43 protein-coding genes and 4 pseudogenes (1 of these 47 only partly in view) are annotated in these 43,899 nt (G+C 59.1%); 26 read left to right on the top strand and 21 right to left on the bottom strand.

What is annotated here, in order from left to right; genetic code table 11:
* The 17 genes from DTW90_RS26060 to DTW90_RS26140 form a co-directional block, all read left to right on the top strand.
* Positions 1 to 78 carry the final stretch of a M20 aminoacylase family protein gene (locus tag DTW90_RS26060; protein ID WP_149342085.1) on the top strand. The gene continues 1,122 nt to the left of window position 1, outside the view, so only the last 78 of its 1,200 coding nucleotides appear in the window; the start codon falls outside the window, past its left edge; its stop codon occupies positions 76 to 78.
* An 8-nt stretch (positions 79 to 86) separates the two neighbouring features.
* Positions 87 to 635: a GNAT family N-acetyltransferase gene (locus tag DTW90_RS26065; RefSeq protein WP_149342086.1), complete on the top strand. Its 549-nt coding sequence runs from the start codon at positions 87 to 89 to the stop codon at positions 633 to 635.
* A gap of 36 nt (positions 636 to 671) precedes the next feature.
* Positions 672 to 2,450, top strand: coding sequence for an amino acid ABC transporter permease/ATP-binding protein (locus tag DTW90_RS38070; RefSeq protein WP_149342087.1), 1,779 nt, complete (start codon positions 672 to 674; stop codon positions 2,448 to 2,450).
* 91 nt (positions 2,451 to 2,541) lie between these two features.
* Positions 2,542 to 3,486 carry an ABC transporter substrate-binding protein gene (locus DTW90_RS26075; protein WP_149342089.1) on the top strand — a complete coding sequence of 315 codons (945 nt, stop codon included), beginning with the start codon at positions 2,542 to 2,544 and terminating at the stop codon, positions 3,484 to 3,486.
* Positions 3,487 to 3,589: 103 nt separating this feature from the next.
* Positions 3,590 to 4,501, top strand: coding sequence for an ABC transporter substrate-binding protein (locus tag DTW90_RS26080; protein WP_149342164.1), 912 nt, complete (start codon positions 3,590 to 3,592; stop codon positions 4,499 to 4,501).
* 13 nt (positions 4,502 to 4,514) lie between these two features.
* Positions 4,515 to 5,600 (top strand): LLM class flavin-dependent oxidoreductase, encoded by a 1,086-nt coding sequence (locus DTW90_RS26085; protein ID WP_149342090.1) that lies wholly within the window; start codon positions 4,515 to 4,517, stop codon positions 5,598 to 5,600.
* Positions 5,597 to 6,601, top strand: a complete 1,005-nt coding sequence (locus DTW90_RS26090) for a cysteine synthase family protein (protein WP_149342091.1) — start codon at positions 5,597 to 5,599, stop codon at positions 6,599 to 6,601. The genes DTW90_RS26085 and DTW90_RS26090 overlap by 4 nt, the downstream gene beginning before the upstream one ends.
* A complete protein-coding gene (locus DTW90_RS26095; RefSeq protein ID WP_149342093.1) occupies positions 6,598 to 7,194 on the top strand; it encodes a DsbA family protein in 597 nt (198 codons plus the stop codon). Before DTW90_RS26090 ends, DTW90_RS26095 begins: the two co-directional genes overlap by 4 nt.
* A 57-nt stretch (positions 7,195 to 7,251) precedes the next feature.
* Positions 7,252 to 8,445, top strand: coding sequence for a cystathionine beta-lyase (locus DTW90_RS26100; protein WP_149342094.1), 1,194 nt, complete (start codon positions 7,252 to 7,254; stop codon positions 8,443 to 8,445).
* Between the two features lie 203 nt (positions 8,446 to 8,648).
* Positions 8,649 to 9,782 carry a mandelate racemase/muconate lactonizing enzyme family protein gene (locus DTW90_RS26105; protein ID WP_149342095.1) on the top strand — a complete coding sequence of 378 codons (1,134 nt, stop codon included), beginning with the start codon at positions 8,649 to 8,651 and terminating at the stop codon, positions 9,780 to 9,782.
* Positions 9,783 to 9,841: 59 nt separating this feature from the next.
* Positions 9,842 to 11,356, top strand: coding sequence for an ABC transporter substrate-binding protein (locus tag DTW90_RS26110; RefSeq protein WP_188080050.1), 1,515 nt, complete (start codon positions 9,842 to 9,844; stop codon positions 11,354 to 11,356).
* A 47-nt stretch (positions 11,357 to 11,403) separates the two neighbouring features.
* The gene (locus tag DTW90_RS26115) at positions 11,404 to 12,363 is read left to right on the top strand and encodes an ABC transporter permease (RefSeq protein ID WP_149342098.1); all 960 of its coding nucleotides are present in this window, start codon (positions 11,404 to 11,406) and stop codon (positions 12,361 to 12,363) included.
* Positions 12,360 to 13,241 (top strand): ABC transporter permease, encoded by an 882-nt coding sequence (locus DTW90_RS26120; RefSeq protein WP_149342100.1) that lies wholly within the window; start codon positions 12,360 to 12,362, stop codon positions 13,239 to 13,241. Before DTW90_RS26115 ends, DTW90_RS26120 begins: the two co-directional genes overlap by 4 nt.
* Before the next feature lie 5 nt (positions 13,242 to 13,246).
* The gene (locus DTW90_RS26125) at positions 13,247 to 14,278 is read left to right on the top strand and encodes an ABC transporter ATP-binding protein (protein ID WP_149342101.1); all 1,032 of its coding nucleotides are present in this window, start codon (positions 13,247 to 13,249) and stop codon (positions 14,276 to 14,278) included.
* A complete protein-coding gene (locus tag DTW90_RS26130; protein ID WP_149342103.1) occupies positions 14,275 to 15,330 on the top strand; it encodes an ABC transporter ATP-binding protein in 1,056 nt (351 codons plus the stop codon). The genes DTW90_RS26125 and DTW90_RS26130 overlap by 4 nt, the downstream gene beginning before the upstream one ends.
* Positions 15,327 to 15,998, top strand: coding sequence for a GntR family transcriptional regulator (locus DTW90_RS26135; RefSeq protein ID WP_188080051.1), 672 nt, complete (start codon positions 15,327 to 15,329; stop codon positions 15,996 to 15,998). The genes DTW90_RS26130 and DTW90_RS26135 overlap by 4 nt, the downstream gene beginning before the upstream one ends.
* Before the next feature lie 20 nt (positions 15,999 to 16,018).
* Positions 16,019 to 17,002, top strand: coding sequence for a 2-hydroxyacid dehydrogenase (locus tag DTW90_RS26140; RefSeq protein WP_149342106.1), 984 nt, complete (start codon positions 16,019 to 16,021; stop codon positions 17,000 to 17,002).
* Positions 17,003 to 17,137: 135 nt separating this feature from the next.
* On the opposite strand, the gene DTW90_RS26145 is transcribed toward DTW90_RS26140, so the two are convergent.
* From DTW90_RS26145 to DTW90_RS26165, 5 genes are all read right to left on the bottom strand, one after another.
* Positions 17,138 to 20,269: an efflux RND transporter permease subunit gene (locus DTW90_RS26145; RefSeq protein ID WP_149342108.1), complete on the bottom strand. Its 3,132-nt coding sequence runs from the start codon at positions 20,267 to 20,269 to the stop codon at positions 17,138 to 17,140.
* A gap of 10 nt (positions 20,270 to 20,279) precedes the next feature.
* On the bottom strand, positions 20,280 to 21,374 hold the full coding sequence (locus tag DTW90_RS26150) for an efflux RND transporter periplasmic adaptor subunit (RefSeq protein WP_149342109.1): 1,095 nt from the start codon (positions 21,372 to 21,374) through the stop codon (positions 20,280 to 20,282).
* A gap of 51 nt (positions 21,375 to 21,425) precedes the next feature.
* Positions 21,426 to 21,719: an ATPase inhibitor subunit zeta gene (locus DTW90_RS37240; RefSeq protein ID WP_188080052.1), complete on the bottom strand. Its 294-nt coding sequence runs from the start codon at positions 21,717 to 21,719 to the stop codon at positions 21,426 to 21,428.
* 577 nt (positions 21,720 to 22,296) lie between these two features.
* On the bottom strand, positions 22,297 to 22,899 hold the full coding sequence (locus DTW90_RS26160; protein ID WP_246665051.1) for a TIGR00730 family Rossman fold protein: 603 nt from the start codon (positions 22,897 to 22,899) through the stop codon (positions 22,297 to 22,299).
* The gene (locus tag DTW90_RS26165; RefSeq protein ID WP_149342112.1) at positions 22,889 to 23,533 is read right to left on the bottom strand and encodes an NAD(P)H-dependent oxidoreductase; all 645 of its coding nucleotides are present in this window, start codon (positions 23,531 to 23,533) and stop codon (positions 22,889 to 22,891) included. Before DTW90_RS26165 ends, DTW90_RS26160 begins: the two co-directional genes overlap by 11 nt.
* A 177-nt stretch (positions 23,534 to 23,710) precedes the next feature.
* Here DTW90_RS26165 and DTW90_RS26170 point away from each other — a divergent pair, with 177 nt between their 5' ends.
* The 6 genes and pseudogenes from DTW90_RS26170 to DTW90_RS37725 all read left to right on the top strand — a co-directional run bounded on the left by DTW90_RS26170 (position 23,711) and on the right by DTW90_RS37725 (position 28,770).
* Entirely contained in the window at positions 23,711 to 25,153 is a 1,443-nt protein-coding gene (locus DTW90_RS26170; RefSeq protein WP_149342113.1) for a PLP-dependent aminotransferase family protein, read from the top strand.
* Positions 25,154 to 25,254: 101 nt separating this feature from the next.
* Entirely contained in the window at positions 25,255 to 25,710 is a 456-nt protein-coding gene (locus tag DTW90_RS26175) for a carboxymuconolactone decarboxylase family protein (protein ID WP_149342115.1), read from the top strand.
* Between the two features lie 84 nt (positions 25,711 to 25,794).
* Positions 25,795 to 26,109 carry a multidrug efflux SMR transporter gene (locus DTW90_RS26180; RefSeq protein ID WP_149342116.1) on the top strand — a complete coding sequence of 105 codons (315 nt, stop codon included), beginning with the start codon at positions 25,795 to 25,797 and terminating at the stop codon, positions 26,107 to 26,109.
* Between the two features lie 598 nt (positions 26,110 to 26,707).
* Positions 26,708 to 27,856 carry a helix-turn-helix transcriptional regulator gene (locus tag DTW90_RS26185; RefSeq protein ID WP_149342117.1) on the top strand — a complete coding sequence of 383 codons (1,149 nt, stop codon included), beginning with the start codon at positions 26,708 to 26,710 and terminating at the stop codon, positions 27,854 to 27,856.
* A 306-nt stretch (positions 27,857 to 28,162) separates the two neighbouring features.
* Positions 28,163 to 28,468 (top strand): annotated as a pseudogene (locus tag DTW90_RS26190) (type II toxin-antitoxin system ParD family antitoxin).
* Positions 28,419 to 28,770, top strand: a pseudogene (locus DTW90_RS37725) (type II toxin-antitoxin system RelE/ParE family toxin). Before DTW90_RS26190 ends, DTW90_RS37725 begins: the two co-directional pseudogenes overlap by 50 nt.
* A 52-nt stretch (positions 28,771 to 28,822) precedes the next feature.
* On the opposite strand, the pseudogene DTW90_RS26200 reads toward DTW90_RS37725, so the two are convergent.
* From DTW90_RS26200 to DTW90_RS38075, 4 genes and pseudogenes are all read right to left on the bottom strand, one after another.
* Positions 28,823 to 29,424 (bottom strand): annotated as a pseudogene (locus tag DTW90_RS26200) (integrase); the annotation flags it as partial.
* Positions 29,425 to 29,434: 10 nt separating this feature from the next.
* Positions 29,435 to 30,316 carry an MBL fold metallo-hydrolase gene (locus tag DTW90_RS26205; protein ID WP_149342119.1) on the bottom strand — a complete coding sequence of 294 codons (882 nt, stop codon included), beginning with the start codon at positions 30,314 to 30,316 and terminating at the stop codon, positions 29,435 to 29,437.
* Between the two features lie 304 nt (positions 30,317 to 30,620).
* Complete coding sequence (locus tag DTW90_RS26210) at positions 30,621 to 31,592, bottom strand: LysR substrate-binding domain-containing protein (protein WP_188080053.1); 972 nt, start codon at positions 31,590 to 31,592, stop codon at positions 30,621 to 30,623.
* Positions 31,593 to 31,710: 118 nt separating this feature from the next.
* A complete protein-coding gene (locus tag DTW90_RS38075; protein ID WP_281407590.1) occupies positions 31,711 to 31,842 on the bottom strand; it encodes a hypothetical protein in 132 nt (43 codons plus the stop codon).
* Positions 31,843 to 31,913: 71 nt separating this feature from the next.
* On the opposite strand from DTW90_RS38075, the gene DTW90_RS37730 reads away from it, so the two are divergent.
* Positions 31,914 to 32,123, top strand: a complete 210-nt coding sequence (locus DTW90_RS37730) for a GNAT family N-acetyltransferase (protein ID WP_246665056.1) — start codon at positions 31,914 to 31,916, stop codon at positions 32,121 to 32,123.
* A 255-nt stretch (positions 32,124 to 32,378) separates the two neighbouring features.
* Here the strand turns inward: DTW90_RS37730 and DTW90_RS26220 are convergent.
* From DTW90_RS26220 to DTW90_RS26235, 3 genes and pseudogenes are all read right to left on the bottom strand, one after another.
* Positions 32,379 to 32,919: pseudogene (locus DTW90_RS26220) on the bottom strand (tyrosine-type recombinase/integrase).
* 251 nt (positions 32,920 to 33,170) lie between these two features.
* The gene (locus tag DTW90_RS26230; RefSeq protein WP_149342123.1) at positions 33,171 to 33,548 is read right to left on the bottom strand and encodes a type II toxin-antitoxin system VapC family toxin; all 378 of its coding nucleotides are present in this window, start codon (positions 33,546 to 33,548) and stop codon (positions 33,171 to 33,173) included.
* Positions 33,545 to 33,838, bottom strand: a complete 294-nt coding sequence (locus DTW90_RS26235; protein ID WP_149342124.1) for a type II toxin-antitoxin system prevent-host-death family antitoxin — start codon at positions 33,836 to 33,838, stop codon at positions 33,545 to 33,547. Before DTW90_RS26235 ends, DTW90_RS26230 begins: the two co-directional genes overlap by 4 nt.
* Positions 33,839 to 34,248: 410 nt before the next feature.
* Between DTW90_RS26235 and DTW90_RS26240 the strand changes: the two genes are divergently transcribed.
* Positions 34,249 to 34,551, top strand: a complete 303-nt coding sequence (locus DTW90_RS26240; protein WP_149342126.1) for an ABC transporter substrate-binding protein — start codon at positions 34,249 to 34,251, stop codon at positions 34,549 to 34,551.
* A 76-nt stretch (positions 34,552 to 34,627) separates the two neighbouring features.
* Positions 34,628 to 35,122 carry an ABC transporter substrate-binding protein gene (locus DTW90_RS26245; RefSeq protein WP_188080054.1) on the top strand — a complete coding sequence of 165 codons (495 nt, stop codon included), beginning with the start codon at positions 34,628 to 34,630 and terminating at the stop codon, positions 35,120 to 35,122.
* A gap of 613 nt (positions 35,123 to 35,735) precedes the next feature.
* On the opposite strand, the gene DTW90_RS26250 is transcribed toward DTW90_RS26245, so the two are convergent.
* The 9 genes from DTW90_RS26250 to DTW90_RS37735 form a co-directional block, all read right to left on the bottom strand.
* Positions 35,736 to 36,188 carry a hypothetical protein gene (locus DTW90_RS26250; protein ID WP_149342130.1) on the bottom strand — a complete coding sequence of 151 codons (453 nt, stop codon included), beginning with the start codon at positions 36,186 to 36,188 and terminating at the stop codon, positions 35,736 to 35,738.
* Positions 36,189 to 36,731: 543 nt separating this feature from the next.
* Positions 36,732 to 38,645 carry an autotransporter domain-containing protein gene (locus tag DTW90_RS26255; RefSeq protein WP_188080055.1) on the bottom strand — a complete coding sequence of 638 codons (1,914 nt, stop codon included), beginning with the start codon at positions 38,643 to 38,645 and terminating at the stop codon, positions 36,732 to 36,734.
* 760 nt (positions 38,646 to 39,405) lie between these two features.
* The gene (locus DTW90_RS26260) at positions 39,406 to 40,962 is read right to left on the bottom strand and encodes a phospholipase D family protein (RefSeq protein WP_149342134.1); all 1,557 of its coding nucleotides are present in this window, start codon (positions 40,960 to 40,962) and stop codon (positions 39,406 to 39,408) included.
* A 102-nt stretch (positions 40,963 to 41,064) separates the two neighbouring features.
* Positions 41,065 to 41,400, bottom strand: coding sequence for a hypothetical protein (locus DTW90_RS26265; RefSeq protein WP_149342136.1), 336 nt, complete (start codon positions 41,398 to 41,400; stop codon positions 41,065 to 41,067).
* Positions 41,397 to 42,146, bottom strand: coding sequence for an exonuclease domain-containing protein (locus tag DTW90_RS26270; RefSeq protein ID WP_149342137.1), 750 nt, complete (start codon positions 42,144 to 42,146; stop codon positions 41,397 to 41,399). Before DTW90_RS26270 ends, DTW90_RS26265 begins: the two co-directional genes overlap by 4 nt.
* 66 nt (positions 42,147 to 42,212) lie before the next feature.
* Positions 42,213 to 42,473, bottom strand: a complete 261-nt coding sequence (locus DTW90_RS26275; RefSeq protein ID WP_149342139.1) for a hypothetical protein — start codon at positions 42,471 to 42,473, stop codon at positions 42,213 to 42,215.
* Positions 42,474 to 42,477: 4 nt separating this feature from the next.
* Positions 42,478 to 42,723, bottom strand: a complete 246-nt coding sequence (locus DTW90_RS26280; protein ID WP_246665052.1) for a hypothetical protein — start codon at positions 42,721 to 42,723, stop codon at positions 42,478 to 42,480.
* A gap of 12 nt (positions 42,724 to 42,735) precedes the next feature.
* Positions 42,736 to 42,981: a hypothetical protein gene (locus tag DTW90_RS26285; RefSeq protein WP_149342141.1), complete on the bottom strand. Its 246-nt coding sequence runs from the start codon at positions 42,979 to 42,981 to the stop codon at positions 42,736 to 42,738.
* Between the two features lie 40 nt (positions 42,982 to 43,021).
* Positions 43,022 to 43,897, bottom strand: a complete 876-nt coding sequence (locus DTW90_RS37735; RefSeq protein ID WP_246665053.1) for an exodeoxyribonuclease III — start codon at positions 43,895 to 43,897, stop codon at positions 43,022 to 43,024.
* Between the last annotated feature and the right edge of the window lie 2 nt (positions 43,898 to 43,899).

Genomic DNA, 43,899 nt, shown 5'->3' on the forward strand with positions numbered 1-43,899 from the left:
AACGACGCGATCATTGCGCCGGCCGCGCGCTACTGGGTGCGGCTCACCGAAACTTTCCTGATGGATGACAACGGGTAACGAACGATATGAGCGATACGTTTCTCTACACTACGCCCAACGATCCGCGCGCCAAGCCACTGATCGACGAGTTGATCCAAGAATATGACAGCCGCTACGGGACTTTTTTCAATGCCGAGGGCGCTGCGGCCGAACTCAACCGCTATCCCGCCGAAGCCTTTGCACCGCCTGTCGGCAATTTTCTCCTGCTGTTGCGCGATGGCGAGACCATCGGTGGTGGCGCCTTCAAGCACTATGACGCGCAGACTGCGGAGTTCAAACGCATCTGGACGCGCGCCGATCTGCGCAGGCAGGGCCTGGCTCGCAAGCTCCTGGTCGAGCTCGAGGCGCAGGCCGCAAGGCAGGGCTATTCCCGCATCTATCTGACGACAGGATTCCGCCAGCCGGAGGCCGTGGGGCTCTATCTGAACTACGGCTATACGGCGCTGTTCGACGTCAGCGTCGATCCCGAGGTCTACAAGACGCTGCCGTTCGAGAAGGATATCCGCCATCTCGCACCGGTCGTTCCGACCATCGATGCGCGCCCGCCGCTGCGGGTCGCAGCCGCGAGCCACTGAAGACCAGCCAAGACTATCAAAAAGCGGGGAAACACGATGGCACTGACAAGCGACTATGCCGGTATTGCGTCCGGAGGCATTGCCGGCGATCGGAGGCGGCAGGATTACTCTCAGTACAGGATCGTCCCGGCCAGGCATCCGGGCCGGGTCGCAGGGACAATCTTCGCCGCCGTAGTGATTGCCGCGGTCCTCTATTCGACATTCACCAATCCGCGCTGGGGCTGGGACGTCTTCGCTGAGTGGTTCTTCTCCGCGCCCGTTCTGGCCGGCCTGGGGCGGACGCTTCTTTTGACATTGCTCGGGACGGTGTCGGGCTCGATCCTCGGGACGGCGCTTGCGCTTGCCCGCGTCTCAGGCTCGCCGCTTCTGTCTAGCCTTTCATGGGGCTACATTTGGCTGCTGCGCTCGATCCCGGTCATCGTTCTTCTGCTGGTTCTGAACAATCTCGGCTATCTCTACGAGACGATCACGATCGGCATTCCGTTCACCGATACGGTCTTCTTCAATTATCCGACGACGCAGCTGCTGACGCCCTTTGCCGCCGCCTTCCTCGGCCTGACACTGAACCAGTCGGCCTTCTTCGCCGAAATCGTCCGGGGCGGCATTCTCTCCGTCGATCAGGGACAGTTTGAAGCAGCGGCCGCCCTTGGCCTGCCGCGCCGGCGCCAGGCTTTCCGCATCGTGCTGCCGCAGGCCATGCGGTCCATCCTGCCGACCGGTTTCAACGAGATCATCGGCCTCGCCAAGTCGACATCGATGGTTTACGTGCTGGCGCTGCCGGAACTCTTCTACACGGTCCAGGTGATCTACCGCCGAAATCTCGAAGTTATCCCGCTGCTGATGGTGGCGACCGTGTGGTATCTCGTCATCATGACGGTGCTGTCGATCGTGCAGCATTATATCGAGCGCCATTTCGCCAAGGGTGCGTTGCGCAATCCGCGGCCGCTGCCGTTCCAGGCTTTCTTCCGGCGCCTCAGCGCCTCCGCAATTGCTGGGATTGCGCCGGACGATAGGGTCGGGACCACCGGCTTTGAGGATGCGGCGGCGTTTCGTGCCGGTGGCGTTGTTCGGATCCATGGCATTTCAAAGAGCTTCGGGTCGCTGAAGGTCCTTGACGATATCGATCTCGACCTGCCCGGCGGCAGCGTCACGGCGATCCTCGGGCCGTCAGGCTCCGGCAAATCGACGCTACTGCGCGCCATCAATCACCTCGAGCGCGTCGACAGCGGCTTCATTTCGGTCGATGGCGATCTCGTCGGTTACGAGCAGAAAGCGGACACGCTCTACGAACTCAAGGAGAAGGACATTCTGAAGCGCCGCGCCGACATCGGCATGGTCTTCCAGAATTTCAATCTCTTCCCGCATCTGACCGTGCTTGAAAATCTGATCGAGGCGCCGATCCAGGTACGCGGGTTGAGCCGCGAGGACGCCGTCCGTCTTGCGCAGGAGCTTCTGGACCGCGTTGGGCTGAGCGAAAAGATCAACGCCTATCCGCGCCAGCTTTCAGGCGGCCAGCAGCAGCGCGTCGCCATCGCCCGGGCTCTGGCGCTGCGTCCGAAGGTGCTCCTGTTCGACGAGCCGACCTCGGCACTCGATCCGGAACTCGTCGGCGAGGTCCTCGACGTCATCAAGGAGCTCGCGCGTACCGGCACCACCCTTGTCATCGTCACGCATGAGATCGGCTTTGCCCGCGAAGTCGCCGACACCGTCGTCTTCATGGAGGGTGGCCAGATCCTCGAAGCCGGTTCGCCGGCCCGCATATTCAACGCAGCAGAGCATCCCCGCACACGAGAATTCCTCGCCAAGGTTCTTTGAACTTATCCGGCGAGGTGAAAGCTCCCGGCCGCGACGGGCGTCCGGAAGATTTGGGTCCAATAGCAACCTAAAGAGGAAATGGAGTAGGGGCATGAAGATTAGAAGCGGTATTGGCCACGTCATAGCCGGCATTCTCGCGCTGGCAGCCATGGGTGGGATTTCGGCGCAGGCCGCCGAGAAATTCAACCTCAGCCCGGACACGTCCTATCGCATTCACGCGGATAAGGACGAGGCGGCGATCAAGGCGATCTCGCCCGGCTTCACGTTCGTTCATCCGGGCAAGTTTACCGTCGCGATCAATCCGTGGGATCCGCCGGTCGCCACCTATGCGACCGATGCAAAGACCGTCGTCGGTACGGATCCCGATCTCGCACAATTGCTGGCGGATTCCTTGGGGCTTCAACTTGAACTCGTTCCGGTCGCCTGGGAGGATTGGCCGCTCGGCGTTTCCTCAGGCAAGTATGATGCCGTCATCTCCAACGTTACTGTGACGGAGGAGCGCAAGGAGAAGTTCGACTTCTCGACCTATCGTCGCGACGTGCTCGGCTTCTACGTCAAGGCCGACAGCAAGATCACCGCGATCAAGGAACCCAAGGATGTTGCCGGCCTCAAGGTGATCACCGGCGCCGGCACCAATCAGGAAAAGATCATCCTCGAATGGGACCGCGAAAATGTCGCTGCCGGACTGAAGCCGATCGAGGTGCAGTACTACGACGATCGGGCGGCGGCTGACCTCGCCATCCAGTCCGGTCGTGCTGATGTCGAGTTCAATCCGAACGCAACGCTGGCCTATAGCGCCGGCGTCAAGGGTGGCACCAAGCTCGTCGGCACCGTCAGTGGTGGCTGGCCCGTCACCGCCGAGATCGCCGTGACCACCAAGAAAGGCGCCGGCATCGCCGACGCGCTGACCATCGCTATCAACGATCTGATCAAGAACGGCAAATATGGCGAGGCGTTGAAACACTGGAACCTCACATCGGAAGCGATCGACCAGTCCCGCACCAACCCGCTGGGACTGCCGAAAAGCGGCTCGTAAGGCGGGTCGGGCGGACCGGCAAACGGGGTCGCCGGTCCGCCTGAAATTCAATGCTTGACCTCAACAAGGATGGTTGATCGTGTCTCTTTTTTCGACCGCGCGCATGCTTTTTATCGCAGCGATGGCCATGGCGTCCACGGGATGCCTTGCGAGCGCCGCAGATGATTTTGACCTTAGTCCCGAACAAACGAACCGCGTGCTCGCGGCCAGGAACGAGCAGGCGGTATTGGCCGTTCCAAAGAGCTTCAAGTTCGTGACCCCGGGCAAATTCACCGTTGCCGTCAGTCCCGGTGGGCCGCCGCTCGCCACCTATGCCACGGATGCCAGGACGGTGGTCGGCGCCGATCCTGACTATGCGGCCGCTGTTGCCGGAAGCCTGGGCCTGACGCTCGAGCTTGTTCCCGTTGCCTGGGCCGACTGGCCGCTCGGGCTGACCTCTGGAAAATACGACGCGGTCATCTCGAATGTCGGGGTCACAGAGCAGCGCAAGGAGAAGTTCGATTTCTCAACCTATCGCCAGGGTCTGCATGGCTTCTTCGTCCCGTCCGGTAGCAAGGTTGTATCCATCAAGGAGCCGAAGGATGCCGCCGGGCTCAGGATCATCGTTGGCGCCGGGACGAACCAGGAGCGGATTCTGCTCAAATGGAGCGAAGAGGACGTCGCGGCCGGATTGAAGCCTATCGAGCTGCAATATTACGACGACGAGGCCGAAGGCCTGCTTGCCCTACAGTCGGGACGCGCCGACGTCATCGTCCAGCCGCATGCCCAGCTCGTCTACATCGCGGCGCGCGACAAGAACATCAAGCAAGTCGGCACGCTGAGCGCGGGTTGGCCCGATCGCTCGGACGTCGCGATCACCACCCGCAAGGGCAGCGGACTCGCGGGTGCCCTCACCGTCGCCACCAATGGTCTGATCAAGGACGGGACATACGCCAAGATTCTTGACCAGTGGCACCTGGCTGAGGAGGCGCTTCCCGCGTCGGAAACCAATCCGCCTGGCCTTCCGAAATACTGACGAGACGAGGCCAATGAGCAACAGCCCCCTGTCGATCCAACATATCGGCTTCCTTTCGCCGGGAAACTATCCCGAGGCCGACCCGCTCTCCGGACTGGAAAAGACGCTTGAGTTGTTTTCCCATGGCGAGGCGCTCGGCTTTGACAGCGCCTGGGTGCGGCAACGTCATCTTGAGCCCGGAATTTCCTCGGCAGCCGCCTTTCTGGCGGCGGCCTCGCAGCGGACATCCAAGATCGAGCTCGGGACCGCCGTCATCCCGATCGGCTATGAAAGCCCCTACCGGCTGGCCGAGGATCTCTCGACCGTCGATGTCCTGTCGAGGGGTCGGCTGAATGTGGGCCTGAGCGCCGGACGGCCGCTTCACGCCGATCTCATCGGCTCATTCGTCTTTGATGGCGATTGGGAGAAGAACGATTTTTCGCATGAGCGTGTCCTGCGCTTCGCCGACAATCTCAAGGGGCGGCCGCTCGGCGACGAAACGACGTTCATCAAGACACCGTTCGGGCCACAGCGACCGCGCCTGCAGCCACACGCGCCGGGGCTGATCGACCGCATCTGGTATGGCGGCGGTTCGCTGCGTTCCGCGGGCTGGGCGGGGACCAACGGTTTCAACCTCCTGATCGGCAATGTGACGACGGGCGAAGAGACTGATGAATTCTTCGTTGCCCAGGCGCGGCAGCTGCAGCGCTATCGTGCTTCGGGCGGGGCGGGCAGGCGGGTCGCGCTTGGCCGCGTCATCGTCCCGTTCGACAGCGCCGATCAGACGACACGCCGTCGCTACAGCGACTATGCCGCCGCCCGACACCAACGTACGCTGTCGCCACAAGGCGAGCGGCGCACGCTTTTTGCCCGCGATCTGGTTGGCACCGCCGACGAAATCCTGGAGCAGCTTTCTGCCGATCCGATCCTTCCTGAGGTCCGGGAGTTTCGCCTGGAACTCCCCTATGAGTTCCAAGAGGAGGAATACCGCCAGATCCTGCACGACTTTGCCACGCTGATCGCCCCCGAACTTGGCTGGAAGAAGCTGGCAATCGCAGCAGACGTATCGAAATCATCTCCAACAAATTCCCAACATCGCAAGGAACGGAGTGCTGGATGACAAGGATATTCAACAGTTTCTCGGACCTTATCGGCAACACCCCGCTGCTGGAGCTGCACAACTATCGCAGAAACCGGCAGCTGGGCGCGAGGATCCTCGCCAAGATCGAATATTTCAATCCGGCCGGCAGTGTGAAAGACCGTATCGCCTGGGGGATCGTCAAACACGCGGAAGAGGCCGGCAAGATCCGTCCCGGCGATCTTCTGGTCGATGTCACAAGCGGCAACACCGGCATCGGCCTTGCCGCCGTCGCGGCCTCTCGCGGCTACCGGACGAAGTTCTACCTGAGCGACAACATCAGCCCGGACAAGGTCAAGCTTCTGCGCCTCTTCGGTGCGGAGATCGTGACCGTCAAGAACGAATTCTTCCTCGACCCGCAAGCATTGGACAAGATCAGCCTGCGCGTTCAGGAGGAAAATCCAGGTGCTTTCTTTACCGACCAGCTCGCCAACCCGGCAAATCCGAGAACCCATTTCGAGACGACGGGTCCGGAAATCTGGCGCGATACCGATGGCGCCGTGGATATCTTCGTCGCCGGCGTGGGCACCGGCGGGACGATCTCAGGTGCCGGTGGCTTCCTGAAATCGAAAAAGCCGGGCTTGAAGGTGGTGATCGCCGAGCCGGCCGAGGCGTCGTTGCCGACGGACGTGAACCCCTATCCCGACGAAATTGACGGTGTTCACAAGGTGAGCGAGGTGCCGCGGGAACAATTGCCCCGCAATTTCGACAGCACGATCGCAGACGAGGTGATTGCGCTCAACACATCCGACGCCCGGAAGACCGCGCAGTCGCTCGTCGCTGAAGAGGGGATATTCGCCGGCACCTCGGCGGGGGCGGTTCTGTTTGCCGCAACGCAGCTTGCATTAAGGCCGGAAAATGCCGGCAAGATCATCGTTGCCGTTCTGCCTGACACAGGCGAGCGATATCTGACGGCGGCAGGTGAACCTGCGGTCTCTGTCGATACCGCGGCGATCAGGGACAAGGTGGACCTTCATTCGTGACCAAATCCGTTGACTACTTTTTCTCGATCGGATCTCCCTGGTCCTATATCGGCTTCGATGCGTTCGTCGATTTGTCCTATCAGCACGACGCCAAGATCACGCCGTTTCAGACGACCGTTCTCGAGGAGAACGGTGGCATCTTCTCTCGCAATCGCCCGGAAATCCGCCGCGCCGACTGGACGCGTGATCTGAGGCGCTGGGCGCGCGTGCGAGGCAAGGAATTGCTGCTCGATCATCGTCCGCAGATCGGCGACCCCACGCCGGCGTCGCTATTCGTGATCGCCGCTTATCTCGACGGAGAGGATTGGATTAAGGTGGTGCGGCTGCTTCAGCATGCGCTCTGGGCCGAGGCGCAGGACATCGGCAAGCCGGAGGTGAGAAGGGCGATCGTGGAGGCCGCCGGCTTCGACGGATCCTCGTTTCTCCGACGCCAGGGGGATCAGGATGTGCAGACCAAATGGCAGGAAGACCGCGTGCGCGCCCGTAAAAGCGGCGTCTTCGGCTTTCCGACCTACATTTACGACAATGAGATCTACTGGGGTCAGGACAATCTGCCTTTTCTAGAGCGGCATTTCCAGGGCGATCGCCCTTAGTGTCCTTAGGGGTCCTTAAGAGCAATTCAGTTGCAGCGCGATCACAAGGAGCAGCGGATGCGCGACCACGACAAATCTCCGCGGAACATTGGGCCCAACACGCAATTGGTGAGGGCCGGTTACGATCCGTTCGAGTATCACGGTTTCATCAATCCGCCGACCGTTCACGCGTCGACGGTGCTCTTCCCCGATGCCGGGACAATGGAACAGCATGGGCAGCAATATACCTACGCAACGCGAGGTACGCCGACGACGGATGCGCTTTGCGACGCCATCAATGAGCTAGAAGGAGCCGCGGGCACCATCCTGCTGCCCTCCGGGCTTGCCGCCGTGACGGTGCCGCTTCTCGCTTATCTGGCGAAGGGCGATCACGCCCTGATCGTCGATTCCGTTTACGGCAATGTCCGGCATTTCTGCGACACGATGCTGGCGCGCTTCGGCGTCGAGGTTGATTACTACGACCCATCGATCGGTGCGGCGATCGAGGAGCTGTTCAAGCCCAACACGCGGCTCGTTCACACCGAGGCTCCCGGATCGAATACGTTCGAAATTCAGGACATACCGGCTATCACGTCCGTAGCGCATCGCCACAGAGCCGTCGTGACCATGGACAACACATGGGCGACGCCGCTCTATTTCAGGCCGCTGGACTTCGGAGTCGATATCTCGATCCAGGCTTCGACGAAATATCCGGCCGGGCATGCGGACATTCTGATGGGAACCGTGTCTGCCAACGAAAGCCACTGGCGGCGGTTGAAGCAGGCGAACGGGCAGCTCGGCCTGTGCGGGACGCCTGATGACGCCTATCAGGTCCTGCGCGGATTGCGAACGATGGGCGTACGCCTGGAGCGTCACCAGCGAAGCGCCTTGGCGCTGGCGGAATGGCTTCAGGAGCAGCCGGATGTGGCGCGCGTTCTTCATCCGGCTCTTCCAAGCTTTCCCGGACACGATATCTGGAAACGCGACTTCAAGGGCGCGAGCGGCGTATTTTCCCTCGTTCTAAAAGGTTCGCGGAAAGATGATTTCAAAATGAAGGCGCAGGCCTTTCTCGACGGCCTGTCGCTATTTGGCCTTGGATATTCCTGGGGTGGCTTTCAAAGCCTTGCGCTCCACGTCGAGCTGGACGACCGTCGGATATTGGAGGCGCCCAGTGAAGGTCCCGTCGTACGCCTGCAAATCGGCCTTGAGGATGTTGCCGATCTCAAGGCTGACCTTGAAAGAGGATTTCAGGCGATAGCAGGAATTCAGTGATACTGGCTTTTTTGATCAAATTTTTTCCCACTACTCTCGATAGAGTTTCGGAGTTGCGGGCCTATGCGAGTATTTGGTGCTATTATCCGCCCCTAATACCGGACTGCTTTTCTGGTTTTGATCACAAAACGAAACACGGTCATGTTGACCATTAAATCCATGGTTTTTATGCTTCTCGCTAACGACATAGCGGCAGGCAGACCATGGCATTCGAGACAGGCGCGTTGATTTCTTCCTTCCAGGTTACGACGGCAGACGTAACGCCCAAGACGCGCTGGATCTTCGTCCGGATCGCCGATGCAGACGGAATAGAAGGATATGGCGAGGGAACGCTGGGCGAAGCGTCCGCTCAGGTGGTGGAGGCGCTGCAATCGCGGCTTGCCTTCCTGGCTCGAGAGCGTGTTGATCCTGTAAAAGCGCTGAGCGTGCTGGGCAAGCCGCGAACCCTCGTCGAGGCTGCGGCGATTTCAGCCGTAGACCAGGCGCTTCACGACATATTGGCGCGGCGGAAGGGGATCTCCGTCGCAGCACTCTTAGGCGGGGAAAAGCGTGATCGGGTCGGCCTTTATGCCAATATCAACCGCCGCACCCTGGATCGCACGCCGCAAGGCTTCGCAGACAGCGCACGCGTGGCCATAGCGGCCGGCCATCACGCCATCAAGATTGCTCCTTTCGACGAGATGACGCCTGTGATCTGCGCCGGCTTGGATTTCGTTCATAAGTTGGAGAGCGGTCTTCAGCGCATTGCCGCTGTACGCGATGCCATAGGCCCGGACCGGCGCCTGATGGTCGATTGTCACTGGCGGTTCACCGAAGCAACGGCGCGCCAGGCGATTGATGCCTGCGCCGAATTTTCGCTGCATTGGTTCGAGTGTCCGATCGACGAGGACATCAAATATTTGCCGGCAATTCGGTCGCTACGCGACTATGCGCATTCGAAAGGAATGCTTCTGGCGGGCGGCGAGAAGATCTTCGGACTTGATGGACTTGCGCCTTTTGTTGCGGCAGATGCCTACGACATCATGATGCCTGACGTGAAATATGCCGGTGGTCTTGTCGAGATGTTACGCATGGCGGACATGCAGAACAACGCCGGTATCGCTTTCTCTCCCCACAATCCGACCGGACCGATCGCTCACGCCGCCAGCTTGGAGATCTGCGCCGCAGCCGGCGAAACGGACTTCCTCGAACAGCAATTCGACGAAACGCCGCTCTTTTTCCAGCTTGTTGCCGGCACCCTCCCAAGGGATCGCGACGGCTATGTGCAACTGGCGTCGGGACGCACAGGCTTTGGCGTCGCGCTCGACAGCAGTGTCGACAGGCTTACGTCGAAATGACCATTGTTTTGCTCCGTCGACCGGCTCGTAAGGCTCCCCAAAAATCGGAAAGTTCACACATGTCCTTTGCAAATCTCTTCCGTAGCGCAATCGTCGTGGCCGCCTGTGCGGCTTCCGCCGGTTTGCTTATCCATCCGACTAACGCGCACGCAGCAGCCAGCGTACTTCGGGTCGGCCTGCAGGCGGACATTTCATCTTTCGATCCGACGCGCCTTAATCTCGGGACGGCGGTAACAAATGGCCTCTTGTTTAATACGCTGATCTATCTCGACGAAAAGGGAACGCCGCATGCGGAGCTCGCGAAGTCGTGGACGTTCTCGCCCGACGGCAAGACGCTGACGCTCAATCTCGTCGATAACGCCACCTTTGCCGACGGGCGCAAGATGACCTCCAAGGACGTCGCCTTCAGCCTTGATTACGCCGGCACGCCGGCTGTCGGGGCCAATATTCTTCCGTTCACGAAGCTGGTGGAAAAAGTCGAGACGCCCGATGACAGAACGGTCGTCTTGCACGTCAACGGGTCACAGCGCGCCCTTTACGACCTGCTCGACCTTCTCTACGTCCTGGATTCCGAACACCCCAAGGATATCCACACCAAGGGAACGGGTACGGGTCCCTACAAGCTGGCATCCTATGAGCCGGGCCAGAGCGCGACCTTCGTTCGCAATGAAAATTACTGGGGCGAGAAGCCGGCAATCCCGCGTATCGAGGTCAAGGTTCTGCCGGACGCGCAATCGGCCATTGCGCAGCTGCGGGCAGGCGCCATAGACTTCCTTCCGAGCATCAGCCGCCAGGACAGCCAACAGCTTGCCGGATCGACCTTCAAGACCGGTATCGCATCGGCCGAGGCCTATGCGTTCGATGTCGGCATCAACGTGGCCAAGCCACCTTTCGACAATCCCGAGGTCCGCAAGGCCATCAGCCTCTCATTGGATCGTCAACGTATCGCGACCGAAATCGGTGGTGACGGCTCGATCGTGAAGTGCCTTCCCTGGACGGTTCGCGACACCGCTGAATCGGCCGGCCTTCAGGACAGCTGCAAATATGACCCGACTGCTGCCAAGGCGCTGATCGACAAGGCAGGGGCGAACGGCGCGACCGCCGAAATCTTAAGCTCCGGCCAGTCTGCGCCGGAACTTGGCACGCTGGCGCAGATCATGCAGTCTTCGTTTGCACAGATCGGGCTCAATGCCAAAATCACCGACCTGTCGGGCACGGCTTTCGTCGCGCAGTTCCGCAAAAGCCAGTTCCAGCTGACGTCGCACTCCTATGGACGGGCGGGGCGCAGCCCAGCAGCACTGCTGCTTTCGGCAGTCGTGTTCTGGTCGAATGGCAATGTGATGGGCGTCAAATCGACCTCATATGCCGACGACGTCAAAACCGTCGTTTCCAGCCCCGTCGCGAATGCCGATACTGCGGCCGCGTGGAAACGCATCGACGAGTTCATGCTTTCCGACAATTGGGTGCTGCCGCTCGCGACCCAACCGTTGCGTTGGGCATCCTCGCCGAAGCTCGACGGCTTGCAGTTTACGCTCGATGGCTCTCCCGTCTTCGACAAGGCCATTTTGAATTAGGTCCCCGTGTCGAAGGCGGGTTTGCCTCGGTTCGAGGAGAGACGGTCATGATCGGCTATATATTGCGGCGAATCCTGCAATGGATTCCGATGCTGCTTGTCTCCAGCGTCCTGATGTTCGCGATCGTCCGCGCCATGCCGGGCGATGCTGCGGACGTCATAGCAGGCCCTGATGCCACACCCGACGTTGTCGCCGCCATCCGCAGCGAGTACGGCCTCGACCGCTCGCTGCCCGTTCAATACGTCGCCTGGATTTCACATTTCGTCCAAGGGGATTTTGGCACGTCCTACATTTATCATACGGACAATGCCGAACTGATCTTCAGCCGAATACCTTGCTCGCTCCTGATTGCGGCGACGGCTCTTGTGCTTGCGGTGCTGATCGGTCTGCCGGCTGGCCTCTATGCGGGGATGCACGGCGGAAAGATCGGCGATCTCGTCGTTTCCATCGCCACGGCAGCGGCCATTGCCACGCCTGACTTCTGGTTCGGCATCGTGGCGATCCTGGTCTTCGCGGTCGCGTTGAATTGGTTGCCGCCCGGCGGCTTCGTCAGTGGTTTCGATGATCCGATCCAGTTCCTACTGAGCCTGATCATGCCGAGCCTGACGCTTGCCCTGCACGGGGCGGCGGTACTTGCAAGGTTTACCCGCAATGCCGTCATCGAGACGCTTGGCGAGGATTATGTGCGGACCGCCAGGGCGAAAGGGATCGGACCTTTCCAGCTCTTGCGGCGCCACATCCTCAGAAATTCGCTGGTGCCGATCGTGACGATCTTGGGGATTCTTCTGGGGCGGATGCTGGGCGGCGCGGTCGTGATCGAATCCGTCTTTGCCTGGCCCGGTATCGGGCGACTGCTGATCCAATCGATCGCCAATCGCGACTATGGCGTCGTGCAGGCGATCCTGGTGTTGCTCGTTTTCGCCTTCCTCGTTCTCAACCTGGTTGTCGACCTGATCTACGGGCTTCTGGATCCACGCATCCGCGTCAAAGGGGAGGCGGCGGAATGACGATGGACGTGAGCGGAAACGAAAGCTCGCGGGTAGCTGCGCGCATCGCTTGGCTTGGGGAGCTTCTGACGCAGCCGGCCGGCGCGGCGGGATTTGCGCTGATTGTCTTCGTGCTCGCTATCGCTGCGGCGGCTACGTGGATCGCCCCCTTCGATCCCAACGAGCAATTCGCCAATCTCCAGCTTTCGCCACCGGGCGTGATGGGACATTTGCTTGGTACCGATGAACTGTCACGCGACATATTGAGCCGCGTTGTTTTTGGCACGCGCGTGTCTATAGCCGCGGGCTTTCTAAGCGTGGCGGCCGGCGCTTGTATCGGCATCGCATTGGGAATGATCGGCGGCATTCTGCGCGGAAGCGTCGACGCATTTATCATGCGCAGCTGCGACTTTCTCCTGGCAGTTCCGGGGATATTGCTCGGCATCGTCATCGTGGCGGTTCTCGGGCCCGGCCTCCTCCAGGTGTGCATTGCTGTCGCGATCGTCAACGTCCCGGTCTTTGCCCGGTTGATGCGCGCCGCGGTCTTGAAGGAGCGGGAGCTCGACTATGTCCGCGCGTCGATCGTCCAGGGCGCCAGTACTGCCCGCATTCTCCTGCGCCACATCCTTCCAAACAGTGTGAGCGGAGTGATCACGCAGTTTTCCGCGGCGACTGGCCAGGCCGTCCTGATGGAAGCGTCGCTTTCCTTTCTCGGTCTTGGCGTTCAGCCGCCCGCCGCTTCGTGGGGATCGATGCTCAGCAAGAGCCGCGACTATCTGTCCAGTTCGCCTCTCTACGCGCTTGCGCCCGGTATCATGCTCTTCCTGTTCGTGCTTGGTCTGAATCTACTGAGCGATGCCTTGCAGCGTCTGCTCAATCCTGCCGAGCGGAGGCGATAGCGAGCATGACCCCGCATCCCAACAGCGTGCTGTCCGTCCGCGATCTGTCGATCGAGATTGCCGCCAAGGCCGAAGCCATCACCATCGTCGACGACGTCAGTTTCGACGTCGAAGCGGGAGAGACCGTCGCGATCGTCGGGGAGTCGGGCTCCGGCAAGTCGCTGCTGGCCCTGTCGCTTCTTTCGCTCATGCCGAGTCCGTCCGTCGTCCTCAAGCGAGGCAGCATCCTGCTTGAAGGCGTGGATATGGCGGCGCTGCCGGAGGCGGAGAAGCGCGGCCTGCGCGGCGACAAGATCTCCATGATTTTTCAGGACCCTATGTCGTCCTTAAATCCGGTCGTGACAATCGGAAGACAGATTGTCGAAGCGATTGCCGCCCACCAGGGCCGCTTGTCGAAGTCGGTCATGCTGCAGCGTGCGGCCGAATTGCTGACCCTGGTCGGCGTGCCGGCCCCGCGCGACTGTCTGTCATCCTTTCCACATCAGATGTCGGGCGGTATGCGCCAGCGGGTGCTGATCGCCATGGCGCTGGCGAACAAACCGCGCATCATCGTCGCCGATGAGCCGACGACAGCTCTCGACGTCACAGTCCAGGCACAGGTTATGGACGTGCTGCGTGAGGTCCGCGGCAGGACCGGCGCGGCAGTCCTGCTCATCACCCATGACATGGGGCTCGTGGCGCAGAATGCCGACCGGGTTCTGGTCTTTTATGCAGGTCGCATCGTGGAGAGCGGGCGCGTCGACGCTGTTTTCCGGCAACCTCGCCATCCCTATACGCGCTCGTTGCTCGAAAGTATCCCACATGCAGGCATGACGCCGGACGAGGAACTGAAGGCGATTGATGGCGAACCTCCGGACTTTGCCAGGTTGCCTTTCGGCTGTGCCTTCCATCCGCGCTGTTGGCTGACGCGGGGCAGATCACTCTGTTCCCAGACGAAACCCACGCTCACGGAGATTGCGCCATCGCATGCGAGCGCCTGCCATTTCGCGGCGGCGCTGACCACCGAACTCTTCCATCCGCAGGAGCAGGCCGTATGACGATCGCGCCGAGGCAGCCTTTAAAACAGGGTGGCGTTTCCCCTCAACCGAGAGAGCCGCTTTTATCGGTTCAGGCGCTGAAGAAGCATTTCATCACACGCGGCGGCATCTTGAACCGCGTAACCAAAACCGTGCGTTCAGTCGACGGCGTAGATTTCGAGATCGGTCGCGGTGAGACGCTGGCGCTCGTCGGCGAATCCGGCTGCGGGAAATCGACGACCGGTGCCATGTTGCTTGGACTCTCCAAGCCCTCGCAGGGCCGGATCGTATGGGCGGGGGAGGACATTGCGGGCATTTCGCATCAGCGCCGGCGAGATCTCTGTCGCGATATCCAGATCGTCTTTCAGGATCCTTATTCTTCTTTGGATCGACGCATGCGGATCTTCGATATTATCGCCGAGCCATTGATCATTCACGGCGTGACAGGCGGCGGAGCGGCCCTGAAGGCGCGCGTCCACGAGTTGCTGGCCTGCGTCGGGCTCGGTGCCCAACATGCCGAGCGCTTTCCCGCACAGTTTTCCGGGGGGCAACGCCAGAGAATTGGGATCGCGCGCGCTTTGGCGCTTGAACCGAAACTGATCGTGCTCGACGAACCCGTCTCAGCGCTCGATGTCTCGGTTCAGGCCCAGGTGCTCAATCTGCTGAAGAGGTTGCAGCAGCAGTTCGGACTGTCCTATCTGTTCATTTCCCATGATCTCTCCGTCGTGCGCTATATGGCGGATCGGGTGGCGGTGATGTATCGCGGCAAGATCGTCGAGACGGCCACGCGTGACGCGCTTTTTAACGCGCCGGCGCATCCCTATACTCAAGCGCTGCTATCGGCTGTGCCGTCGGAAAATCCCTGGGAGAGATCGAAGCGCCAACCCGTCATCCTCAGGGGTGACCCGCCGGATACTGCAACCTCCTTGAAAGCCTGCGGCTTTGCAACGCGATGCTTTCGTGCAAAGCCGGAGTGCGGACAAGAGGTGCCGACGCTTGTCACTCGGGGCGGGATCGACCATCCCGTCGCCTGCTTCTTTCCGGGCAGCGAGAAGGCGCAGGCGCTTACATGAAGCGATTGACCGACATTGCCGTGTTGATGCGTGACGATATCGCCGGCGGACGCCTGGAGCTCGGCGCGCGCATTACGATCGATGATTTGGCGAGCCGATACGGCGCAAGCCATATGCCAGTGCGCGAGGCGCTGCGCCGGCTTCTGGGCGAAGGTCTCATCGAAAAGCAGCGCGGCCAGGGAACGCGCGTCCGACGGATGGACATCGATTTCGTGCAGAATCTCTTTGAGACGCGCAACGCGATCGAGACCGTTCTGGCGAGAGCTGCCGCCCGCCATTGCACCGCCGACGACGTCGCGAGGCTGACGGAAATAGAGGACATCCGGATCGCCCATGTGGACGCTCGCGACTACGCCTCCGCGCTGCAGGTCAACCACGAGTTCCACCAGGCGATCAACGCCATCGGGCGCAATCCCGAGGCCAACGCCATTCTGGAACAGACTTGGGTTCTCGTCGCTGCACTATGGCATCGCTACGAATATGGGCCGGAGCGTTTTGCAGGGGTTGCCAGCGATCACAAGAATCTCATCCGGTCGCTGCGGATGCATGACGGCGAGGGAGCGGCCGTCATTGCAGGTGCGCACGGCGTGAAGGCGAAATACGACCTGCTTTCGCGCATCAACCCTGACCCGCCGCCAACGGCGAGGACAACCCAGAACAATGATTGACCCGGTACCGGAGGCCGACCATGAAGATATTGTTTGCCGATACTCTCTACGCACAATACATGCCGGAAATCCGCAAGGCCGTCGCCGAGGATGCCGAGTGGTGCGTGGCCTCGCCAAGTGATCCGCTCGCACTCGAGCAGGAGATCGCGGACGCCGACATTTTCGTGGGCTCCAAACTCCCGGCCTCCCTCGTTGCCGGCGCCAAGGCGCTGAAATTGGTTGTCTGCTCGGCATCGGGGACGAACGGGATCGCGATCGACGCGCTGCCTGAACACGTTGCCGTCACCAATACATATCATCACGAACAATCGATCTCCGAATATGTGATGATGTCGGTCGTTGCACTCTCCCGAGGTTTGCTGCAAGCCGACAGCGCGCTGCGGCAAGGGCGCTGGCGGTCCGTCTTTTATGACAGCAGCCGGCGTCCCCATCACGTCCTCGCCGGGCAAACCATTGGCCTGATTGGACTTGGACATATGGGAACAGCCGTCGCGAAGCTGGCAAAAGCGTTCGGCATGCGGGTCATAGCGACCAGACGAAACGCCGCGGCGGGGGAGGTATCTGAGGCCGTGGACGAGGTGCGGGGCTCCGACCAACTCGCCTGGCTGCTGCAGGAGGCACGTTTCGTCGTCGTCTGCGCCCCACTGACGTCGGAAACACGCGACCTTCTCGGACCAGCGCAACTGCGATTGATCGGTCCTGACGGTTTCCTGATCAATGTCGGTCGTGCCGAAATCGTTAATGAAGAGGCACTTTTCCAGTCGCTCTTGACCCGGGTCATCGCCGGGGCGGCAGTTGATGTCTGGTACAACTATCCCGATAAGGTCGATGGTGTCAGAGAACCGAGCAGCTTTCCGTTTCGGGAACTCGACAATATCATCATGACGCCACATCATTCCGGTCAGGCCGAGGAAAACTTTCGCGCTCGTGCTGGTGATATTGCCTACAATATCGGCGCCTTCCTATCGGGCAAATCACTCAGGAATACGGTCAGCCGCAAATGACGCCCTCGTTGCCATCGTCCAACCGGGAATAGCACACGCAAACAATGATGCCGAACCAACTTGTCGCGTTTCCAATCGCTTGGCGAGCCTGAAGAGCGGCTCAGCGTTCGGATCTCATCAAGAGCAGTCAATCGGTCAGAACTTTTTCCGCAAGTCGCGCACCCATGACGATGCTGGATCTGTTGCCACTTTCTCATAAACTAGCGGTTGAAGAGGCGACCCCGTTGCTACCACTTGTCCTTCAGTAAGCCGGCGTCCGGCGACACTATAGACCATTGGAACGACGAACAGGGTGAGTAGCGTGCCGAGCGTCATGCCGCCAACGATGACCAGACCGATCTGCTGCCGGCTTTCGGCACCGGCACCTTCGGCAATTGCCAGTGGAACGGCGCCAAGCACCATGGCGCCCGTTGTCATGAGGATGGGCCGAAGTCGCATTGCGGCCGCATCGACAATCGCGGAGAGCCGATCGTACCCCGCCTCCTGCCGCTTGTTTGCAAACTCAACGATGAGAATGCCATGCTTGGTGATCAGCCCGACGAGCGTGACCAGCCCGATCTGCGAGTAAACATTCAGCGATCCGCCCGCAAGATAAAGGGCGGCGAGTGCTCCGGTCATGGAGAGCGGCACCGTCACCATTATGATGAGTGGGTCCCTGAAGCTTTCGAACTGCGCGGCAAGCACCAGGTAGATAAAGCCGAGCGCAAGCACGAACACCACTGTCAGGCTCTGGCCTGAGGCGCGGAATTCGCGGCTTGGACCGGATATATCGGTCTGAACCGTATCGGGTAGCACTTCCCTTGCGGCCCGCTCCATGAAATCCAGCGCTTCGCCGGTTGAGACACCTGCTGCCAGATTTGCTGAAACAGTTACCGATCGGAGTTGGTTGAAGCGCTTCAGTTCCTGGGGCGCTACCGTTTCGGTGACACTGACGAGGTTGGAAAGCTGGATCATCTGTCCATTCGGCGACTTCAGGAAGATCGTAGAGAGCGACGATGGAGAGGTGCGGTCCTCGGCCGCGAGCTGCACATAGACATCGTATTGCTCGCCGTCGTTCTCAAAGCGGGTCACCTGCCGGCCGCCAAGCAGCGTCTCGAGGGTACGTCCAACAACGGAGATATCGATGCCGAGGTCCGAAGTCTTCTCCCGGTCGATGTTGACAGCAATTTCCGGTTTGTTGAGCTTCAGATCACTGTCGACATTCGTCAGGCCGGGATATTCTGTGATACTCTCCATGAACCGGCGGCTCACCTGGTCAAGCTCTTCATAGCTACCGGAACTCTGCAGTACGAATTCAATCGGGCGCGCATTGTTAGACGTGCCGAGCGAGGCAGGATTGTTCGCGAACGCGTTGACGCCGGCGATCCGACGAAGCGCGGGCAGAATTTCGGCGACAAGCTCCTGCTGGCGCCTGTCACGCGCGTCCCAATCCTTGAGGCGGGCAATGACCTGGAAGCGGTTGACCTCCGGCATTCCGTTAATCGTCTGGATACTGCCGACCTCGGTGATCGGCTTCAGCAGCTCTTCTACCCGCTTCGAATAGCGTTCCGTGTAGGAAAGCGTGGATCCCTCGGGTGCCGTTCCAACGATGCGGATGATGCCGCGGTCCTCGACCGGCGCCAGTTCCTGGGGCAAATTCGCGTAGAAGTATGCACTGCCGGCCGCAACGACAATGGCGACGGTGGCAACGATCGTGCGAACCTTCAGCGACGCGGCCAGCAAGCGGCGGTAACCGCGCTCGAGGCCGCTCAGCCAGTCCTCGATGAACGAGGAGATGCGCCCAGGTGCTTGCTCATGCTTCAGCAGTCGCGAGCACATCATAGGTGTCAACGTCAGGGCAACGAAGCCGGAAACGATGACCGCGCCGGCGAGCGTCAGGGAAAACTCTAGAAACAGCCGGCCCGTCCGCCCGGCGGCAAAGGCGACCGGTGCGTAGACGGCAGCAAGCGTCAGGGTCATGGCGATGACGGCAAAGCCGATCTCCCGTGTTCCCTTGATCGCGGCCGGTATGGGCTTCATGCCCGTCTCCATGTGCCGGAAGATGTTCTCAAGCACAACGATGGCATCATCTACGACGAGCCCGATGGCAAGGACGATCGCGAGCAGGGTCAGCGTGTTGACGCTGAAACCCAGGGCATACATGACAGCGAAGGTGGCTATCAGCGAGATCGGAATGGTGACGATCGGGATGATCGACGCCCGCAGCGACCGCAGAAAGATGACGATCACGATCACCACCAGCACGGTGGCCTCGATGATTGTCGAATAGACCGCACCCAGGGCCTGGTCGATGAACACCGAATTGTCGTTGCCCACAGCGCCGGTCATGCCCTCGGGGAGGTTGGCGTTGATACCCGGGAGTATGGAGTTGATGCCTGCTGACACGTCGAGGGGATTGGCGACAGCCTGCTTGATGATGCCGACCACGATGGCGTTGTCGCCGTTGAAGCGACCGGCACGGCGCTCGTCGGCCGCGCCCAGTTCGACCCTCGCCACCTCGCTCAAGCGTACCAGCGAGCCGTTGCCGCGCTTGACGACTACATTCTCGAATTCGCCAACCGTGCCGATAGCCGTCTTCGACAGAACCGTGAACTCACGGTCACTGCTCTCCAGCCGACCGGCCGGAATCTCGACATTCTGCGCCCGGAGCGCATCCTCGATTTCCTGCACGGTCAGCCCGAGTGCAGCCAGCCTCTGGCGGTCGATCCATATGCGCATCGCATAGCGACGCTCGCCGTAGATCTGCACGTCGGCGACCCCGGTGACGTTCTTGAAGCGATCGACAATGTTGCGGTCGACATAGTCGGTCAGCTCGAGCGGGCTCATGCGGTCATTGCGGAACACGACGAAGATCACCGGCTGGGCATCCGCCTCCACCTTGGAAATGACAGGTTCGGTAATCTCGTCCGGCAACCGCTGTCGTACCCGGCTGACCCGATCACGCACGTCGCTTGCGGCAGCGTCCGGATTGATCTCGAGGCGGAAGCGGACGGTGATCCGGCTCGATTCCGCGCGACTGGTCGATTCCAGCACATCGATGCCTTCGATACCGGCGATCGACCCTTCAAGGATCTGCGTTACCTGGCTTTCGATGATGCTGGCGGAGGCACCGGGATAGGAGGTGACGACAGAGACCACGGGCTCGTCAATGCTTGGATACTCGCGAACTGCTAGCCGATCATAGGAGACCACACCGACCAGCAGCATCAGGAGGCTGAGTACGGTCGCAAACACCGGCCGCCGGATACAAAGTTCAGAGAATCCCATTGGCAGCTCCTTATATAGCTTGCTCGGGGATTTTGCTTTTCACCACATCCACAGCCGCTCCATTGCGCAAGCGCGCGTGGCCGGCCGTTACAACGGTGGTGCCGCCGGCTATGCCTTCAAGTTCCACCACACCCACTTTTCGGGCACCGACCTTCACTCGCGTTTCCCGCGCCTTGCCGTCGACGACAGTCCAGATGAAACGATCCTGCCCGCGCGCGATGACCGCGGCTTCGGGAACGGTCACCACCTTCCGCTCGTGCAGTCCCTTTACGCTGATGCGCGCGAAAAGGCCCGGCCTCAGGGTTAGATCATCGTTGGCCAGTCGGGCGCGAATGCTGATCGCGCGTCCGTTGACATCGAGCATGGGATCGATGGCATAGATTGTGCCTGTGAACTGCCGGCCGGGAATGGCGTCGACGGTGATTTCCACAGTCTGGCCGACCAGGACGTTCTGCAGGTTTGCCTCGGGAACCTTGAAGTCGAGCTTGAGCATGTCGATCTTCTCGATATTGACCAGTGCGGTGCCGATGCCGACATAGCTGCCGGTCGAAACGCGCCGGAGCCCGACCACGCCATCGAAGGGCGCCATGATGTCGAGCTTGGCGAGCTGCGCCTGCTGCGAGTTCAGGAGAGCCGCCGCAGTATTGCGTTCGGCAAGCGCGACATCGAGATCGCGGCCGGTGCCCGTGCCGTTCCTGGCCATGTTGCTGGTACGCTGGTAGTTGCTTGTCGCGAGGTTGAGCCGGACCCGTGCCTCCTCCTCGGAAGCCTTAGCCAGCGTATCGTCGAGACGGAAGAGCGTGTCGCCGGCCTTGACCGGTTGACCTTCGTCGAACCGGATTGATGCAATGCGGCCGGCGATTTCCGGCGCTAGCTGCACCGACTCATCGGACTGGAGCGTGCCGATGGCATTGATGTCGGTCGTAGCCACCGTTTCCGTGGCGGTTGCCACCTCGGCCGGGACGGCCGCTACGGCCCCAGGCTGAGTCGCCGTCGATTGCCTGGGGCCGAGGTAGGACACGTCAATCCAGTGCCAGTGGATCGATGCACCGAGCGCCGCAACCACCGCGACAATGACGAGCGTTCCGACGGCGAACTTCTTCATGACCTACCCCATTCGCAATATTCAAAGTCCGAAGCGCATCGAGATCGCGGGTCAGTCAGTCGAATGCGTTTCCCGCAGCGCCCGCTTGTGGCATTCGCAGATGACGCGGGCGATCTCGTCCTGGTCGACCCTCGTTCCACGCGCGGTCATGTCGGCGGCAAGTTTTCGCAATATGTCGGCGTCCCCGGGTTCTTCGTGATCGGCCTTGTGCAGCGCCGGTCCATAATGTTTCTTCGCGTCGTCATCCATTCCCATTTTCGCCGCCGCCCAATGGGCAACGAGGTGATTGCGGCGAGCGCGGATGTTGTCCATGCCGGTTTCGTGGGTCAGTTCGGAATCTGTCATATTCTTGCATGTCTCCTGTTCATCTGTGTCAGCTGGCATCTCACTCGCACCCCATTTTCTCGTTTTCCGGTCTTGAGTGGCTGTCTTCGTGTCGACATTCGTGCGCCCGGTGTCCTGCCCATCTGCTTGCGATTTTCCCGCACTCGCTTCCGGCTTGAAGACGTTGTCCCGAGATTTGGCATCTTGGGTGTCCATAGCTTTTGTGTCTCACTGATCTGTGCGGGATTGACGCTCGGCGCGAATACGCTCTCGAGCAGCTTCTGCGTGTTTTCAATTTTGGCGTTAACCACTTGCAAGTGGTCGCCCACCGAGTCCGTCTATGGACCTGGGCATAGCTCAGGTTACCTTTGGAGAGCGCCGCGTTTGAGGGCGGGCGGTGCTGCACGCGGCTCAATGATAAAATCATCGCTAAGTGCCTTCCGAAGCGGGTGGCAAAGCGAGAGGTCGTTTCGGATCGTAGGCACCAAGGGTCCATTTCGAAGTATACGGACGCCAGCACCGTTTCATTCCATTAATTTGAACGAATTTATCGCAGATTATTTTGCGCAAGCAGCTGAGCACGTATCCTAACCGTCCGCTAAATCCATTTGGGGACGGTCACTCGCTCAAAATTGCGGAGTGTCTCGATCAGCGGGACGGCATGAGCGCTGACCGCGATCGAATGGCGATGGGCCGATGGCAGGAACTTCGTCTCGACCATGTTGTCGATGAACTGCAGGAACGTGTCGTAGAAACCTGCCGTGTTGAGCAGTCCGAGCGGTTTGTCGATCTCCGAGAGCTGGTTCATGGCCCAGACCTCCATCAGTTCCTCGATCGTGCCGATGCCGCCGGGCAGCGCGATGAACGCATCAGCGAGTTCGGCCATGCGCTGCTTGCGAATGCGCAATGTCGGAGCGATCTCATGCGAGGCCAGGCCGGGGTGAGAATGGCCGCGTCGGTGCAGGCTTTCGGTGATGACACCATGCGCCATGCCGCCGGCACCAAGTACAGCATCGGCGACCACGCCCATCAGGCCCTTGGTCGTGCCGCCATAGACGAGGCCGATGCCTTCTTGGCCAAGCGTCCGGCCGAGCGCCCTTGCACCATTGGCAAAATCATCCGTTCCGCCAAAATTCGATCCACAGAATACTGCGATGAACTTGATGGAGCGTGGGTTCAAGTTAACAATTTCATCCGACACGGTGTTTTTCCCTCGTCGTGATCTCGTCGCGCTCGGCAAAATGCGCGGCAATCTCGTGCGCCGCCGCCTGCCTCGTTCGCTCCAACGCCTCGCCACCGGCGGCTGTTCCCTGAACGGTGAAGAAGGTCACGTCCCTGAGGCCGATCATGGCGAGGATGGTTTTCAGGTAAGGTGTCAGGAAATCCGGCTGACGAGCCTGGTCGCCGGAAAAGCGCCCGCCGGAGGCGATGGCGATGAAGACCGAGCGGTCTTCCAGCAAGCCGACCTTGCCGGCGGGGCCGATCGAAAATGTCCGCCGCGCCCGCACGACGTGATCGATCCATGCCTTCAGTGCCGATGGCAGCGAGAGATTGTGCATCGGCGTGCTGATGACAAGGCAATCGGCGCTTTCAAGCTCGCGAACCAGCTCTTCCGAACGGGCCATCGAGCCGGCGTCGGAGACATCCTTCACCGAGGCCTGCGAGATCGCATAGTCTTCGTCGACATGCGGCGGGCTGTCGTTGCCGATGGGCCTGTCGATCACCTCAATGGCGGGGTTGCGCTGCCGAAGTGCGGCGATGATTTCCAGCGAGAGCCGGTAGCTCTCGGCCGCCTTGCCGCGAGGGCTGGCGCTGACATGCAGGATGTTTTTCATCTGTCCATTCCCGATCTGTAATTGCGATGGTTCTAGCGCTGCAATGGCCCAGGCCACAGATCCATGAATGGAGTTTGAAGGTGAGCCATGATTGCCATGGGCGGCCTTGCGCAGCTCGGCGGGGCGCTCCATCATGCACCAGATATTTTCAGCAAAAATCCGATATCGGGGAAGGCCATGACGGCGAAGAAGACCAGCCATATCCCCCGTCCGGACCCGGCAACGGAGACACCCTATTACCGGCAGATCTACGACCGGTTTCGCAGCGCCATAGCCGAGGGGGTGCTGAAGCCGGGCGACCGCATACAATCGGCTAGAGCATTGGCGAAGGAACTTGGCCTCGCGAGGGGCACGATCGAAACGGCCTATTCGCTGCTGGCGGCCGAAGGTTATATTCAGGCGCGGGGGCAGGCCGGCAGCATCATCTCGCCCGATCTCACGCCGGGGACCGCCGAGCCGATGCCCATTCGCCCGGTCGGGAGCGATCCTCTCGTCACCAGCTATCGGCCTGACACCATCTTGCCATTCCAGATGGGTTTGCCGGCGCTCGATGTCTTCCCTCGCAAGATCTGGGCGCGGCTCGGCGCGCGCCGCGTTCGCGCCATGCAGCCATCGGACATGGTGCATCCCGATATCGAAGGCCTGCCGGAACTCAGGACGCAGATCGCCGGATATCTCAGGGTGTCGCGCGGCATCGATTGTTCGCCGGCGCAGGTCTTCGTCACCTCTGGCTATCGCCAGACGATCGGACTGATTTCCCAGGCGCTGCTGAAAGGAGGCGACAGGGTCTGGTTGGAAGATCCCGGCTATCCGCCGACGCGGACGCTGCTTGCCCATATGGGCTTTAAGCCGGTCGCCGTTCCGGTCGACCGGGATGGCATGGTCGTTTCCGAGGGGTTGCGAATGGCGGCGAAGGCGCGGGCAGCGGTGGTGACGCCGGCGCATCAAAGTCCGCTCTGCGTCTCGCTGTCGCTGCCGCGGCGTCAGGCCCTGCTGGATTGGGCGGGGCAGAACGACGCCTGGATCATCGAGGATGACTACGACGGCGAGTACCGCTATGTCAGCCGTCCGCTGCCGGCGCTGAAGAGCCTGGATCGGAACGGGCGCGTGCTCTATGCCGGCACGTTCACCAAGGTGCTGTTTCCGAGCCTGCGGCTTGCCTATCTCGTCGTGCCGGATAGCCAGGTGGAGCGATTTTCCGAGTTTGCCGGCGCCTTTGCCGGCGCCAGCCCTGCATTGACCCAGGCTATCGTCAGCGATTTCATCGCCGAGGGGCATTTCGCCCGCCACATCCAGCGCATGCGAAAACTTTATGCCGAGCGCCGCGAGGCGACGGCGTCGGGCCTGAAAGCTGCGCTTGGCGAGCAGGTCAATATCGATGCGCAGCCGGGCGGAATGCATCTGATCCTGCGGCTCGGGAGCCGCCGGGATCGGGAGATTGTCGCCCGCATGAGACGCGCCGGGCTTTATGCCGAGGCCTTGTCGGACTGGATGTTTCCAGGTGAAGGAGAGGGTGAGGGGAAAGGCGAAGACGTTTCCGCCCTACTTCTTAATTTCACTAATATACGCTCGCGGGCCATCGCCGAAAGTTACGGGCGCCGCATTGCCGAACTCCTATAAGCCGGCAATCATGGCCTATAAGGGAAACCTCTCTATGGACCTTCACCACTAGACCAAGATGCGAGACCATTGGGCCCTTCCAACCAGAAAGGTGTCCTATCATGAGCAATCGCATCGACTACGCAAAAATCTCGCCCGAAGGCTACAAGGCCTTTGGCGGCGTCTATGTCACTCTGCAGAAAAGCGGCCTGCCAAAAGTGCTGGTCGATCTCGTCTATCTGCGCATTTCGCAGATCAACGGCTGCGCCTTCTGCATCGACATGCATACGCGCGATCTGCTCAAGTCCGGTGTGACGGTGAAGAAACTGACGCTGGTCGCCGTCTGGCACGATGCCGGCGGTCTTTTCTCTGCCGAAGAGCGGGCAGCGCTCGCCTGGGCGGAAAGCGTCACCCGCGTTTCCGAGACCGGTGTTCCCGATGCCGATTATGCAGCGGCAGCTGCTGCTTTCGGCGATAAGGCGCTTGCCGACCTAACCTATGCGATCGGCCTGATGAACGCCTTCAATCGCTTCGGCATCGCCTTCCGCTCGACGCCTGCAGCCGCGGCCAATCTCTGACAACCGATGCCAGGCGCTCGCGGCAAGATCTGCGCGCGAGCGCCCCTCTGCCATCACACGTCCGTATTTTCTGAGGGAATCATCATGGCCTGGTTACTGCTCGTCGTCGCCGGAATTCTCGAGATCGGCTTCGCCCTCGGCATGAAATCGTCACAAGGGTTCACGCGCCTCGTTCCGTCGCTGCTGACAGTTGTTTCCGGCCTGTCCAGCGTCGTGCTCCTGTCCTTCTCGCTGCGCTCGCTGCCTGTCGGCACCGGCTATGCGGTCTGGACCGGCATCGGGGCGGCGGGAACGGCCATCTTCGGCATGATCATGCTTGGGGATCCCGCATCTGGATCAAGGCTTCTCTGCATTATCCTGATCCTTGGTGGCGTGGTAGGCCTCAAATTTGCCGCTTGAACGATGACGTGGTCTTAATTGCCCAAACACAGGGCAATGAACGGCCTAGCTGCGACCGCCCCAGTTTAAGCGCGGCGTCCAGGCCGCAAATTTGCGGGAGGTTTCTCTCGTTGAGCAGCCCCGACAGGCAATAGAGAGGCTTTGCATCCAAGGACGCCCGCTATCTGCCCGGGGAGTCAAATCCCGAGGGTAATTTTCCTTTCGTTCGATCTGAGAGAGCGACACGCTCTCCAGGTTGGCGTCCTGCGTGCCCGACCCTGAGGATCCATTCTTTATCCGCCACTTCAGAGTGACGAGATTGATCGAGTGCTAAAGCTCTGCGCTGGCTTTTAGTTGGCACTCGGAGGTACTAAGTGTTGGTTTCCACGCAGAACACTGTTCAGACAATTTTTCTCGAAAGAGAAGTAGCGCCGCTGCGCAGTGGTAGAGCGCGGGATCTATCTCGCGAGCACGAAGACGTGGCCGGAAGAGGGAACGGTCCCCTGAACTTGCGTTTTCAGCGGATGCGCTGCAATGACGCATCAAAACCCTTGTGCTGTCGACGGTTCAAACGGGTATAAGGGGCCATTCCCATAGAAATAAAGGCATCTCGCGTACAATGTTGCCGCAATCAGATATCGCTGAGCTGGAAGAAATTGTCGGCGCTGCAGCAATAGATCCTTCACAATGGCAGACCTTTGCCAGAAGAGTGCGCGAAATCTTGCCTGAAGTAAAAGTCTTCATGCACGTAACTGATTCCGTAAGCGAAAGAATGCAGCCGGCGCTCGCCGAGGGCATAGGTGATGATTTTTTAGCTTCGTTTATCTCGTATTATCAGGAGCTCAACCCCTGGACGGCTACCAATGTTCTCGCGCCGCTGATGACGCCGATGTGGACGGAGCAAAATGTGCCGGCGTCGACCTTAAGGGGCTCTGAGTTCTATGAAGACTTTCTTCGCCATCTGGGTGAAAGTGATTCCGCGACCGGCATCAAGCTTCTTCAAGATCACGAGCGCTTTGCTCAGCTTTCGTTTCACTATGATTCTGCACAGGCCGAGCGAACGCACTCTCGGATCGAGCCTCTAATTCGTATTCTCGCCCCAACGATGCGAAGATCGCTTGAAGCATTAAGGGTAAATCTGACCGGCATCGAGCACGCATATCTCGGGGGCTTTCTGCAGCGCCTTCGCTATCCGGCGCTCGTGCTTGACAAATTTGGTCGTGTCAAAGCCGCTAATAGGGCAATGGAAACACTGCTTGATGGCGTGGCAACGATAAAAATCGGGCGGGATGGCCGGCTCGAATTCGCGGACGGACACTTAAAAACTGCGCTCGCCGATATGACGGCACATCTAAGTAGCTCTCGCGGAGCTTCGCAACCGCAAACCCGTCTGCCTCCGACGTTGAAAACGGCTTCCGGCAGCTATCAATTGGCTTGGACGCCGATGGCAGCAAGCATATCGCATTTTTGGGGAGTCGGAGAGCAATGGGCAACTGAATCTGTCATACTCTTAACCTTGAACCCGTTTGCTCTCTCCGGTGACGATCAATTGAAGCGCCTCCGGCAATTGTATGGACTTACGCCCGCTGAGGCGAGAATCTGCATGCTCCTCAGTCAAGGTGTTTCAATGCCCATCGCTGCTCAGCGCCAGGGCGTTTCCTACGAAACTGCCAGATCGCACCTCAAATCAATATTCAGCAAGATCGGTGTCACACGCCAAACCGAACTTGTTGCACTGCTGCATAGGACATTCCCCGGGCTCTTATGAACATTGGCGGTGAATTCATACCGTCTTGCGTTAGCCCTTCGCAGACTGTCGTTTCCTAGCTCTCGTAGGAGCTCTCAATCTCGGTCGTCCCTTCCAAGACAATTCTGAATACGGGAATAGGGAATCGGTTGCTCCGGTTTCCTAGGTCGTAATCTTGGTCATGGAGATCGCTTCGCTGTATTCTTCCTGCGTGCGGTCAGGGCTACGTCGACCGAGCCGCAATGCGCGAGACACCCCTTGGAATCATCGCAACGCTTTGACAAATTTGCTACTGAGTAGCAAATTAAACTCAAAGGAGATAAACCTATGAGTGTCAAATCGTCGATCTCGCTGACCGACCAGCAAGATGCATTTGCCCGTTCCCTGGTGGATAGCGGCCGGTATTCCAGCATGAGTTCCGTTCTTCAGCAAGGTCTGGAACTGCTCCGGCAAAAGACGGAAATTGAGACCGTCGAAACGGTCGCTCTTCGCGAACTGATCCAGCGACGATAGCGGGGACCGGCGATTTCCGCCACCGAAATGGGAAACCGCGTCGCGACAATGATTGAGCGGAAGCGACGGGCTGTTCTTGTGGACTCTTGGATATTCTGGGGATGCCGAACGCGATTTTGAGTTGATCTTCGATCATCTGTTCGAGGCTTATGTCGAACTTGGGGACGCGCTTGCCGAGGCAGTGGAGCGTAGCGCTGAAAGTATCCGCAAATTGCGGTACCGAAATCGACCGCCTCATCAGTACACCTCATATAGGGACTCTTCGGCCCGACATTCATCCTGGGATCCGGTTTCTTCGGCGGGACAAGGCGGCTATTTGGTTTCTGCCGATAGAAGATAACCGCACAATGATCGTCCCGGCAATTTTTTACGGTGGCCAGGAGCACATCAGACATATGCTCGCACGCATGTTAGCAGAATAGGGCCTATATAGCAGGCGACTCAGATTGACATAAACGGGCCGCGCTGCGGCGTCGCCCGGTCGCGGAGATCGCGAAGACTGTCGGTGGCGCAGGTGGCGAGCAGCTTTGCCAGCACGTCACGAGTCAGCGCCTTGGCGCTCTTGCGGCGACGCGTCTGCGGGACAGCGCGCACGGCAAGGCGAATGGCAGACTTGAGGGAGGGGGAAGCGAAGCCGCCATCGAGACCGCGCCACTTGGTCAGTGTCGACCAATTGGCCAACCGCCGACGCACCGTTGCTGGCGTATGCGGGTCGACGGATTTGAGGAAGCCCCGGCGCCGGAGGTTGTCGCCGACGTCGGCCGGCATGCCGTGATCCGGATCGGTGTCGCGGCGTTGCGGGTCCCATAGGTGATGGGCGACGAATTTGAGCGGCAGAGCTTTGGGGCGGGGCAGGGTAAGGGTTTTCCGGTCGTTGCTAGGAATAGGCAAGATCGGAGGTGAGCGCTCGCAGCGTGTTATCACCCATGCCCTGATTGATAAGATGGCACAGCCGTTTCGACGTCCTGGTCGGTCAAGAGTTCGGCCAATTCGTCGCGACGCTCCATCGGCAGCACGGCGGCGATCGTGTCGAGCTCTTCCGCGCGGGCTTCGACGCCGGAAAGTTTCTTGGCCATCGGACCCTTCCTAGATGAACGCTACACCTGCGTTTCTCGCTTCGAGGGCTGCCAGAAGGTTCGACCGGTGGCATCTTTCGTAGAAAGCCAGGGTCTCGCTCGGCATGTCCCTCGGCATGCCCACGAAATCCTGCAACGGTAGCCTGCTTCCCTCAGTCAACGCGGCAACGGCGCTTTCATGTTCGGAGAGACCCGCCACACGGTCACGCAGCGCCGAAAAGTAACGCAGGTTCGCATCGATGATTGCGGGAGAAGCGCTCTGGCCGTGAGCGAGAACCACATGCTGTGCCTGAAGATCGCGGATCCGCTTTAGCGACTTGCATAGCGCCTGTAGGTCGGCAGGGTCTTTGCTCCAGACTTCCGGAATGGGGAATTCGACCGCGTCGACCGCCAGACAGATGCGGATTTCCGGTATCCATACGGCAATATGGTCAGGCGTGTGCCCGGGCGTGTGGATCAGTTCCAGGGTCAGATCACCGCCCTGGAGTGTCATGGTCTCCCCGGAAAAGGTGATCGTGGGCGCAACGATTTCGACCTCGCCAAACCGCGGCTCGTGTTTTTTCTCGCTGAGAATTTTCAGAGACGAGGGATCACGCAATCGCTCGAGCGCTACGCTATGTGCAATGATCGGTACATCCCGGCGAAGCGCCACATTTCCCCAGAAATGATCCCAGTCCATATGCGAGTTGACGACCAGCAGCGGGCGGTCCCCCATCCGGTCCGAAATCAGGGCAAGTGCCTGCCGGCACAGGGACGGTGTCGCGAGCGTGTCGACAAGCACGTTGTAGCGCAGCGTGCGGACAAAGACCGCATCGACCTCGTCGCCGGCGCGCAGGATGGTGATGCGGTCGTCGAGGCCGGGATAGGTTGTAAGCTCAACGGCAATTTCCATAGCGCTTCCAATGTTGAGCAGGGCTAAAGCACCGCACCAGACGCTGGCACCGGGCAATCGATGCGAATCTCGCAGTGTCGATCAGCTTGATTAAGGGGAATCGATTTCCTTGTAATGATATAGTTTCTTCGCTGCCGGGATCAGTGGAATTTTTCGGATTGACCGGAATTCGCCGTCAGCGGTCATGGTCATGGCATCAGGCTCCGAATAAATTACGATGAACGTCGTGTCGCAAATTGCCGGCACGCTGCTTTGAAAGGGAAAAGCAATGGAGCAGAGAACAAATGCAACAGCTCCCGCGAGGTCAATCGTTGCGCGCTCCTTCTTCCTCGATCCATCTGCGAAACATCTGTCTGTTTCTCCCCGGGTCACGGCCTGGCACGATCAATAGGTGAAAATCGTTCATCGCGAGCGGGATCGCCGGAAACAGGGGGACCAGTCTTCCTGCCGCAATATCCGCCGCAACCAGCGCACTCGGTCCCATAGCAATGCCTACACCATCGATCGCCGCCTGGAGCGAATGATAAAGAGGTTCGAACCTCAGCTGAGCGCGACCGCGCAAGCCGGGGCAGCCTGCCAGTTTAAGCCAATCCAACCAGAGATGCGCGACGGATTCCGCGTGAAGGAGCGTGTGGGCTTCGAAATCACGAACCTCCTCAACCGGTTGGCGAGCGAGAAGAGACGGGCTGGCCACCGGAATGCACGTTTCAGCCAGAAATGGCGTACTGGCGGCACTGATCGAACCCCGTCGGATCGCAACGTCGAATGGATCAGTAATCGTCTCAACCGGCTGGATGGAAGCGGCTAAGCGAACCTCGACATTTGGATGGAGAGCCGAAAAGGCTGGCAGGCGAGGGATCAGCCATCGCATTGCGAATGTTTGTGGTGCGTTCACTCTGAGCAGGAGTGGCCTGTCCTGTTTGATGAGGTTGTCGGTCGCGATGCTCAGTCCATCCATGAGCTTCGTTGTCTCGGCAAGAAAGTCCCGGCCTTCCGCTGTCAGAGCGACACCGCGCCCGCTCTTGGCGAACAGGCGCACCCCAAGCCATTCTTCGAGAATGGCGATTTGCCGACTTACCGCGCCGTGAGTGACTCCGAGCTCTATTGCAGCACCGCTTAGGTTCCCCAATCTGCCGGCGCTTTCGAATGCCTTGATCGCGTTCAAAGGAGGAATATTACGGCTCATTCGTGAGATTTCCTGACATATTGCGGAAACTAATTCGATTGTCCTCCACCGTAAAGAGCGGCACCAAAGAGAAACAAAATGGGTCACCACGATGCTTCTCTTGCCTGAAATCGAACGCCCCCTCATTCGCGTTCTTCTACCGTCCGATTCCCTGTTAGACCTCACAAACCTTCTTCATGCCGCCTATCGTCGACTTGCAGATATGGGTTTACGCTACATGGCGACCCATCAGAGCGAAGCCGTGACCCGCGAGCGCGTCGAGCAGGGGACCTGCCTCGTCGCCGAGCTCGACGGCAGGCTCTGCGGGACGATCCTTTTCCGAGATCCAGTGGGTACACATGGATGCCCTTGGTACGACCGATTTGACGTTGCCTCGCTCGGACAGTTCGCGGGGAGATACAGGCGCGGGGGATCGGCCGCCAGCTTCTCCGCAAGGCCGATGAGCTCGCAATCGCGAGTGGAGCCGCAGAACTCGCATTGGATACCGCCGAGCCCGCCACGCACCTCGTGGAATGGTATACTCGTCTCGGATATCGGTTCATCGAACATGCGCAATGGTCGCATACGAATTATCGAAGTGTGATCCTGAGCAAACGTCTGCCCAGCGCTCGGCAGGTGTAAGATGCTGAAATTCATACACCTGTCCGACCTTCAGCTTGTTACGCCCGGTCAGGAACTGCCTTCCACCGACATGGCGCGCTGTGACAATCCACGCTCGAATTGGCGATAGGCCTCGCGAACAGAGGGATAAAGTCGAGCCGTCTTGGAACCCTCCTGAAAGAGAAGGTCTGCGATCGCGGTCGGTCCGCGTGGAGCGCCTGCGAGGGCTCCAAAACGTTACCCAGGTCAATCGTCCAAATGTTGTCTAAGCTGCTATCAAAGCCTGCGCGCTGCGCGGCCACTTCGGCGCACAGTTCCGTTGTAGTAACCGGACGCCTGTTGCACTGACCGATGGCGCGACTGCTCCATCGCTTCGGGTAGGGGAATCCCGCGGTTTGCCGCCTCGGTCAAATAGCCCGATCGAAGCCCATGCGCGGAAAACTCATTCGGCTCCAATCCCGCCATGACGACTCGCTGCTTGACGATGTCGTTTATTGATTTTGCGTCGATGGCGCGACGGGAAAACGTTGCCCCAGCGATCGATTGCCCGGAACATGCTGCCTTTGGTGATTTTAGATGCCTTTGACCACTCACTCAGGACCTCAACCGGCCGCCCGGTGAGATAGATAACTTCGTCATGCATGCCGTCGCTGGGCTTGGTGCGGCCAAGGTGAATGGAGATCGAGAGGTAAGCAAGATCGGACGTCAGCGCCCGTAGGGTATTGTCCCCCATCCCTTCATTGACGAGGTGACGTAGGGTTTCGACGTCCTGGTCGGTGAGCAGCTCCGCAAGTTCGTCGCGGCGCTCGATCGGCAAAACCGCACATGCTCGTCATAGAGATCGTCGTGGTCGGAAGTGGTGCCGGGCGGTACGGTGGTCCGGCCCCCGGCCGCCACTTTCAGGAACTCCTCCATCGCCCCTGCTGTTTTTGCTATATAGCTCAAAGTCGCTATCGGCCTCTCATCGCGACAGATCGTGATCTCGTTGCTATGAGCCGCCAACTCGATCAATTCCTCAAGCCGCTCTGCCGCTTCGGCAATCTCCACGAAAACTCTCATCCCGCGCCCTCACCATACCCGCTCGTGCAGAACGGCGTCGAACACCACGTCTGTCGAGACCAAGGCGCAATGCTCCAGCCTTGTCTGCGCTGCAAGAATTCGATCCCAGGGATCACGATGTTCCCAGTCGAATTCCGCTGCCAATTCGGCATGAAGATCGGTGATCGCCAGCGTCTGCAAGCCGCTGTCAGCGACGGCGGCGCGCATTTCCTGGGGTTTCAGATCGAGTTTCTTCAGGCGCATCTTGTTGTCGAGTTCGTAGAAGGTCACGGCGCTGACGAGGACGATGTTGCCCTTGTCCTCGATCAGGGATCGTGCCGTCGCCGAAAGCCGGTCACTGCCGATCGTCCACCAATAGACGGCATGGCTGTCGAGCAGCACCTTCAACGGCGGTTTCCATCGCCAGCATGCTTGCCTTGAAACACGCCGACGTCGTCATTCCAGTCGCCGGCATCGATCGCTTCCTGGGTCAGATCCTTGTCGTCGAAGAGATCATCGGGCAAGGCGCGGTGGCGCAGTAAGCCGAATGGCCGCTTGTTGCCAGGCGATCCAGGACCGATACGGGCATAGACTTCGTTGCCGCGCATGATGACAATTTCCTCGCCCTGGTTGGCGCGTTCCAGCACCTCGGCGAAATTCTTGCGCGCCTCGCTGATCTTGTAGCTTGTCTGCGGCATCGCGATCTCCGGCCTTGATCTGCGGACGATAGCATGGCCAATCTTCGCGTACAACCAGCTTGTACCTATAACTTCCGATAACGAATTAGGCGCCGCTTCGCAGTGGCCAGCGCGAGAGTGGTTCAAAATTCTACGCCGAGATGGGGCTGAAAATGAACCTGTGGTGAGAACAATGGCTGCGCGAACTTCCGTTGCGTTCGGGTTGACTTCAAGCGCGATGCTTGTGCCGATATTATAGTTGTGTTTTCAGTCTGCAGCTCAACCTGGAACTTAGGGTTTCTGTTGAATTTGCGGAGCGGAGCAGGGAACCACAACCGCTACAATCTAAAATTAGCCGCCACTCTTATTCAGTGGCCGTTCATGACGACGCATTATGATCATCACTTTGGAACGATGCTTGAGAAGATCTCATGCGAAACCATCTTTCGTTGGCCACGACCTTCGCGGCCTCGCTCGCCTTCGTTGCACCCGCGTATGCCGATTTCACGATCGGCGTTATAGCTCCGTTGACTGGTCCTGGCTCTGCAGACGGCGATAAGGTCAAGTACGCAAGGCAAGCGGCGGCCGATGAAATCGACAAGAACGATGGCATCCTTGGCGACAAACTCGTCTTAGAATTTGGCGACGATGCTAGCGATCCGCTGAAGAGTTCATCCGTCGCCAAGGATCTTCTCGACGAAAATCAATTTTGTCATCGAGGCGGCGGTTTTTGATCCTCCGCCCCCTACTCAGATACGCGAAGCCGCGCCATCCGATATTTTGGCACCCGCGGGTAGCAACCTCTTATATTTGACGAAGACGTCTTCGCTGCCCGAACTCATCGACGGTGGACGGACCAGCAATCTCGCCACCGAGTGCTACCGCGCAGACCCCCGCGAAGGTGTAATAGCCGCCAACTATGTGCTGAAAAATCTCAAGGGCAAAAAAATCGCGGTCATTGATGAGAGATCGAATTATAGCAACCCCTTGGTGGAAGCCTTCAAGGCGACCCTCAACCAAGGCGGCGTGACCGAAGCGCTCACGATCTCCGTCGACCCTCGTGCATACGACCCTAGCCATGAGGCAGCAAAGCAGAACGCGGAAAAGCTGAAACAGGCAGGGGTGCAGGTCATTTATTTCGGGGACACTATCCGGGACTTGCCATACTTGTTCAGCAACTGCGGGAAATTTCCGTTAACGCGCAGCTCATCGGCGGCGATGCCTTATCGAACGTCAATCACCGAACCTCTGCTCAAAAGGCAGCTGATGGCACCATATCCACCGACGCTCCTCGCGAAACGCTGACCACCGATTTAGAAGGCGCGCGCACAGCACTTAAGGCGCGTGAGATTTCGGTTGAAGACCTGACATTCCGTTCCTATGCCGCTGTCAACGAGATAGCGATCGGAAACAGGATACCGCCAAGTTACTCCGTTTACATGTGGAATACAGGCGGAATTTTTCCAGTCAACGAGACACCCCAGGGAAACTGAGGCTGAAACGAAGCGTCAACAGCGGCCTATTACAAGCGGTGTTTGTGGCTCTGATTGACTGATTTTCGTTCGGCCAGCTATCTGGCCGGAAGGGCTCACTATGCTTCGTCTGTGGCGCCGCCGCTCTGTCGCCTGCCCCGATATGAAAGCGTCGACAGCATTCTGCGGCCAAACCCGGCGGAAATCTCGCTAAGAGCGTAAAAACGCGCTGTTTCCGGCGATCGAGCACGACCGACACGCGGAACCGAAGGCGCGTCAGCGGCCTTCCCTTGGCGGAAACGCCACAAACCCGGGTGTTTCGGAAGGCGACTGGGAAGGCGTTACGGTTTAAGGCAGGCATTGAGGGGTCAATTTCGGTAGGGGGCGAAATGACACCCGAAGGCCTGCCAATCTATCCGATGTAGAACGGGCCGGAGGGGGCGTCCTTAGATAATCCAACCTTTGGTGCATTTTGTATCGCCGGACGCCCACCGGAACATGTCGTCAACGTATCCTTGTTTCGCTATATTATTGCCGGTATAGACCGTAACCTTTGAACCTGTGCCTGCCTTTTCGATTTTTACCCAATACACATAGGCGCCGCTGAGATCATAGGTATTGAACGCAACTCCAATACCTTGTTCGGCATAAAGATCACTAGCTCCATTGAAACAACGGTCGGCTTGACCTGCGACACGTTTATACATCACATCAAAGCTCTCTGGAAACGACCGGGTGGCTTTCAGTGTCTTCGGATCGGACTTGAATTGAGCAAGGTCTGAACTTTCGGCGGACGCGCTCGAGGGCGGGCCTGCGAGTTTGGCAGGCGCGGTAGCAGCGGTAGAAGTACAGCCCGACAAGATGGAGAGCGCGACAAGCGACCTGAACATGCGTTTCAAAGGGAGTTGTCCTTTCAGATCTGGTTTTGTTAGCGTCTTCCCCGGATATTCAGTCGAGAGAAGATGTCAAGGTCATGGTCGTACGATTTCGACGATAGTCGCCTCCGGACAACAGTCACCACCTGAAAGTTTTGGCCCTCAGGCATCAAAATTCCTAAAGGTTCAATCGGAACGACCACTTGCATGCTTATGGTGCCATTTCGGAGCCGCCCCCATCGAGAGCAGGGAAGGCGCGGGAGAGGGGCAATCCGGCACGATGAGCAGGTGTCAGCACTCAATCGAGCAAAAAGAATCTGCGGAACCTGGTGAACAGTGGCGAAAAGCTCTGATTTCCGGTGAATCCACCGATCAGGTCGGCGGACCGCGAAAATCAAAGGTCAAGGCTATCCGTACGCGAATCCGGCGCCGCCGACGGAAGTCTCGAGACTTCTTCGGGAGTACGGGCAAAGGGATGGAAGGACCGACAGGGCAAGATAGCTATACGTCTTCGCGGATCAATTTGCCCGTTTGGGGGTCTCTCAATTGACGATCAGTTTGATTCAATCAAAATTTGACGCCCCAATCGCTGCGGACCCAAAAGTCTGGTTCTGGCCCCTCGGTCGTCGCGTTCGCCATGAGTGATCCAGTGCCTCCTCCAATATCGTATTCAGCGCCGAGGCCACCCCGGAACCAAAACTGATCAAGATCCTTGCCTGGCAGCGCAAATCGGCCGATACCAATGATTGTCCCGTTCGTCGATCCGGTTTTGTTTTCAAACTGATAATCGGCTTCGGCTTTCGCGAGCAACCTAACGCGATCGTTTAGCGGGTGCACGAAATCAGCTCCCAGACGCACAACCGTCGAATGGCTGCCGCTGTCATCGTAGCTAACCGGGAACGCACCGTTCGTCTCCGAATATCCGTCTACGGTCGTCCTTGCGTAGGAAATGGCGGCGTATGGCGTGATTTCCGTGTTCTGAATTGTTGCCGCGTTTAGCCAGTCAAGCCGCAGCTTCGCTCCCCACGTCTCCGCATCCGTACTGCCGTCGGAATAATCGGAACTTACCCCGTTGAGATATGCCCGGCGGCTATCGATCGAGCTCCGGAGCCAGTAGCCACCGACGGTCACATACAGGTCGTTGCCGATATCAGCCGTAACCTCCGGCGAGAGGTAGACACCAGTTTGCCTCAGATCTCCATCGAGGCCGAGCTCGTCGCGAGCCTTGATGCCGCCGAGTGAAAAACGTGCGGTGACACCTTGAGCGACACCATAGCCCATTTCGATCTGGCCAAGGCCGAAGCCATCGTTTGCCGCGTCGCTGTCTCGCCCGCCGTCGATTGTACCCTTCAACGACATCTGGCCAAGCGAAAGGCGGTCTCGCATTGGTTCACCTTGCGCACCGAACATAACCGTGTCAGCAGCCTGGACGCCGCTCCGCAGCATTACCGTGCTCGCTTGCGAAATTGTCGGAAGAAATTCGGATGTCTCGATGATTCCTGAGCCCGTGTCTGGCTGAGAACCTCCCGTGCCTGGCTCAGAGCCTCCTGAGCCAGGCTGAGAACCGGAATCGCCGGGATTTCCGCTTGAGTCCGGTACCACACGGGCGATGTACTGGTTACCCGAGGACGAAGTGCCGATCACCGTGTTGCCATCCGCGGAAACTGCCTCAGCAACTCCAGGTGCATCACTTCCAAGATCCACGCCAGCCGCTCGAAGCCACTGCTGCACCGATGTCATGCCACCGGCGCTGGTCCATCGAAAACCCTGGTCAACCCCGGCGTTGTCCGCGGAGTATCCGACCACGACTGAGCCGTCGGAGTTGACGCCAAGCGCAGAGGAATAACTTCCTCCGAGTGTTCCAAGATCATCGAGGCTCGCTGATGACGCGACATATCTCACGGCATGAGCGACGCCACCCAGCGATGTGCCGATGAGCACTTGACCATCGCGGCTTATCCCATTGAGACTGGTGCCGTTGGAGCCATTCAAAACACCGACGTCGATCATGCCGTCGGCCGTGGTCCAACGAAACCCGTGAGTTTGCGAAGAGACGGTGCCCGAACCAGCGACCACCGAACCGTCGGCGCTAACCAGCGTGGCAGATGAAGTCGTGAAGACCCCATTGTTATTGATATCCTGCAGAACCTGGTCAGTTGCATTCCAGACAAAGGCATGAGTTAAGGACGTAGCCGTATCGCCCCATCCGACGACCGTGCTACCGTCCTCGCTGATTGCATTCGCAAGAGACTCAGTACCCGTCGCGAATGTGCCAAGGCTTTGAGCTCGCCAGCCATTCGCCGCGGTCCAATAGACTGCATGAGAGCCATTGGAATCGGATTCATTTCCGGCAATGCTTGTCCCATCGAAATTTGCTCCGACGGCGTATGTCGACTGCCCCGATATCGCCAGCGAGATGAATCCTCCTGCCTGGCTCCAGGCAAACGCGTCCTGGTCGCCGCCTGACTGGATGTCGCCCACCGCGACATTGCCACCTCCGCTGAGACCCATTGTATCAACTGTCGTGCCTGTCGATGCCGGGATCGTATTTACGTCTCCCGTGATCGTGCCGATATAGCCGCTATTGCCCCGACGGACGAGGATGCTCGAACCGTCGTCACTCGTGCCGCGCAGAATCCCATTTGGAAGTATCACTGGGGCTGACGCTGCGATGGCCGCTGACATTGAGACAAGTGAGAAGGCCGTTCCGCCCAAGACCGAAAGCAGAAGTTCCGAAAATCGCGATCTACCGAAAGGGACGCGCTTTAACAGCGCTCTGCTATCTATTGTCGCTGATTGCCACGCGTCAGGACAAGGCCTTAGCCGTCGAATGCGTGCGAGCTGAGTTTGATTTTCGAAGCTATCAGACACCCGGCTATACTTTTCGTTCCGATGCTCGCTTGAAGGTTTCCCTACATCCCTATCAGCAAGCAACTGTTAACGTTACTCAAGCGTATATATTGTTATCGTATTAACAGTCCCTTCAAGTCGCAGGGGCAAATGTAGCCCTAGCTCCGCCGCTCGATCGAGAACCTACTAATGGGGCCATTTAGCCCGATCTTGTCAGCTCATCCTGCGGCCGCAAAAGATCGATTATCAGGCCGCGAAACCAGGCATGCTCAGGGTTCGGAACGTCGCGTCGGCGCCAGCCCCCATCAGGCGGCGCGTCGCCAGCATGCGATCAGTCCAATCGAGGTAGGCTTGCCAAAAGCAACGCTTGGAACGCGTTGCTTTCCGGCATCTAAAGCTGCGATTCGAGCGGCAGCCACTTGATCAGCCAGACTATCGCGCGCCGAGCCATCCCAGCATCTGGCTCTTCTTTGAGGAGCGTATCTTTTCCGTCGACAACCTTGAGCCAGCGCAAGGTTCCTTTTTCAAGCCTTACGGGATAACTCAGCTCCGTCTTGGTCTCTTGCGCAAAGACCGCGTCCATTCGTTCGACGAGGTCGGGCGACTCGAATAGGACACCCATTTCGGTGTTCAGAGAGACCGATCTCGGATCAAGGTTGAGAGATCCGATAAAGCCAAACTTGCTATCCCTGGAAAAGGCCTTCGTGTGAAGGCTTGCCTGTTTGGAGCCGCGCAGGGAGAACGATCCGACGTCAGCCATTGATTTTAGTTCGTAGAGCGCGATCCCGCCTTTCAGCAATGGCCGTCGATAGGGCGAATATCCGGCGTGAACTGCCGCAACGTCAGTGGCTGCAAGCGAGTTCGTCAGGACGGAAACCCTTACCCCTTTGCCGGTGAGCTTCGTCAGAGCCTCGACGCCGCGCTGGCCAGGAATGAAGTAGGGCGACGTGATATGGATAAACTCGGTTGTGCCGGTGATCACCGGCAACAGCGTTTCCATCATGATGTTTTGCCCACTGTGCATCTTGCCGCCGGCTTTCTCGGGCGGATCAGCCAGAACGTCGAGTTTTTCGACCCAGATGTAATCGTCCTCCGAAACAGCGTCCTTCAGGAAGATTCCGTCACGAACACGATCAAGATATGGCTGGGCACGCTGTTCGAAGTCGAGGCGGTCCATGTTGCGTCGAAGCTTCTTCAGCTTGTTGGCTCGGCGGGAAAGCAATGCGCGCACCGGCACGGCAACCGAACTGTTCCAGTAATCGTCGAACAGATTTTCCGTCTTTGCGACGGCTTTGCCGACCATTATGAGATCGAAGTCCCTGAAGTTCGCTTTCTCGCCGGCATCAAAATAAGCGTCGCCAATATTGCGTCCCCCGACGATCGCAACGCGTCCATCGGCAATCCAGGCCTTGTTGTGCATGCGACGATTGACGCTTCGGAACCGCAGCGCCATTTCGAGGCCGCGCCGCAGGATATTTTCCCGCGCCTTCGTGGGATTAAACAGCCGCAGCTCAATATTTGGGTGGCAGTCGATCGCATGAAAAATCTTGTCGGACATGGAGACGCCGAGATCGTCAAGAAGGATCCTCACGCGCACGCCGCGGTCGGCCGCAGCCACCACCTCCCGCATGATCAGCAGTCCGGTCAGATCCGCATTCCACATGTAGTACATGAGATCGAGGCTGCGTCCGGCCGAACGAGCCGCTAAAACGCGGGCTGCGAAAGCCTCCAGGCTGGAGGTGATCAGGACCATACCGCTTGCAGCCTCGCGCTCCCGGCAAAGTTTGGACCCATATCGATCAAGCTCGGTGTCAGCCGGGGCAATCTCAAGGACGTGCGATTGAACTTTCTCGACGCGCAGCAGAAACCGGGCGTAGCTGGACATGGCCAAAGCGCATAGTGCCGCCAATGCTATGACGACGATGATTGCGATGTTAAACAAGCTCACTCGATACCCAGCAATATGATGAGGCGGTCCGCTCTGCCAAGATAGTATCGGATGACTGAGGAGATGCTACTGCCGGCGCCGAAATCTGATCGATCACAAGGCTCACTCATATCGCAGCTTTGCAAACCAAGCAGCATACGACGTATTCTTAACGAGATGCCGGTTGAGGTCCGGTTTCCCGTCAGTCCACCAGACGGGACCTCGTTCGCCGAGCGCGACCTTGGCATCATCCACCCTTCGGCGTGCGTCGGCCATGGCGCCGGGATCGTCTTTCGTATCCCGCACCGCCCGCCGCGCTGACATCAACGCCTTGACCAGCTGCTGTCTAGCCCCTTCTGCAATGGCCGGATTGCTTTTACGCCAGAGGCGGCCTCGGACGACGAAGTAGCCGCCGTCCGGCGTGTCAGGATACGCGGGCGCCGTGGTGCCTGGCGTCATAGCAATGTCCGTTGTGCTGGCACGGCAACTTCGGGCTCTGAGATATCGCCACGCCTCGCCAGTTCGGTCTGTGCGCTGAAACGGATATCGATATCCCGATCACTCAAGAATTCGTTGAGCGCCTCGGTACTCAGTCGATCCCAACTCTTGCCCCGATCCGGTCCAGATGGCACACGCGGCAAAAGGCCGGGCTCAGCACTCCAGATGAGACACTGTTCGAGCGACGCCGCGTTCAAAAGATCGCGAAGATGATGACCTGTGACATACGCGTCCGGCATTGCCCGGTGTGCCGGCAAACCGATCTCATGCACCAATCCTTCCGGCATTCGCTCGTAGCGGAGCATCTGGTTGGAGAACCGTGGTAGTTCCGGCCAGACCCGCAAGGCGCATTTCCACGTGCAGATCCAGGGCGTACCTCCGGTGAAAGGCGGTGTGCAATATCGCTGCTCAAAGGCCGCACGATGGGCGGCCAGCGCATCGATGTGCCCGGCTGGTCGAAGAATGTCTGACGCGACTTGCTTCCAAAACGGGGCATCAGCGACCTGGGCGTCGAGAATATGATGAACGGCCATGGTGTCCGGTGACATCGGTCGACCGGGATTGACGAGGAGAGAGCCTCGTTCTTCTGTGACGCGCCATGTTCGGTCGCCACCGAGTACGACGTCCTGCCAACCGATCTCGCAGACATCGTTCGGCCCGTTGCCGCCGGTCTCGAGATCAACAACGCGAACTCTTGGTTTTGACATATCGGAGATCCTGTTTTCTCGGAATGTCGTCTTTACCGCGGGCGGAGTGCGAGGCGAGGGGGAAAATTACTGCAGCTTCGCTTCAATCGCCTGACCGACGATCGTGAGCTGCAACCTCGGTTCGCCTTTGAGAAAGCTTTCTTCGACAAGCTGCATCTGCTCAAGGCGCTCGATAACCCTTTCGGAGAGCCGCTTGTCGCCCACTATCCAACCTCGGCCGGCTTTGCGTTGGCGGCGGAAAAATGCGATCGCTGCAATCGCTTCCCGTTGCGCCCGGGTGAGGGTTTTGACGGTTTCGCTCGTGTTCGGGTGTTCGGTGTCAAGCAAGCGATCATCCCTTCTGGTTGTGACGTGGTTCATCTGCGGCGGGCCAGTCATTGGAGGGCTCGTTGAAAACATCTTCTGCCAGGTCGGGGTCTCGATCATAACCAAGGCGACGTTTTGTCAGCACGTCCTGAAGGGTCTCGATCACCACGGCAGTCCCGTGTCCCTCGCTGGCGAACCGATCGATGACATCGGCCACGAGATCGTCGAGTTGTTGGACCAGTCGCGCGGAGTTTTCAGCATCGTTTGTCATGGGCCGCGCCTTTCAAACCGTGGTTCGCCGTTGCTGCCATTCCTTGTAGGGTGCCAGCAACTGACCGGGAAAGCGATCCTCGATCGCGGTTTCGACGAGTGCGATCCTGGCGAACACGTCGCTTGTCTCGCCGGCCTCGACCGCGACGTTCTCGCTCTCCTGTTCGAGCGTTTGCATAAGAGCAAACAGCTCATCATCGGTCATGGCTGCAAGGTCGTCCGCGAAGTCCCCCGCATCGAAATCGTGTTCCTCGGCCATGACGCTCCTCAAATGCAAACATGCTCACAGGGATAACGGCCTAGCCGTCGTCCAGTTCAATCCAGACAGGGGCATGGTCGCTGGCGTGCTCCCAGGCGCGGGCGAACTTATCGACACCACCAGCCTCAAGCCGTTCCCGCAGGGAAGGGCTGAGCAGGAAATGATCGATGCGCAGGCCGGCGTCGCGCGCGAAGGCATTCCGGAAATACTTCCAGAACGTATAGACATGCTCCTCGGGATGCAGCAGGCGGATGGCATCGGTCCAGCCCATGGCAATCAGCTCGGCGTAGGCCGCGCGCACCTCTGGACGGAACAGGGCATCGTCCCGCCACCGATCCGGAGCGTAGACGTCGAGATCCGTCGGCATGCCGTTGAAGTCGGCGACAGGGGCGACCGGGAACTCAAGTTCGAACAGCTCGGCAGAATAGGACCGCAGCCGCTCAAACCTGCGAAGTTTGTAATCGAATTTCGGACCCGGCGCTGGATTACCGTTCGGGAGATAGAGGCAGCCGATCACCATTCCGCCGATCGCCGCTTCGATGTAGCGACTGTGGCTGTCGTCGGGATCGCCGGGAAGTCCGCGACGAGTTTCGCGCGGCTCAGCGACGACGACGCTATTAGTGCTTTCGGTCTCATTTGGAAGGACGTGCACCCTATCCTCAAGGGCGAGCCGTGGAAATCTCCGGAAAAAGCGATAGAGCAGGTGCGCGAGAAACCGATCGGAAGCGCGCTCGATTGCGGAGACACCGTCGATATCGACGGTCTTGTAGTGGACCTGATGAGCGGCTTTGCCCAGAAGCGCCGCCTTCGTTTCAGGGGTGTTGGACTTGGCGAGGCCGGAGGTGGCGCTGGCAGCAATCACGGCTGCTGAACCAGCGAGGACACTCGTAGCGAAGAAACGACGTGTGATCATGATTT

The organism is Neorhizobium sp. P12A (assembly GCF_008365395.1).
Taxonomy (GTDB): Bacteria; Pseudomonadota; Alphaproteobacteria; order Rhizobiales; family Rhizobiaceae; genus Rhizobium.

What these genes read in the sequence shown, in the direction of transcription:
- DTW90_RS26065 (WP_149342086.1), top strand. Translation starts at nt 87, where the DNA reads ATGAGCGATACGTTTCTCTACACTACGCCCAACGATCCGCGCGCCAAG.
- DTW90_RS38070 (WP_149342087.1), top strand. Translation starts at nt 672, where the DNA reads ATGGCACTGACAAGCGACTATGCCGGTATTGCGTCCGGAGGCATTGCC.
- DTW90_RS26075 (WP_149342089.1), top strand. Translation starts at nt 2,542, where the DNA reads ATGAAGATTAGAAGCGGTATTGGCCACGTCATAGCCGGCATTCTCGCG.
- DTW90_RS26080 (WP_149342164.1), top strand. Translation starts at nt 3,590, where the DNA reads ATGCTTTTTATCGCAGCGATGGCCATGGCGTCCACGGGATGCCTTGCG.
- DTW90_RS26085 (WP_149342090.1), top strand. Translation starts at nt 4,515, where the DNA reads ATGAGCAACAGCCCCCTGTCGATCCAACATATCGGCTTCCTTTCGCCG.
- DTW90_RS26090 (WP_149342091.1), top strand. Translation starts at nt 5,597, where the DNA reads ATGACAAGGATATTCAACAGTTTCTCGGACCTTATCGGCAACACCCCG.
- DTW90_RS26100 (WP_149342094.1), top strand. Translation starts at nt 7,252, where the DNA reads ATGCGCGACCACGACAAATCTCCGCGGAACATTGGGCCCAACACGCAA.
- DTW90_RS26105 (WP_149342095.1), top strand. Translation starts at nt 8,649, where the DNA reads ATGGCATTCGAGACAGGCGCGTTGATTTCTTCCTTCCAGGTTACGACG.
- DTW90_RS26110 (WP_188080050.1), top strand. Translation starts at nt 9,842, where the DNA reads ATGTCCTTTGCAAATCTCTTCCGTAGCGCAATCGTCGTGGCCGCCTGT.
- DTW90_RS26115 (WP_149342098.1), top strand. Translation starts at nt 11,404, where the DNA reads ATGATCGGCTATATATTGCGGCGAATCCTGCAATGGATTCCGATGCTG.
- DTW90_RS26120 (WP_149342100.1), top strand. Translation starts at nt 12,360, where the DNA reads ATGACGATGGACGTGAGCGGAAACGAAAGCTCGCGGGTAGCTGCGCGC.
- DTW90_RS26125 (WP_149342101.1), top strand. Translation starts at nt 13,247, where the DNA reads ATGACCCCGCATCCCAACAGCGTGCTGTCCGTCCGCGATCTGTCGATC.
- DTW90_RS26130 (WP_149342103.1), top strand. Translation starts at nt 14,275, where the DNA reads ATGACGATCGCGCCGAGGCAGCCTTTAAAACAGGGTGGCGTTTCCCCT.
- DTW90_RS26135 (WP_188080051.1), top strand. Translation starts at nt 15,327, where the DNA reads ATGAAGCGATTGACCGACATTGCCGTGTTGATGCGTGACGATATCGCC.
- DTW90_RS26140 (WP_149342106.1), top strand. Translation starts at nt 16,019, where the DNA reads ATGAAGATATTGTTTGCCGATACTCTCTACGCACAATACATGCCGGAA.
- DTW90_RS26145 (WP_149342108.1), bottom strand. Translation starts at nt 20,269, where the DNA reads ATGGGATTCTCTGAACTTTGTATCCGGCGGCCGGTGTTTGCGACCGTA.
- DTW90_RS26150 (WP_149342109.1), bottom strand. Translation starts at nt 21,374, where the DNA reads ATGAAGAAGTTCGCCGTCGGAACGCTCGTCATTGTCGCGGTGGTTGCG.
- DTW90_RS37240 (WP_188080052.1), bottom strand. Translation starts at nt 21,719, where the DNA reads ATGACAGATTCCGAACTGACCCACGAAACCGGCATGGACAACATCCGC.
- DTW90_RS26165 (WP_149342112.1), bottom strand. Translation starts at nt 23,533, where the DNA reads ATGAAAAACATCCTGCATGTCAGCGCCAGCCCTCGCGGCAAGGCGGCC.
- DTW90_RS26170 (WP_149342113.1), top strand. Translation starts at nt 23,711, where the DNA reads ATGACGGCGAAGAAGACCAGCCATATCCCCCGTCCGGACCCGGCAACG.
- DTW90_RS26175 (WP_149342115.1), top strand. Translation starts at nt 25,255, where the DNA reads ATGAGCAATCGCATCGACTACGCAAAAATCTCGCCCGAAGGCTACAAG.
- DTW90_RS26180 (WP_149342116.1), top strand. Translation starts at nt 25,795, where the DNA reads ATGGCCTGGTTACTGCTCGTCGTCGCCGGAATTCTCGAGATCGGCTTC.
- DTW90_RS26185 (WP_149342117.1), top strand. Translation starts at nt 26,708, where the DNA reads ATGTTGCCGCAATCAGATATCGCTGAGCTGGAAGAAATTGTCGGCGCT.
- DTW90_RS26205 (WP_149342119.1), bottom strand. Translation starts at nt 30,316, where the DNA reads ATGGAAATTGCCGTTGAGCTTACAACCTATCCCGGCCTCGACGACCGC.
- DTW90_RS38075 (WP_281407590.1), bottom strand. Translation starts at nt 31,842, where the DNA reads ATGTGTACCCACTGGATCTCGGAAAAGGATCGTCCCGCAGAGCCTGCC.
- DTW90_RS26235 (WP_149342124.1), bottom strand. Translation starts at nt 33,838, where the DNA reads ATGCCGCAGACAAGCTACAAGATCAGCGAGGCGCGCAAGAATTTCGCC.
- DTW90_RS26240 (WP_149342126.1), top strand. Translation starts at nt 34,249, where the DNA reads ATGCGAAACCATCTTTCGTTGGCCACGACCTTCGCGGCCTCGCTCGCC.
- DTW90_RS26265 (WP_149342136.1), bottom strand. Translation starts at nt 41,400, where the DNA reads ATGACGCCAGGCACCACGGCGCCCGCGTATCCTGACACGCCGGACGGC.
- DTW90_RS26270 (WP_149342137.1), bottom strand. Translation starts at nt 42,146, where the DNA reads ATGTCAAAACCAAGAGTTCGCGTTGTTGATCTCGAGACCGGCGGCAAC.
- DTW90_RS26280 (WP_246665052.1), bottom strand. Translation starts at nt 42,723, where the DNA reads ATGACAAACGATGCTGAAAACTCCGCGCGACTGGTCCAACAACTCGAC.
- DTW90_RS26285 (WP_149342141.1), bottom strand. Translation starts at nt 42,981, where the DNA reads ATGGCCGAGGAACACGATTTCGATGCGGGGGACTTCGCGGACGACCTT.